38 protein-coding genes are annotated in these 40,956 nt (G+C 66.4%); 16 read left to right on the top strand and 22 right to left on the bottom strand.

Annotation, left to right across the window (positions count from 1 at the left end; genetic code table 11):
- Window positions 1–290 precede the first annotated feature (290 nt).
- The gene (locus ACE3P2_RS11200) at window positions 291–1,316 is read left to right on the top strand and encodes a type I glyceraldehyde-3-phosphate dehydrogenase (RefSeq protein ID WP_374264489.1); all 1,026 of its coding nucleotides are present in this window, start codon (window positions 291–293) and stop codon (window positions 1,314–1,316) included.
- Between the two features lie 9 nt (window positions 1,317–1,325).
- Here ACE3P2_RS11200 and ACE3P2_RS11205 read toward each other — a convergent pair whose 3' ends face one another.
- On the bottom strand, window positions 1,326–3,374 hold the full coding sequence (locus ACE3P2_RS11205) for an FAD-dependent oxidoreductase (protein WP_374264423.1): 2,049 nt from the start codon (window positions 3,372–3,374) through the stop codon (window positions 1,326–1,328).
- Between the two features lie 44 nt (window positions 3,375–3,418).
- A complete protein-coding gene (locus ACE3P2_RS11210) occupies window positions 3,419–4,585 on the bottom strand; it encodes a Do family serine endopeptidase (protein WP_374264425.1) in 1,167 nt (388 codons plus the stop codon).
- A gap of 66 nt (window positions 4,586–4,651) precedes the next feature.
- Here ACE3P2_RS11210 and ACE3P2_RS11215 point away from each other — a divergent pair, with 66 nt between their 5' ends.
- Window positions 4,652–5,398 (top strand): Nif3-like dinuclear metal center hexameric protein, encoded by a 747-nt coding sequence (locus tag ACE3P2_RS11215; RefSeq protein WP_374264426.1) that lies wholly within the window; start codon window positions 4,652–4,654, stop codon window positions 5,396–5,398.
- A 10-nt stretch (window positions 5,399–5,408) separates the two neighbouring features.
- Here ACE3P2_RS11215 and ACE3P2_RS11220 read toward each other — a convergent pair whose 3' ends face one another.
- Window positions 5,409–7,199 (bottom strand): FimV family protein, encoded by a 1,791-nt coding sequence (locus ACE3P2_RS11220; protein ID WP_374264428.1) that lies wholly within the window; start codon window positions 7,197–7,199, stop codon window positions 5,409–5,411.
- A gap of 217 nt (window positions 7,200–7,416) precedes the next feature.
- Between ACE3P2_RS11220 and ACE3P2_RS11225 the strand changes: the two genes are divergently transcribed.
- The 7 genes from ACE3P2_RS11225 to ACE3P2_RS11255 all read left to right on the top strand — a co-directional run bounded on the left by ACE3P2_RS11225 (window position 7,417) and on the right by ACE3P2_RS11255 (window position 15,476).
- Entirely contained in the window at window positions 7,417–7,968 is a 552-nt protein-coding gene (locus ACE3P2_RS11225) for a DUF2889 domain-containing protein (RefSeq protein ID WP_374264430.1), read from the top strand.
- A gap of 294 nt (window positions 7,969–8,262) precedes the next feature.
- Window positions 8,263–9,423: an ADP-forming succinate--CoA ligase subunit beta gene (gene sucC / locus ACE3P2_RS11230; protein ID WP_374264432.1), complete on the top strand. Its 1,161-nt coding sequence runs from the start codon at window positions 8,263–8,265 to the stop codon at window positions 9,421–9,423.
- A gap of 11 nt (window positions 9,424–9,434) precedes the next feature.
- Entirely contained in the window at window positions 9,435–10,328 is an 894-nt protein-coding gene (gene sucD / locus ACE3P2_RS11235) for a succinate--CoA ligase subunit alpha (protein ID WP_374264433.1), read from the top strand.
- Between the two features lie 263 nt (window positions 10,329–10,591).
- Window positions 10,592–11,365 (top strand): protein phosphatase 2C domain-containing protein, encoded by a 774-nt coding sequence (locus tag ACE3P2_RS11240; protein WP_374264435.1) that lies wholly within the window; start codon window positions 10,592–10,594, stop codon window positions 11,363–11,365.
- A gap of 24 nt (window positions 11,366–11,389) precedes the next feature.
- Window positions 11,390–12,079 carry an FHA domain-containing protein gene (locus tag ACE3P2_RS11245; RefSeq protein ID WP_374264437.1) on the top strand — a complete coding sequence of 230 codons (690 nt, stop codon included), beginning with the start codon at window positions 11,390–11,392 and terminating at the stop codon, window positions 12,077–12,079.
- Window positions 12,080–12,224: 145 nt separating this feature from the next.
- Entirely contained in the window at window positions 12,225–12,995 is a 771-nt protein-coding gene (locus tag ACE3P2_RS11250; protein WP_374264439.1) for a 3',5'-cyclic-nucleotide phosphodiesterase, read from the top strand.
- A 102-nt stretch (window positions 12,996–13,097) separates the two neighbouring features.
- Window positions 13,098–15,476, top strand: coding sequence for a GspE/PulE family protein (locus ACE3P2_RS11255; protein WP_374264441.1), 2,379 nt, complete (start codon window positions 13,098–13,100; stop codon window positions 15,474–15,476).
- A gap of 54 nt (window positions 15,477–15,530) precedes the next feature.
- Here ACE3P2_RS11255 and ACE3P2_RS11260 read toward each other — a convergent pair whose 3' ends face one another.
- Both ACE3P2_RS11260 and tsaE read right to left on the bottom strand, forming a co-directional pair.
- Window positions 15,531–16,922 carry an N-acetylmuramoyl-L-alanine amidase gene (locus tag ACE3P2_RS11260; RefSeq protein WP_374264443.1) on the bottom strand — a complete coding sequence of 464 codons (1,392 nt, stop codon included), beginning with the start codon at window positions 16,920–16,922 and terminating at the stop codon, window positions 15,531–15,533.
- A complete protein-coding gene (tsaE, locus tag ACE3P2_RS11265) occupies window positions 16,871–17,392 on the bottom strand; it encodes a tRNA (adenosine(37)-N6)-threonylcarbamoyltransferase complex ATPase subunit type 1 TsaE (protein WP_374264445.1) in 522 nt (173 codons plus the stop codon). The genes ACE3P2_RS11260 and tsaE overlap by 52 nt, the downstream gene beginning before the upstream one ends.
- On the opposite strand from tsaE, the gene queG reads away from it, so the two are divergent.
- The 3 genes from queG (at window position 17,378) to murI (ending at window position 20,142) form a co-directional block, all read left to right on the top strand.
- Window positions 17,378–18,463, top strand: a complete 1,086-nt coding sequence (gene queG, locus ACE3P2_RS11270) for a tRNA epoxyqueuosine(34) reductase QueG (RefSeq protein ID WP_374264491.1) — start codon at window positions 17,378–17,380, stop codon at window positions 18,461–18,463. The genes tsaE and queG overlap by 15 nt on opposite strands.
- 96 nt (window positions 18,464–18,559) lie before the next feature.
- Window positions 18,560–19,261: a hypothetical protein gene (locus ACE3P2_RS11275; protein WP_374264447.1), complete on the top strand. Its 702-nt coding sequence runs from the start codon at window positions 18,560–18,562 to the stop codon at window positions 19,259–19,261.
- Window positions 19,262–19,332: 71 nt separating this feature from the next.
- A complete protein-coding gene (gene murI / locus ACE3P2_RS11280; protein ID WP_374264448.1) occupies window positions 19,333–20,142 on the top strand; it encodes a glutamate racemase in 810 nt (269 codons plus the stop codon).
- 51 nt (window positions 20,143–20,193) lie between these two features.
- On the opposite strand, the gene ACE3P2_RS11285 is transcribed toward murI, so the two are convergent.
- Window positions 20,194–20,745 carry a cob(I)yrinic acid a,c-diamide adenosyltransferase gene (locus ACE3P2_RS11285; protein ID WP_374264450.1) on the bottom strand — a complete coding sequence of 184 codons (552 nt, stop codon included), beginning with the start codon at window positions 20,743–20,745 and terminating at the stop codon, window positions 20,194–20,196.
- Between the two features lie 151 nt (window positions 20,746–20,896).
- On the opposite strand from ACE3P2_RS11285, the gene alaS reads away from it, so the two are divergent.
- Window positions 20,897–23,518: an alanine--tRNA ligase gene (gene alaS, locus ACE3P2_RS11290; protein ID WP_374264452.1), complete on the top strand. Its 2,622-nt coding sequence runs from the start codon at window positions 20,897–20,899 to the stop codon at window positions 23,516–23,518.
- A 67-nt stretch (window positions 23,519–23,585) separates the two neighbouring features.
- Here alaS and ACE3P2_RS11295 read toward each other — a convergent pair whose 3' ends face one another.
- From ACE3P2_RS11295 to ACE3P2_RS11320, 6 genes are all read right to left on the bottom strand, one after another.
- A complete protein-coding gene (locus ACE3P2_RS11295; RefSeq protein ID WP_374264453.1) occupies window positions 23,586–23,939 on the bottom strand; it encodes a lipopolysaccharide assembly LapA domain-containing protein in 354 nt (117 codons plus the stop codon).
- A gap of 384 nt (window positions 23,940–24,323) precedes the next feature.
- Window positions 24,324–25,706: a phosphomannomutase/phosphoglucomutase gene (locus ACE3P2_RS11300; protein WP_374264455.1), complete on the bottom strand. Its 1,383-nt coding sequence runs from the start codon at window positions 25,704–25,706 to the stop codon at window positions 24,324–24,326.
- 92 nt (window positions 25,707–25,798) lie between these two features.
- The gene (locus ACE3P2_RS11305; RefSeq protein WP_374264457.1) at window positions 25,799–26,770 is read right to left on the bottom strand and encodes a hydrolase; all 972 of its coding nucleotides are present in this window, start codon (window positions 26,768–26,770) and stop codon (window positions 25,799–25,801) included.
- On the bottom strand, window positions 26,767–27,198 hold the full coding sequence (locus ACE3P2_RS11310; RefSeq protein ID WP_374264458.1) for a nuclear transport factor 2 family protein: 432 nt from the start codon (window positions 27,196–27,198) through the stop codon (window positions 26,767–26,769). Before ACE3P2_RS11310 ends, ACE3P2_RS11305 begins: the two co-directional genes overlap by 4 nt.
- 82 nt (window positions 27,199–27,280) lie before the next feature.
- A complete protein-coding gene (locus tag ACE3P2_RS11315) occupies window positions 27,281–27,481 on the bottom strand; it encodes a zinc-finger domain-containing protein (RefSeq protein WP_374264460.1) in 201 nt (66 codons plus the stop codon).
- Between the two features lie 18 nt (window positions 27,482–27,499).
- Window positions 27,500–28,420: a branched-chain amino acid transaminase gene (locus ACE3P2_RS11320; protein WP_374264462.1), complete on the bottom strand. Its 921-nt coding sequence runs from the start codon at window positions 28,418–28,420 to the stop codon at window positions 27,500–27,502.
- A gap of 119 nt (window positions 28,421–28,539) precedes the next feature.
- Here ACE3P2_RS11320 and ACE3P2_RS11325 point away from each other — a divergent pair, with 119 nt between their 5' ends.
- The 3 genes from ACE3P2_RS11325 to mnmA are packed head-to-tail and all read left to right on the top strand — an operon-like array spanning window position 28,540 to window position 30,675.
- Window positions 28,540–28,992, top strand: a complete 453-nt coding sequence (locus ACE3P2_RS11325; RefSeq protein ID WP_374264464.1) for an NUDIX hydrolase — start codon at window positions 28,540–28,542, stop codon at window positions 28,990–28,992.
- Window positions 28,992–29,573, top strand: a complete 582-nt coding sequence (locus ACE3P2_RS11330) for a hypothetical protein (RefSeq protein ID WP_374264466.1) — start codon at window positions 28,992–28,994, stop codon at window positions 29,571–29,573. The genes ACE3P2_RS11325 and ACE3P2_RS11330 overlap by 1 nt, the downstream gene beginning before the upstream one ends.
- Window positions 29,563–30,675: a tRNA 2-thiouridine(34) synthase MnmA gene (gene mnmA / locus ACE3P2_RS11335; RefSeq protein WP_374264468.1), complete on the top strand. Its 1,113-nt coding sequence runs from the start codon at window positions 29,563–29,565 to the stop codon at window positions 30,673–30,675. Before ACE3P2_RS11330 ends, mnmA begins: the two co-directional genes overlap by 11 nt.
- 70 nt (window positions 30,676–30,745) lie before the next feature.
- On the opposite strand, the gene ACE3P2_RS11340 is transcribed toward mnmA, so the two are convergent.
- The 10 genes from ACE3P2_RS11340 to ACE3P2_RS11385 all read right to left on the bottom strand — a co-directional run bounded on the left by ACE3P2_RS11340 (window position 30,746) and on the right by ACE3P2_RS11385 (window position 40,535).
- Window positions 30,746–31,567, bottom strand: coding sequence for an NADPH-dependent oxidoreductase (locus ACE3P2_RS11340; RefSeq protein WP_374264470.1), 822 nt, complete (start codon window positions 31,565–31,567; stop codon window positions 30,746–30,748).
- A gap of 86 nt (window positions 31,568–31,653) precedes the next feature.
- Window positions 31,654–32,244 carry a hypothetical protein gene (locus tag ACE3P2_RS11345; RefSeq protein WP_374264471.1) on the bottom strand — a complete coding sequence of 197 codons (591 nt, stop codon included), beginning with the start codon at window positions 32,242–32,244 and terminating at the stop codon, window positions 31,654–31,656.
- 104 nt (window positions 32,245–32,348) lie between these two features.
- Window positions 32,349–32,981: a response regulator transcription factor gene (locus ACE3P2_RS11350; RefSeq protein WP_374264473.1), complete on the bottom strand. Its 633-nt coding sequence runs from the start codon at window positions 32,979–32,981 to the stop codon at window positions 32,349–32,351.
- Window positions 32,974–35,838, bottom strand: coding sequence for an ATP-binding protein (locus tag ACE3P2_RS11355; protein WP_374264475.1), 2,865 nt, complete (start codon window positions 35,836–35,838; stop codon window positions 32,974–32,976). Before ACE3P2_RS11355 ends, ACE3P2_RS11350 begins: the two co-directional genes overlap by 8 nt.
- Window positions 35,839–35,889: 51 nt before the next feature.
- Window positions 35,890–36,903 (bottom strand): 2Fe-2S iron-sulfur cluster-binding protein, encoded by a 1,014-nt coding sequence (locus ACE3P2_RS11360; protein WP_374264477.1) that lies wholly within the window; start codon window positions 36,901–36,903, stop codon window positions 35,890–35,892.
- Between the two features lie 57 nt (window positions 36,904–36,960).
- The gene (locus ACE3P2_RS11365) at window positions 36,961–37,947 is read right to left on the bottom strand and encodes an aromatic/alkene monooxygenase hydroxylase subunit beta (RefSeq protein WP_374264479.1); all 987 of its coding nucleotides are present in this window, start codon (window positions 37,945–37,947) and stop codon (window positions 36,961–36,963) included.
- A gap of 41 nt (window positions 37,948–37,988) precedes the next feature.
- Window positions 37,989–38,303, bottom strand: a complete 315-nt coding sequence (locus tag ACE3P2_RS11370; protein WP_374264481.1) for an MmoB/DmpM family protein — start codon at window positions 38,301–38,303, stop codon at window positions 37,989–37,991.
- A gap of 35 nt (window positions 38,304–38,338) precedes the next feature.
- A complete protein-coding gene (locus ACE3P2_RS11375; protein WP_374264483.1) occupies window positions 38,339–38,674 on the bottom strand; it encodes a Rieske 2Fe-2S domain-containing protein in 336 nt (111 codons plus the stop codon).
- Window positions 38,675–38,701: 27 nt separating this feature from the next.
- On the bottom strand, window positions 38,702–38,965 hold the full coding sequence (locus ACE3P2_RS11380) for a toluene-4-monooxygenase system B family protein (protein ID WP_374264485.1): 264 nt from the start codon (window positions 38,963–38,965) through the stop codon (window positions 38,702–38,704).
- 64 nt (window positions 38,966–39,029) lie between these two features.
- Complete coding sequence (locus tag ACE3P2_RS11385) at window positions 39,030–40,535, bottom strand: aromatic/alkene/methane monooxygenase hydroxylase/oxygenase subunit alpha (RefSeq protein ID WP_374264487.1); 1,506 nt, start codon at window positions 40,533–40,535, stop codon at window positions 39,030–39,032.
- Window positions 40,536–40,956 lie beyond the last annotated feature (421 nt).

Below are 40,956 nucleotides of genomic sequence, written 5' to 3' on the forward strand. Positions count from 1 at the left end.
ATCCCGAACAGGACCGTGAAACGAGACCGCGCCAATGATAGTGCACATCCGTGCGTGAAAGTAGGTCATCGTCAGACTCACCATACAACACCCCCTCAGGCACATGCCTCAGGGGGTGTTACGCTTTGGGGGAAAAAAGATGAATGCTGATTCGTAAGCTCTGCGCGACAGCGAAAACATCGTGACACTGGTGGGTTATTCTATTTGTCACGAAGTGCGCAGAAATCGGTCGGCTGCGTCATGTCCGACCGCTGCGCGTGGGTATGTCGTTCAATTCTGGATGCGAAAAAATGCGTTTGCGGTTGGCTATCAACGGGTACGGGCGGATTGGACGGTGTTTTCTCAGGGCCCTGATGTTCTCGCCGCTGCGAGATCGTTTTTCTGTCGTGGCGATCAACGAACCGTCAGACCTCGAAAGCATGGCTTACCTGACGCGATTCGATTCGACACATGGCTGCTTTCCAGGCTCAGTCGATGTCGGCGATGGTCGCCTCAGGATCAATAACGAAGAGATTCAGGTGTTTCACGCCCGCGAGCCGGCTGGCGTGAATTGGGCGGATCTTGGAATCGATATTTTGATCGAGGCATCCGGGCGCTATAGTTTCCGTCACGAACTTGAGTCATTTTTAGGTGCGGGTTGTGAGCGTGTCCTGCTGTCGCACCCGGGAAACAGCGCAACCGATGTGGACCGGACCATTGTTTACGGCCTCAACCATGACCTGTTGACGGGAACTGAGCGGATTGTCTCCGCGGCCTCTTGTACGACCAATGCGATCGTGCCGGTGCTTTCGATTTTGGACCAAGCATATGGGCTTGATCATGCGTTGCTCACGACGCTTCATTCGGTGATGAACGATCAGCCGCTTATCGATGGCTACCATCATGCCGATCTGCACCGGACGCGGTCAGCCATGCAATCCATGATTCCGGTTTCGACGGGGCTCGCGCGGGGGGTTGCTCGTCTCCTGCCTGATCTGGCGGGTCGAATTGAGGCGAAGGCGATTCGGGTGCCCGTCGTTAATGTTTCAGCCATTGATCTGGTTGCGCATCTTGAGCGCCCGACTACCGTTGTGGACGTCAACGCGCTGCTGCGAGAGGCTGCGGACGGGCGGAATTCGGGGCGGATGTCTTACACGGCTGCGCCGCATGCGTCGATCGATTTCAACCACAGCCCCCACTCTGCGATCATCGATGCCGGGCAGACGCGAATGAGCGGCGATCGGCTGCTCAACCTTTTGATCTGGTTCGATAATGAATGGGGCTTTGCCAATAGGATGCTCGATGTCGCCGCCTGCTGGGGCGAGCGGATGGCATAGCGCACAGTTTCAGGAAAACGCTTCGGCGAAGCGGGTTGCCTGCCAGATGGCCCGTTTTGCGTCGAGTTCCGCCGCAATGTCCGCGCCGCCGACGAGTGTGAAGGGTATGTGCCGGGTCTCGAGCGCAAGCGCCAGATCGCGGGCGGGCTCCTGGCCGGCGCAGATTACGACGTGATCTGCATCGAGAAGGCGGATCTCTCCGTCGATTTCGATCCGCAGACCTGCGTCGTCGATGCTGAGGTAGCGCACGCCGGCAAGCATTTGAACGCCGCGTTTCCGCAATAACAGGTTACGTGCCCAACCTGTCGTCTTGGCGAGGTTGCCGCCGATCTTGCTGGTCTTGCGCTGGAGCAGCCACAACTGCCGTGTCGCAGGTGCGGTCTGAGGATCGGCGAGGCCACCCCGTCGATCCGTGTATTCGACATCCAGGCCCCATTCGTGGCGATAGTCGGCGATCGGATCGGTGGTACCGGTGTGGCTCAACAGTTCGGCGACATCGAAGCCGATGCCGCCAGCGCCGATGATCGCCACCTTGCGTCCCACCTCTCGCTTGCCAGCAACGACGTCCACGTAACTCACCACCTTCGGGTGGTCGATGCCGGGGATGTCCGGGCTGCGTGGCACGATGCCTGTGGCGAGAACGACGTGGTCGAAGTCGCCGAGACCGTCGGCGTCCACCTGTTGACCGAGGCGTTGCGTCACGCCGAGTTCGGCCAGACGGGTGCCGAAGAAGCGAATCGTCTCGGCGAAGTCTTCCTTGCCTGGAATGCGGCAGGCGAGATTGAACTGACCCCCGATCTCCGCTGCGGCATCGAAGAGCGTGACGCGATGGCCCCGTTCGGCCAGGGTGGTGGCTGCAGCGAGGCCGGCCGGGCCGGCACCGACGACCGCCACGGCTCGGGGCTGGGTGGTGGCGGTCGAGGGCGCGTCGAGTTCTCGGCAGGCGCGTGGATTGACGAGGCAGGACGCCGTCTGGCCGGCGAAGATGTGGTCGAGGCAGGCCTGATTGCAGGCGATGCAGGTGTTGATGGCATCGGGGCGCCCAGCTGCTGCCTTGCTCACGAAGTCGGGATCGGCCAGGAACGGTCTGGCCATCGAGACCATGTCGGCGTCACCGCGGGTCAGAATGTCCTCGGCGGTCTGCGGATCGTTGATGCGGTTGCTGGCGATGAGCGGAATGGTGACTTCGCGGCGCAGGCGACCGGTGAGGTCACTGAAGGCGCCGCGTGGAACGCTGCTCATGATCGTCGGGATGCGGGCTTCATGCCAGCCGATGCCGGTGTTGAGCAGGTTGATGCCGGTCTCCTCGGCGGCCTGGGCGAAGGCGACGACCTCGTTCCAAGTGCTGCCGCCCTCGACGAGGTCGAGGAGCGACAGCCGAAAGATGATGATGAAGTCTGAGCCGCAGGCCTCTCGCACTGCGCGCAAGACTTCGAGCCCGAAGCGGATGCGATTTTCGAAACTTCCGCCCCAGCGGTCGTCGCGCAGATTGGTGCCAGGGGCGGCGAACTGGTTGATGAGGTAGCCTTCGGAGCCCATCACCTCGACGCCGTCGTAGCCCGCTTGGCGGGCGAGGGCGGCGGTGCGCGCGTAGTCGTCGATGGTTCGCAGGATCTCGGAGTCGGTCAGGGCGCGTGGGGTGATCGGATTGATCGGCGCCTTCAAGGCCGACGGGGCGACGGGCGATTTTCCGTACGCGTAACGACCGGTATGAAGGAGCTGTAAGCAGATCTTGCCGCCGGCTTCGTGGACTGCGTCCGTGATCAGGCGATGGCCATCGACGTCGGCCGCACTCTCCAGCAGGGCGCAGCCCTGGTGAATGCCGCCTTCGGCATTCGGAGCGAAACCGCCTGTGACGATCAGCCCGACGCCGCCACGGGCGCGGGCCGCATAAAAGGCGGCCAGTCGCTCGTGGGGATGGTCCCGTTCCTCCAGCCCGGTGTGCATCGACCCCATCAGGACGCGGTTGCGCAGTGTGGTGAAGCCGAGGTCGAGCGGGGCGAGCAGATGCGGGAAAGAGGAAGTCATGGCCGTCTCCAGTGCGGGATCGGCCGACATTTCAGGGGCTGTGCGGGCAAAAGTCAATTTGCCCTAGCGGCAGGTCAGTCGCCGCGGGAGAGTGCGGGACGACGTGCGATTTCGACCTTGAGGTCGAGTTTTTCCTTGCCGCGGCGCAGTTCGAAGCCGGATTGACGGCCTGGCGGCAGTGCGGCGATGGCTTCGAGCATCGCCTGCGGGTCGTTGACCTTGCGTCCATCGACGGCCAGCAGCACGTCGCCGGGCCTGATGCCGGCGCGGTCCGCCGGGCTGCCGCGCATCACGCCGGAAATCAGCGTGCCGTCGGCGTTGGGCAGGCCGAAGGAGTCGGCCAGTTCGGTGGTGATCGACTGCACTTCGACACCGATCCAGCCCCGGGTGACCGATCCGGTCTGGATGATCTGCTCCATCACATTGCGCGCGAGGGAAACCGGGATTGCGAAACCGATCCCGAGCGAGCCGCCCGTGCGCGAGTAGATCGCCGAGTTGATGCCGACGAGGTTGCCCGCCGCATCGATTAGCGCCCCACCCGAGTTGCCGGGATTGATCGCGGCATCGGTCTGAATGAAGTCTTCGAAGGTGTTGATGCCGAGATGAGACCGTCCCAGCGCCGAAACGATGCCCATCGTGACCGTCTGACCCACGCCGAATGGGTTGCCGATGGCCAGCACGACATCGCCGACACGCAGTTGCTCTGGGTGGCCGAAAGTGATGGCGTGGAGCTTGCCGTCGGATTTGATCTGCAGCACGGCGAGGTCGGATTCGGGGTCGCGCCCGACGACCCGCGCCGGCAGCTTGCGCCCGTCATTGAGGGCGACCTCGATCTCGTCGGCCGCCTCGACGACGTGGTTGTTGGTGAGGACGTAACCTTCGGGCGAGACGATGACGCCGGAGCCGAGGCCCGAGGCGCGTTGCTGGGGGCGATTGTCGAGGCGGTCGCCGAAGAAGTGGCGGAACAGCGGATCGTCGGCAAACGGGTGGCGCTGCGCCTTGACTTCCTTGCTGGTGAAGATGTGGACGACCGATGGCAGTGCGTGCTGGGCGGCATCGGCGTAGGAGCTCACCGCCTTATTGCCGGCGGGTGTCGAGGACGGGATGAGGGCTTCCTGGATCGTGATCGACGACGGGCTGGCCCGCTCACCGATCCATTCGGGCTTGAGCGTGCTGACCACGAAAAGCAGCGCCACCGAAATGGTGACGGCTTGGGCGAAGATCATCCACAGGCGATGCATCGTAAAATCTGTCTTCGACGCGCGCGGGCGCGTTCATCTTGCTGAGAATCTGGAAGGGAAACGGCCATGGAACGAGCCGAATTGCAGCGTTATCTCGACACTCTGCTGGAGGTCGGGCGATTCAAGGATTATTGCCCAAACGGCTTGCAGGTGGAAGGTCGCGCGCAGATCGAGCGGATCGTTTGCGGTGTCACGGCTAGCCAGGCGTTGCTCGACGCGGCGGTGGCCCAGCGGGCTGATGCGGTGCTGGTCCACCACGGGTATTTCTGGCGCGGCGAGGATGGGCGGGTGACCGGCTTGCGCCGCAGGCGCCTGGCCACGCTGCTCGCCAACGACATCAACCTGCTGGCCTATCACCTGCCGCTGGATGCGCATCCGACTTTGGGCAACAACGCGCAACTGGCGGCGCTCCTGGGCTGGTTGCCGGATGGGCGCTTCGGCGAGCAGGACCTGGGCTGGAGCGGGCGCCTCGCGGAGCCTCGACCCTTGCTGGCCATCGCGCGGCAGGTCGCTGCGATGCTGGGACGCGAACCGTTGGTGCTGGGCGATCCGGATCGACGGGTGAGCCGGATCGGTTGGTGCACCGGCGGTGCGCAGGGCTATTTCGAGCAGGCGATTGCCAGCGGTGTCGACTGTTTCGTGTCGGGCGAAGCCTCGGAGCCGACGACCCATCTGGCACGGGAGTCGGGGGTGGCCTATCTGGGGGTCGGCCACCACGCCAGCGAACGCTACGGGGTGAAGGCGCTGGGGGCGCATCTGGCGGCCCAGTTCGGGCTTGAAGTGCGCTTCGTGGAGATCGAAAACCCGGTGTGACGCGAAGGCGTCAGCCGTCGAAGGCAGAGATCGTTGCCGGCGCCGGCGCAGGATCCATGGGTTCCAGCGTCGGCTCGGTGGGCGGTTTGTAGGCGCCGAGTTCGTCGTCGAGGATGGCCAGCAGGAGCAGCAGCTCTTCGACGACCGTGAGCGGGAAACCCTGGCGGGTGCCGTTGCGGTTGTCGCGCAGGATCTGGTGGATGTAAATCTGTGCTTCCTGAGTGCCCCACAGCTCTTGCAGGCGCTGGCAGATGTGGCCCATCTGCTCGACGCTGTCGGGGGTCGAGCGAGCGTCGTTGAAATCGTTCCAGCTGACCAGCTTCACGTTGAAGGTCTTGTTGAGCTGACGCGTGAGGACCTCGAACTCGGCCCGCATGCCGGCCACATGATAGACCTCGAGGAGCTTCAGCCACGGCTTGACGGCTTGGCGCGGATTGTTGCGGATGTAGTCGGCGAGGGTTTCGGCGGCGCCCTGGGTGCGCCCGAACGACATCATGATCTCGGCCAGCTCGAGGGCCGAGTCCTGCTCGTCGACAGTTTCGTCGAAGGGGATCGGGTGGGCCGGCGCGAAGGTCGGGTCGGCCCACTCCCCGCCGTTATCGACCGGCGTCGGAATGGACAGATCGACGACCGGAAGCTCGTCGCGCTCCGGCGGGAGCGGGGCAGCCTTCTTTTCGGCCTGTGGACTGCTCGCGGTGGTCTGCGGTGCGCTGAGGCGGAAGTCGGGCTGAGTGGTCGGCTCGGCGGCCTCGAAGGGTTCGGTGTGGCGCCGGCGGCGAAGCCAGATCAGCGCGCCACCGCCGAGCAGCACCGCCAGCAGGCCGGCAATCGGCGCCCCCCATTGGCGCAGTGGCTCCGCCAGCGCGGTGGGCAGGGCGCCGAGCGGATCGGGTTGCGCGGGGGCTGCTGGCGTGGGCGTCGCAGGACGGGCGGCGGTCGGCGGCGAGGTGGTGACGGTGCCGGGCGTGCCCGGGGTGCCGTCGAGCTGGGCGACGCGCTCCTTGAGCATCGCCTGGTATTCCTCGAGGCGTTTGATCTTCTCGGTGACCTCGAGTTGCGCGGCGATGCGGTCGTCGATGTCGGCGAGGGTGCGTTGTTCCTGGCGTAGCTGCTCGCGGGTGCCTTCGGGGGCATCCTCCGTCGGTGGATTGGCGAGGGCCAGACTCATGCGCAGCGGCACAAGGCCAGCTTCGGTGCCGGTGCCGAGGATCAGCCGGTCGTGGCGGGGAGGCTCGGCGCGGCGATGCTGAGCCGCGTCGCGCGGTGCGCGCGCAGGTTTGGCGGCGGTGGACTGGCCGTCGACGCCGGCCACAGCGAGCCGTCGTGGCGCTGTGCTGGCGCGGGGAGGGCGCGCCGACGCACCGGTGCTGTCGCTGGCGACCGCGGGCGGCGAGTCGAACTGACGCGGGGCCGTGGGCGTGGCGATGCGGGGAATGGGCGGCTGGAGCAGAATCGGATAATCGCGGCGCAGTTCGCCATTGCAGGTGAACTGCAGGCCGAGCATCGCGATCGGGTGATTGACCGGCTCGCGCGTGGTGACGACCAGACGGTCGCCCACCAGGCGCAGGCGGGCGTTGTAGATCCAGGGAACGTCGTCGCTGCCGGCGCCGCTGACCCGTTTGAAGCACGCAACGTCGAGTTCTTCGCCCGCAGAGCGGACCAGCCGGACTTCGGCCCGCAGCGGTTCGCCGAGGGACGATTGCGCAACGAGCTCGCCCAGCCCGACCGCACTGACGGAGGGGCTACCGAGGGGAGCGAGGGTTGCGACGAGCAGGGTAAGTGACTTGCGCGTGCTGTTCATCAAGAAATCGATCGTGATCCGGCAAGGTGACGCTGGCTGTTTGGTCGGGCGGCAGTGAGTCGAAGCGGGCACCATCGCCAAAGCTACAGTATTCTAAAGAAGTTTGTGGGCTGTCGCGGTGCCAAGTCGGGGCGCCGCGGGCCTGAAATGTGACGAGTCGTACCCCGAACGGCAATTTTTACGAGTTTTTTAGCCTTTTCGTTTTTTTCTTTTTGCTATGCCCCTGCCTCAGCCCAAAGTCGGGCGCGCCCGCGCCCACCGTCGCCGCATCGAAGTCCAGGGTTTTACCCGTGACGACGGCCTGTTCGACCTGGATGCGCGCCTGACCGACCAGAAGGATCTGGACTACCCCCTCTCCACCGGCGTCCGCAAGGCGGGCGATCCGGTGCACGATCTGTTCATCCGCGTGACCATCGACGGCACATTCACCATCGTCGATGTGGCGGCGAGTTCGGACTGGGTGCCCTATCCGGGAGCGTGCGGCGCGATCACGCCGGCCTATCGGCAGCTCATCGGGCTCAATCTGGTGCGGGGATTCCGCCGGACGGTGGGCGAGATGTTCGCCGATGTGCGGGGGTGTTCCCATCTCACCGAGCTGCTGCTGTCCCTGCCGACCACGGCGATCCAGACCTTCGCCACGTTCCGCAAGGAAAACGACGACGGCGCCGAGAAGCCTTTCCAGCTCGACCGCTGCCACGCGCTCGAGACCACCTCGGAGACCGTCATGCGCTATTACCCGAAATGGTATCGCGGAGATGCGGCGGACTGACCCGCGCCGCCGCCGGTTGCGCGGTGCAGCGTGAAAACGGTCGCGCCCCTGGTTTCGTATATAATTGTTTGATTCCCAATCCGGTGTTCCGGCGGCTCGCCGTCGGCAAGGCCGGGGCAGGATCGCCTTGCGGGTCGGTCGGCCATTCGTGCCGATTGCATGCGAGGTGAAGCGGTGTCTGCGTTGGACGAGGGAGAACGGCGCAGGTATCGCGGGGTGCAGCGTGCCCCGAAGAGTCCCATCAACCAAGCGTAAGCGGCCTTTTCAGGCCAAGACTTCGATCGAAGGGCAACCATGAAAATTCATGAATATCAGGGCAAGCAAATCCTGAAGAAGTTCGGCGTCACGGTTCCGCGCGGTATCCACTGCACGACCGTCGACGACGCGGTCAAGGCAGCGGAAACCCTGGGTGGCAAGGTTTGGGTCGTGAAGGCCCAGATTCACGCCGGCGGACGTGGCAAGGGCGGTGGCGTGAAGGTCGCCAAGACCCTTGACGAAGTGCGTCAGTACGCCAGCCAGATCCTCGGCATGCAGCTCGTCACCCACCAGACCGGCCCGGAAGGCCAGAAGGTGCGTAACCTGCTGATCGAGGAAGGTGCCGACATCAAGCACGAGTACTACGTCGCCGCGCTGACCGACCGCGCCACCCAGTCCGTTGCCATGATGGCTTCGTACGAAGGCGGCATGGACATCGAGGAAGTCGCTCACAAGACCCCCGAAAAGATCGTCAAGGTCTTCATCAACCCGCTGGTCGGCCTCACCGACGAGCAGGCCCTGACCCTGGCCAAGGGCATGGGTATGAACGAAGCCTCCATCCCGCAGTGTGTCGACACGCTCAAGAAGCTGTACACCTGCTACATGGAAACCGACGCTTCGCTGGCTGAAATCAACCCGCTGATCCACGAAGGCGACGGCACCGTCAAGGCGCTCGACGCCAAGTTCAACTTCGACTCCAACGCCCTGTTCCGTCAGCAGGACATCGTCGCGATGCGCGACCTGGACGAAGAAGACGCGGACGAAATCGAAGCTTCCAAGTTTGACCTGGCCTACATCTCCCTGGACGGCAACATCGGCTGTCTGGTGAACGGCGCCGGTCTGGCGATGGCGACCATGGACACCATCAAGCTGTTTGGTGCCGAGCCGGCCAACTTCCTCGACGTGGGCGGCGGCGCCACCACCGAGAAGGTCACCGAAGCCTTCAAGATCATGCTCAAGAACCCCAAGGTCAAGGGCATTCTCGTCAACATCTTCGGCGGCATCATGCGCTGCGACACCATCGCCACCGGCGTGGTCACCGCGGCCCGTGAAGTGCACCTGTCGGTTCCGCTGGTCGTCCGCATGAAGGGCACCAACGAAGACATCGGCAAGCAGATCCTGCGTGATTCGGGTCTCCCGATCATCGCTGCCGACACCATGGCCGAAGCGGCCCAGAAGATCGTCGACGCGGTCAAGTAAGGAGATTCCGAATGTCCATCCTGATCAACAAAGACACCAAGGTCATCACCCAGGGCATCACCGGCAAGACCGGTCAGTTCCACACCGAGAAGTGCATCGAGTACGCAAACGGCAAGAACTGCTTCGTCGCCGGCGTGAACCCGAAGAAAGCCGGCGAGAAGATCCTCGACGTGCCCATCTTCGGTTCCGTCAAGGAAGCCGCCGCTGAAACCGGTGCCACCGTCTCCGTGATCTACGTGCCGCCCGCTGGCGCCGCTGCCGCCATCTGGGAAGCCGTCGAAGCCGACCTCGACCTGGCCATCTGCATCACCGAAGGCATCCCCGTCCGGGACATGCTGGAAGTGCGCAACAAGATGAAGGCCAAGGAAGCCGCCGGTGGCAAGAAGACCCTGCTGCTGGGGCCGAACTGCCCGGGTCTCATCACCCCCGATGAAATCAAGATCGGCATCATGCCGGGCCACATCCACCGCAAGGGTCGCATCGGCGTGGTTTCCCGCTCCGGCACCCTGACCTACGAAGCTGTCGCCCAGCTGACCGAAATCGGTCTGGGCCAGTCTTCCGCCGTCGGTATCGGTGGTGACCCGATCAACGGTCTGAAGCACATCGACGTGATGCGCATGTTCAACGACGATCCCGACACCGACGCGGTCATCATGATCGGCGAAATCGGCGGTCCGGACGAAGCCGAAGCCGCTCAGTGGTGCAAGGCCAACATGAAGAAGCCGATCGTCGGCTTCATCGCTGGCGTCACCGCCCCGGCCGGCAAGCGCATGGGCCACGCCGGTGCGCTGATCTCCGGCGGCGCCGACACCGCCGATGCCAAGCTCGCCATCATGGAAGAGTGCGGCTTCAAGGTGACGCGTAACCCGTCCGAGATGGGTAAGCTGCTGAAGGCGATGCTGTAATACGCCTCGGTGTCTGACCCGAAACCGCGTCCGTGGCATTGCCCGGGCGCGGTTTTATTTTGTCCGTCGTCGCTGCGCAGTGGGCAGGGGGCGATAAAATTCGTGGCGTTTCGGATTGTTTCAAACCTCCACGATTGTCTGATCATGTCTGAAGTCCTTGCGCCCGTCCTGCGCCCTGCTGTCTTCGTGCCCGCTGCGTCGCGGTCGTGCCGCCTTTCAAGGAGCGGTTCGCGTCGGTCAGGGTTTTGGGAGGGCGTGCGGTCATGACGGATATCGCGCAACTCGATTGGCGGATGGCGGCGCATTCGGACGTGGGGCGCGTCCGCGCACGCAACGAGGATTACGTTTTGTGCGACGAGTCGATCGGCGTCGCGGTCCTGGCCGATGGCATGGGTGGCCATGCCGGAGGCGGCGTGGCGGCGCGACTGGCCGTCGATGCGTGGATGGCGCGGATGCGCCAGTGCGTCGATGAGCGCCTCAGCGAGCGGGATCTGCGGGTGGCGGTGGCCGACGCCAACCGGGTGGTGTTCGCGGCGGCTTCGGGCGACGCATCGCTGCACAGCATGGGTACCACGCTTGTCGGGGCGTGCTTCCGCCACGACGGCATGCTGCTCAGCTGCCATGTGGGCGATTCGCGTCTGTATCGCCTGCGCGGCGACTCGCTGACCTGCCTGACCCGGGATCACAGCGTGTTGCGGGAGCAGTGCGACGCGGGCATGATTGAATCCGAAGCGAGTGGGCCGCAAGCCCTGCGCGGCCTCCTGACCCGCGCGGTGGGGGTGGCCGCCAACGTCGTGCCGGATGTGGGGATCGCCGCGCTGCAGGCAGGGGATGTTTACCTGCTGTGTTCGGACGGACTGACCGAGATGCTGCCGGACGCGGATATCGCCCACGTGCTTGGTGCGCTGGGTGGCAACCCGCAATTGGCGGCAGAACATCTGGTTGATCTGGCAAACGATCGAGGCGGGATGGATAATATATCGGTTGTCATCGTGTCGTCCTGCGTGTCCGGACGGCTGGGTGCCGAGCTTGGTTAAGGCTGGATTCAGATAGGAAGAGTGATGCCCAGGTTGATTTTGAGCATGGATGGTCTGGTGCTGAAGGAGATGGTGCTCGACAAGGAGCGCACGACGATCGGCCGCAAACCGCATAACGACATTCAGATCGACAATCTGGCGATCAGTGGCGACCACGCGGCGATCGTGACCATTCTCAACGATGCCTTTCTGGAAGACATGAACAGCACCAATGGCACCTATGTGAATGGGCAGCCGGTGAAAAAGCACGTGCTCAAGAACAACGACGTGATCGAACTGGGTAAGTATCGCCTCAAGTTCCTGACCGAGAGCGCGGTGCCTGCCTCCGAGCAGGACGAAGCGATGTCGTTCGCTCACTCGGCGATCCAGACCGACGCGGCAGGGGTCGATGCGCCGCCCCAGGAGGCGCTGAGCAACAGCGCGTCGGCGCCGCCGCCGGTTGCGGCGCTGGGCATGATCCAGATTCTCAGCGGTGCCCACGCGGGGCGGACCCTCGAGCTCTCCAAGTCGCTCACCACGTTGGGCAAACCCGGCTTCCAGGTTGCGGTGATTACCCGCCGGCCGCACGGCTACTTCATCACCCACGTCGAGGGAACGGTTTTCCCGGTCGTCAATGGCCGGCCGCTCGACGCCCAGGCGCATCGCCTGAACGATCACGACATCATCGAGATTGCAGGTGTGAAAATGGAGTTTTTCTCACAGGTCGCGTCTTAATCCCGCCCTGCGCCGCGATAATGTGACATTTCTGGCGGGGCGATGATTCATCCCGGCCGTATTCTGATGCGCTGGCTTTCAAAACCATTCCGGCATCTGGGCGGACGGTCCGGAGGCCACTCTTGCGGGATTCCATGAGAAGACGATGAAGGTGCGGGTTTTGGGGTGCAGCGGCGGAATCGGCGGGCGCAATCAGCGCACGACGGCCCTGCTCGTCGATGACGACGTGCTGATCGACGCCGGAACTGGAGTCGGCGACCTCGAGTTCGAGGAGTTGCTGAGAATCGATCACGTCTTCGTCACCCACGCCCACCTGGACCACATCGCGATGATCCCGTTGCTCGTGGACACGGTGGGCGAGGCGCGATCGATGCCGATCGTGGTCCACGGATCGCCTGAGACCCTGCGCATCCTGCGCTCGCACATCTTCAACTGGCTCGTCTGGCCCGACTTTTCGTCGATTCCGGACCGGGGCAATCCCTTCCTCCGTTTTCAGGAAATCCACTCCGGCGAGACCGCCAAGTTGGGCGGTGGCCGCGAGATGACTGCGCTGCCGGCGCTGCACACGGTGCCGGCGGTGGCCTATCAGGTCTCAAGCGAAGGGGGCAGCCTGGTCTTCTCGGGCGATACGACTTACTCCGAACCGCTGATCGCAGCCATCAACGCGATTCCCGATCTGCGCTACCTCCTCGTCGAAACCGCGTTCCCCGATGCCCTCCACGATCTGGCCTTGGCGTCGCGGCATCTGTGCCCGAGCCTGCTGGCGCTGTTCCTGGAGCGGATCAAGGTCGATCCAGAGGTGTGGATCACCCACCTCAAGCCGAGCCGCGCCCAGACTACTCTCGACGAGATTGCCAACTACCGGGGGCGCTTTGTCCCCAAGGCGCTCTACAACGGTCTGGAATTCGTGATTTAACATTCGGTCATCACGGTATCGGGCTAAAGTCGACGCCTTTTGGCGCCGTAGTACCGGCCTCTACCTACGGGACCCGTCCCGAGGGATACTTGCTTTCCGGATATGACACGATCTACGAGCAATGCCGCCGTCAGGGGCGGTGTCGGTGGCGATGTCGCCAGTCGGCTGGCCTTCTTCAAGGGGCTGCAGGCCGTCACCAATCGGGTGCACGCCACCGAAAACATCGACGAGATCATCTTCGAGTTGTCGGCCGAGATCTGCGCGCTGTTCGCGGCCGATCGTCTGACGATCTACGTCGTCGACGAGAGCCGCACGACCATCTCGTCGCGGGTCAAGACGGGCCTGCACACTATCCGCACGATTCGCCTGCCCATCGCCGAAAACAGCGTCGCCGGCTACGTGGCCCTCACCGGCCAGTTGCTGAACATCCACGACGCCTACGACGAGCGCGAGCTCAAGGCGATCTCGGCGCGCATGGAGTTTCGCCGCGAGGTGGACGAGCGCACCGGTTACCGCTGTCACCAGATGCTCGTCGCCCCCATCGCCAACCCCGACGACGGCGAGGTGCTGGGTGTCATCCAGATCATCAACAGCCGTAACGGAGAGGCCTTCTCGCCGATTGCCGAGGAGGGTATCCAGGGGCTCGGGCAGACGCTCGCCATCGCCTTTGCCCAGCGCCGCCATTCGCTGGTGCAGCCCAAATCCAAGTACGAAGGCCTGGTCAACGACGCAAAGCTGACCGCCGCCGAACTCGAGACAGCGACCAGCCAGGCGCGCGAGCGTGGGGTGCTGCTCGAAGACCTGCTGATCGAGGAGTACCACCTCAAGCCTGCCGACATCGGCGGTGCCGTTGCCCGTTTCTTTGGCGTGCCCTACGAGCCGTTCCGGCAGGATCGCGTCAAGCCCCTTGACCTGTTGCGCAACCTCAAGCGCGACTACGTCCAGCAGGCCGAGTGGCTGCCCCTCGAGGAAAACCCCGAAGGCATGCTGATCCTCGTCACCGATCCCGAACAGGCCATCGCGTCTCGGGTGGTGCAAAACGTCTTCCCGAAGGCGCAGCCGGTCTATCTGGTGACGACCCATACCGAATTCCGCCAGACGGTGGCGCAGTTCTTCGGCGCGTCGATCGATGACGGCTCGGTGACCGAGCTGCTCTCCGACCTCACCGACGACGACGGTGACGGCGAAGGCCGCATGACCGCCGAGGACGTCTCCGCCGCGGCCGACAACGAACTCGTCAAACTGGTCAACCGCATCATCATCGACGCTCACCGCCAGGGGGCGTCCGACATCCACATCGAACCCCGGCCAGGCAAGGAGAAGACCCAGATCCGCTTCCGCAAGGACGGCTCGCTGGTGCCCTATATCGAGGTGCCGTCGAGTTATCGCAGCCCGATCGTCACGCGCATCAAGATCATGTGCGACCTGGACATCTCCGAGCGTCGCAAGCCGCAGGATGGCAAGATCAAGTTCCGCCGCTTCGGGCCGCTCGACATCGAGTTGCGGGTGGCGACGATTCCGACCACCGGTGGCATGGAAGACGTGGTCATGCGCCTGCTCGCCAACAGCGAGCCCTTGCCGCTGGAACAGCTGGGCCTGCTCGACAACAACTTCGAGCGCCTCAAGCAGACCATTGCGAAGCCCTACGGCATCTTCTTCGTGTGTGGTCCGACCGGTTCGGGCAAGACCACGACGCTGCACTCCATCCTCGGTTCGATCAACACGCCGGATACCAAGATCTGGACGGCCGAGGATCCGGTGGAAATCACCCAGAAAGGGTTGCGCCAGGTCCAGGTGAATCGCAAGGCCGGGCTGGATTTTCCGACCGTGATGCGCTCCTTCCTCCGTGCCGACCCGGACGTGATCATGGTCGGCGAAATGCGCGACAAGGAAACCGTTTCGATCGGCCTCGAGGCCTCGCTCACCGGCCACCTGGTATTCAGCACCCTGCACACCAACAGTGCGCCGGAGTCCATCGTGCGCCTGCTCGACATGGGCATGGACCCGTTCAACTTTGCCGATGCGTTGCTGGGCGTGCTGGCCCAGCGTCTGGCCAAGCGCCTGTGCAGCAAGTGCAAGAAGGCCTACCACCCGGACGACGACGAAGTGCGTCACCTGCTCGACGAATATTGCGAAGACCTGCAGGCCACCGAGGCTTTCGTCCAGGATCCGGTGAAGGCGCGCGAGGAAATCCTCGGTGGCTGGCGCCGGCGTTACGGCGACGACAAGGGGCGTTTCACCCTCTATGCCCCGGTGGGCTGCGAAAGCTGCACCGGCGGCTACCGCGGGCGACTCGGTCTACATGAGCTGATGATCGGCTCGGACCGGGTCAAGGCGCTGATTCAGGAGCGTGCCCGGGTCGCGACGCTGCTGTCGGTGGCGCTCGACGAGGGCATGCGCACCCTGCGACAGGATGGCATCGAGAAAGTGATGGCCGGGCTGACCGACCTGAAGCAGGTGCGCAAGGTCTGCATCCGCTGAGCGACGCCGGGGTGGGCGGCAGGCCGCCGCTTTTGCCCGGCGCCGCGGCCTGGCTCAGTCGAGCCGGGCCAGCTTGGACTTGGCCATCGGCGGGTTGCGGGCGAAGTAGCGCCGGATGCCCCGGACGATGGCGTCGGCCATGCGGTCCTGATAAGCCTCGTCGTTGAGGCGGGCTTCTTCCTCGGGATTGGAGATGAAAGCCGTCTCCACCAGGATCGACGGAATGTCCGGCGCCTTCAGGACAGCGAAGCTGGCCTGTTCGACCTCGCCTTTGTGCAGGCGGTTGATCCCGCCCAGTTCGCCGAGCACGGCCTTGCCGACCTTCATGCTGTCGTTGATCGCCGCGGTCTGAGACAGGTCAAGGAGGGTGCGTGCCAGGTGGGTGTCCTTCACGCCGAGATTCACCCCACCGATCAGATCGGCGGCGTTTTCCTTCTGGGCCAGCCAGCGTGCCGCGGTGCTCGACGCGCCTTTTTCCGACAACACGAAGACCGAGCTGCCACGGGCGGTAGGGCTGATGAAGGCGTCGGCGTGGATCGACACGAACAGATCGGCCTGCACCCGGCGGGCCTTGGCCACACGCTGCTGCAGCGGCACGAAGTAGTCGGCGTCGCGGGTCAGCATCGCGCGCATGTTGGGCTGGGCGTCGATGCGCGCCTTGAGGCGGCGGCCCACCGACAGTGTCACGTGTTTCTCGAAGCTGCCGGCCGCGCCGACGGCGCCCGGGTCCTCGCCGCCGTGGCCGGGGTCGATCGCGATGGTGATCAGGCGGCTGACGGTGTCGTCGTCCTCGGCGCGGCCTGGTGCGGCAGGGGCTTCGGCCGGCGGCGTCTCGCGGCGGGCCGTGACGGGTTCGGGTTTGCGGGGGGCTTCGACGGTCTTGCGGGGCTTTTCCTCGCTGCGCTGGGGCGTGACCGCACCACCAGCGGCGGCCTCCTCGGGCGAAATTTTTTCGAGCAGGGCGAGCAACGGGTCGACGGGTTCGGTCGGGTAGAGATCGAGGACCAGACGGTGCCCGTATTCGCCCACTGGACGCAATGTAAACACCTGCGGGCTCACCTCCGCTTTCAGTTCGATGACCAGACGCACCACGCCGGGACGGTTGCGGCCGGCGCGGATCAGCTGGATGTACGGATCCTGGCCGGTGATCTTGGTGGGCAGCGATTGCAGGACGTCGTTCAATTCGACGCCTTCGAGGTCGACCACCAGGCGTTCGGGATTACGCACCAGTTGGTGAGTGAAGACGACGGGATCGCGGCTTTCGAGGGTGATCCGCGTGTAGTCCTTGGCGGGCCACACGCGCACCGCCAGCACCGAAGTCTGGGCCGCGTGGCCGGCGCGGCTGACGAGCAGCAGCAGTGCTGCGCCGGTCGAGCCGATGAAGCGGCGGCGGTTCAGGGTGCCCTCGGTGGCGTGCCGGTCGGCGCGGCGAATTTTTCGAGACATCGTTGACCCTCCGTGCTCAGCGCACGCAGCGCGAGCTGGCGCCCGCCGGATGCGACGACATGCAGCGAGATCTCGAGATCGGCCGCGGGAAGATACGGCTGGGCGCGGTCCGGCCATTCGACGAGACGGATGCCGTCGCCTTCGAAGTATTCTTCGAGGCCGGCTTCGAGAAATTCTTCTGCATCGGTGAAGCGATAAAAATCAAAGTGATATACGGCTATTCTAGAATCTTTATAAGGTTCGACCAAGGTGTAAGTTGGGCTCTTGACCTTGCCGGTGAAGCCGAGGCCGCGTAGCAGTCCGCGGGTGAGGGTCGTCTTGCCGGCGCCGAGGTCACCGCGCAGGTAGAGGGTCAGGCGTGCCGGAAGCGTGCCGGCGAGCCGTTCGCCGGCGGTCAGGGTGGCGCTTTCGTCGGGCAGATGCAGGCCTGCCGACGGATCGTTATCATGTTCGGGATGAGCGTGGAGCACGACAATCTTTCTGGTGGGCTGGACGAACTCGGGGCGCTGGCCGCGCGCATCAAGGCGTGGGGGCGCGAGCTGGGGTTCGACGAGGTGGGCATCTCGGATACCGGCCTCGCCACGGCAGAGGCCGGGCTGGCCGCCTGGCTGGCGGCCGGCTGTCACGGCGAGATGGATTATATGGAGAAACACGGCACCAAGCGTTCCCGCCCGGCGGAACTGGTGCCCGGAACGCGGCGCGTCATCACCGCCCGCATGAGTTATCTGCCCGATGCCGTTGCGGCGGGCGAGGTGCTCGACGCCCCCGGCAAGGCTTACATCTCCCGCTACGCCCTCGGGCGTGATTATCACAAGGTGCTGCGCAGCCGCCTGCAGCGCCTGGCGGACCGCATCGTTGCGGAAGTGCCCGCTGGCCATCGGGTGTTCGTCGATTCGGCGCCGGTGATGGAGGTGGCGCTGGCCGAAAAATCCGGCCTGGGCTGGCGTGGCAAGCACAGCCTGCTGCTCACCCGGCAGGCGGGATCGTTCTTCTTTCTGGGGGAGATCTACATCGATCTGCCTCTGCCGGCGGACGAGCCGACGCCGGGCCACTGCGGTAGCTGCTCGGCCTGCATTGGCGCGTGTCCGACCGGCGCCATCGTTGCGCCCTACCGCGTCGATGCCCGCCGCTGCATCTCGTACCTCACCATCGAACTCAAGGGCCCGATCCCGGAGGCGCTGCGCAAGCCCATGGGCAACCGCATCTACGGCTGCGACGACTGCCAGCTGGCCTGTCCATGGAACCGTTTCGCGAAGCTTTCCGTTGAGGCCGATTTCGCCCCCCGTCACGGACTCGACGCGGCCGAGCTGGTCGAACTCTTCGGCTGGGACGAGGCGCAATTCAATGAACGGATGGCCGGCAGCCCGGTCTATCGGATTGGGCATGAACGGTGGCTGCGCAACATCGCCGTTGCATTGGGTAATACACCCACCTGCCCGGAAGTGGTTAGTGCCTTGCGGTCGCGATTGAACAATTCTTCGATGCTGGTCAGGGAGCATGTCACATGGGCGCTGCGACAACACGATGTTCTGACTACCTAAGGCGCGGTATAGTACGTGGCAATGTTTCGAAAGCCTGCCCCCAAACCTGTAGCCGACGAGGCGCGTGCGCCTCAGACTCTGGCGGAAGTCACCGCCATGGAGTCTTGGCGGTTCGATCCGCTCTGTATCGCGGAGGATGGACCGACCGTCAACGCGGCAAGCGAGCGACAGGACAAGTTTCGCATCAAGATGCTGATGCGGGACGGCGAGCGGCGACGCGAGACCGACCTCCTCATTCAGAAGCGCTACGCCTGGCGTGGCTACGGTCAGATCGACGCCAAGGATGAGCCCAACCAGCTGACGATGAATGCCGAACTTTTCGGCCGCATCTACGCTACCGTCACGGTCAATATCGATTCTCCCGCCGGGCTCGCCCTCGACGCGACGTATGGCGCGGAAGCCGCCCGGCTTCGCGCGATGGGGTGCAAGCTGTGCGAGTTCGGGCGCTTCGCGATCGATCCGTCGGCGCGCTCCAAACGCCTGATCATCTCGCTGATCCATCTGCTTTACATCTACGCCCACCGGGTCAAGGGCTGCACCGACATCCTCATCGAGATCAATCCGCGGCATCGCGCTTTCTACGAGAAGCTTCTCGAGTTCGAGCAGATCGGTGCGGAACGCACCTGCGAGCGAGTCAATGCGCCGGCGATCCTGATGCACCTGTCGTGCGCCAAGATCGAGCGTCGGTTGCGAGAGATCGGTGGCAAGTGGCGTGAGATGCCGGACGAGAAGTCCGCCTACAAGTTTGCCCTCAGCCCCGAGGAAGAAGACGAGCTGGTGTCGCGGCTCGACTACTGAGCAGGGCCGATCGCGCCGCATGGGCGCGTCTGCTGGCGTAGAATCCGGCTTCCCCCTTATTCCGTCTCATCATGTCTGATATTGGCAAGCTGCCGATCGGGGTCTTCGATTCCGGTGTGGGCGGCCTCACCGTCGTGCGTGCGTTGATGGAGCGCTTGCCGCTCGAGAACATCGTCTATTTCGGCGATACCGCGCGGGTGCCCTACGGCGTCAAGTCGGTGGCGACCATCGAGCACTTCACCGGGCAGATCACCGATTACCTCCTCGACCAAGGCGTGAAGATGCTCATCATCGCCTGCAACACCATGGCCGCGGTGGCGGCGCAGGTGGTCAAGGAGAAAGCCGGCGCGATTCCGGTGCTGGATGTGATCGAGGCCGGCGCGCGGGCCGCGGTGGCCGAGTCCACGTCCCGCGCCATCGGGGTCATCGGGACGCCGACGACCATCAACAGCAACGCCTACGCGCGCCGCATGCATGCCATCGATCCGAACGTGCGCGTGTATTCCCAGGCCTGCCCGCTGTTCGTGCCGCTGGTCGAGGAGGGTTGGCTGGAACACGAGGTCACCCGTCTCACGGCGCAGGAATACCTGCGGCCGGTGCTGGTCGAGAACATCGACACGCTGGTGCTGGGCTGCACCCACTACCCGCTCATCAAGCCCCTGCTGCAGGACGTGGTCGGCCCCGGCGTGCGGCTGGTGGACTCGGCGATTACCGTGGCCGAGCAGGCGGCTCAGACGCTCAACGCACTGGGCATCGCCAACGACGGCGAATGTCTCTCCACCTACCGCTACACCGTCACCGACATCCCGCTGCGTTTCCAGACCATTGGCGAGCGCTTCCTCGGGCGATCGCTCGGGCGGGTCGACAAGGTCGACTGGTAAACGAAAAACGGCTGCCCGCATCGGCAGCCGTTTTTTATCAGGCGTAGCGGATCAGGCGTTCTTGCGCTTCTGCCACAGCACGTCGCCGCGGCCGCCGGCGCGATTGAGCACGCGGCCGAGCACGAAGAGCAGATCCGACAGGCGGTTGAGGTATTGACGCGGCGCGTCATTCACCGCTTCTTCCTGGCCCAGCGCGACGATCATCCGCTCGGCGCGCCGGCAGATCGTGCGGGCCTGGTGGGACAGCGCCGCGGCGCGGGTGCCGCCGGGCAGGATGAAGTCCTTCAGCGGTTCCAGGTCGTCGTTGAAGCGGTCGAGTTCATCTTCAAGATACTGGACCTGCTTGGCGGTGATCATCTCCATGCCCGGAATGCACACTTCGCCGCCCAGATCGAAGAGATCGTGCTGGACGTTGGTGAGCAGGGTGCGCACGTCTTCGGGCAGTTCCTCGCACAGCAGGATGCCGATGGCGGCGTTCACTTCATCCACCTCGCCGAGGGTGTGGATGCGCAGGCTGTTCTTCGAAACCCGGTTGCCGTTGCCCAGGCCGGTGGTGCCGGCGTCGCCGGTTCGGGTGTAGATCTTGGAAAGGCGGTGGCCCATTGCTGTCTCCCTCGTTTTCAGATGTTGGTCTGTTATTGAACGGCGGATTATAGCCATCAGGGCGCGGCGGGGTTGGATGCTACAATTTCAGGCTTTGAAACTTGCGTTCCCCCGACCGTCGTCCGCGACGTCACCCGGAGACCCCACGCCGATGAAAAGCGCCGAAATCCGCCAGAAGTTCCTCGAATTCTTCGCCTCCAAGGGCCACCAGATCGTGGCCTCCAGCTCGCTGGTGCCCCACGAGGACCCGACCCTGCTGTTCACCAACGCGGGCATGAACCAGTTCAAGGACGTCTTCCTCGGCTTCGACAAGCGCCCCTACACCCGCGCCACCACCTCGCAGAAATGCGTGCGTGCCGGTGGCAAGCACAACGACCTGGAAAACGTCGGCTACACCGCCCGCCACCACACCTTCTTCGAGATGCTGGGCAACTTCAGCTTCGGGGACTACTTCAAGCGCGACGCGATCCACTACGCGTGGGAACTGCTCACGGTCGTCTTCAAGCTGCCCAAGGACAAGCTCACCGTCACCGTGTATGCCGAGGACGACGAGGCCTACGACATCTGGACCAAGGAGATCGGCGTGCCGGCGGAGCGCGTCATCCGCATCGGCGACAACAAGGGCGCCCGCTACGCCTCCGACAACTTCTGGATGATGGGCGACACTGGCCCCTGCGGTCCGTGCACCGAGATTTTCTACGATCACGGCGCGCACATCTGGGGCGGCCCCCCGGGATCGCCCGAGGAAGACGGCGACCGCTTCATCGAGATCTGGAACAACGTGTTCATGCAGTTCAACCGCGACGAAGCCGGCGTGATGCATCCGCTGCCCAAGCCGTCGGTGGATACCGGCATGGGCCTCGAGCGCATCTCCGCGGTGCTGCAGGGCGTGCACGCCAACTACGAGATCGACCTGTTCCAGGCGCTCATCAAGGCCGCCGCCCGCGAGACCAGCGACGCCGACATGGACAGCCCGTCCCTCAAGGTGCTGGCCGACCACATCCGCGCCTGCTCCTTCCTGATCGCCGACGGCGTGATCCCCGGCAACGAAGGCCGCGGCTACGTGCTGCGCCGGATCATCCGCCGCGCCATCCGCCACGGCTACAAGCTGGGCGCCCGCGCTGCCTTCTTCCACAAGATGGTGCCGGACCTCGTCGCCGAGATGGGCGACGCCTACCCCGAGCTCAAGGCCGGCCAGCAGCGCGTCACCGACATCCTCAAGCAGGAGGAAGACCGCTTCTTCGCGACGATTGAAAACGGCATGGCGATCCTCGAAGGCGAACTCGCCGCGATGGCCGCCGCCGGCAACACCGTGTTCAACGGCGAGACCGCCTTCAAGCTCCACGATACCTTCGGCTTCCCGCTCGATCTCACCGCCGACGTGTGCCGCGAGCGCAACGTGACGGTCGATGCCGCCGCCTTCGACGCCGCCATGGCCCGCCAGAAGGAACAAGCCCGCGCCGCCGGCAAGTTCAAGATGGCCGCCAACCTCGAATACGACGGCCCGGCCACCACCTTCCACGGCTACGACACCCTCGAGCACAAGGGCAACATCCTGGCGCTCTACAAGGACGGCGCGCCGGTCAATGAGCTTGCCGAAGGCGAGATGGGCGTGGTGGTGCTGGACGACACCCCCTTCTATGCCGAATCCGGCGGCCAGGTGGGCGATCGCGGCGAGCTGCGCTCGGTGCACGGCATCTTCGCCGTCGAAGACACCCAGAAAATCCAGGCCACCGTGTTCGGCCACCACGGCGTGGTCACCACCGGCAAGCTCACCGTGGGCAACGGCGTGACCGCCAAGGTCGATCTGCAGGCCCGCGCCCGCACCGCCCGTCACCACTCCGCCACCCACCTGCTGCACAAGGCCCTGCGCGAAGTGCTCGGCGAGCACGTGCAGCAGAAGGGCTCGCAGGTCGATCCGGACAAGACCCGTTTCGACTTCGCCCACACCCAGCCCGTGACGGCCGATGAGATCGCCCGCATCGAGCGCATCGTGAACGACGAGATCATCGCCAACGCCGCCACCGATGCCAGCGTGATGGACATCGAATCCGCCCAGAAGACCGGCGCGATGATGCTCTTCGGCGAGAAGTACGGCGACGAGGTGCGCGTGCTGACCATCGGTTCGTCGAAGGAACTCTGCGGCGGCACCCACGTGGCGCGCACCGGCGACATCGGCCTGTTCAAGATCACCCTCGAAGGCGGCGTGGCGGCCGGCGTGCGGCGGATCGAGGCGGTGTGCGGCGACGTGGCCGTGGCGCTGGTGCAGGATCAGCAGAAGCTGCTGGACGGCGTCACCGGCGCCCTCAAGGCCCAGCCGCAGGAAGTGCTGGCCCGCGTGGCCCAGGTGATGGACAACGTGAAGGCGCTGGAGAAGGAACTCGCCCGCCTCAAGAGCAAGCTCGCCGCCAGCCAGGGCGACGACCTGGTCAATCAGGCCGTCGACGTGGCCGACGCCAAGGTGCTCGCCGCGACGCTGGAAGGCGCCGACGTGGCGACCCTGCGCGAAACCCTCGACAAGCTGAAGGACAAGCTCAAGCGCGCCGCCGTGGTGCTGGCCAGCGTCAATGACGGCAAGGTGAGCCTGATCGCCGGCGTGACCGCCGACCTGACCGGCAAGGTCAAGGCCGGTGAGTTGGTGAACTTCGTCGCCCAGCAGGTGGGCGGCAAGGGCGGCGGCCGCCCGGACATGGCCCAGGCCGGCGGCACCGATGCCGCTGCGCTGCCCGCCGCGCTGGATTCGGTGGTCGGCTGGGTGGCCGGCAAGCTGTAAGCCGCCACCTGCATTAAAAACAAACCCGGCCTTGTGCCGGGTTTGTTGTTTTGGGGGCGGGCCCGGCTCAGAACATCAGCCGCGAGGCATTCACATCGAAAGCGGGCGTCGGTGTCAGGACGGGGGGCTGCTCGCCGCGCTCGAGCTGGCCGATGCGCTCTTTCTGGCTGGCGCAGGTCTTGTCCAGTTCGGCCACGCGTTTTTCCAGTTGGCGGATGCGCCACTGGCGGCGCAGGGTGCCGGGCGTCGACACCAAGGCGACCACCAGGCCGCCGAGCGCCAGGGCAATCAGCATCATCACGCCGAGGGGGCCGGTGAAGGCGTTGCCGAGGAGGCTGACGGTGACATCGGTGGTGTTGGCGAGGGCAAAGACGACGCTGGCGAGGGTGATCAGCATGCCGATCAGGGTGAGCAACTGCATGACGTTCTCCTTCGATGGACTGGGCTGCGCCCCGATTTTAGTGCCATTCCGGGCGTGCGACGACCTGTGGCGGACAGACACCCGTGAAGCGTTGTTGCTCAGGCGTGGGCGGCAGACGCTCAGCGATGCGTTTCTGACGTGCATCGATGGGTAAAAATCACGCATCGATGGGGGTGCGTTTGCCCATCGATGAGTAATTTTTGCTCATGGGTGAGTCTCCCTTACCCATCGATGGCCGGTGTGCCATCACGGGTGCGTGCGGCGCGCTCATGCGTGCGTCGGGGCGACGCATGGGTGGGTGTGCGACACGCAGACGTGGGGCGCCGGGCGTAAAAACGGCGACGGGCTTGCGCCGGTCGCCGTTGCCGCTGACCGCCGCCGGTATCAGAACGGCAGCGTCACCCCCGGCCACACGCCTTCGATGGCGCGACGGAAGTCGGCCTGGATGCGCGCGATGGCGGCTTCGTTGTCGGCCTCGAAGCGCAGCACCACCACCGGGGTGGTATTGGACGGGCGGGCGAGGCCGAAGCCGTCGGCGTATTCGACGCGCACGCCGTCGATGGTGAGGATGCTCTGGGCGCCCTCGAACTTGGCCTCGGCCTTGAGCTTATCCACCAGCGCGAAGGGCTCGCCTTCGTTCATCTTGATGTTGAGCTCCGGCGTGCTGGTGGCGTTGGGCAGGCCCTTGAGCACCGGGTTGGCGTCCGGCTGGCGGGAGACGATCTCGAGCAGGCGGGCGCCGGTGTAGAGGCCGTCGTCGAAGCCGTACCAGCGCTCCTTGAAGAACACGTGGCCGCTCATCTCGCCGGCCAGGGGGGCGCCGGTCTCCTTGAGCTTGGCCTTCACCAGCGCGTGGCCGGTGTTCCACATGGTGGGCTTGCCGCCGCGATCCTTGATCCAGCCGGCCAGGTTGCGGGTGCATTTGACGTCGTAGATGATCTCGCCGCCCGGCACGCGGGACAGCACGTCTTCGGCGAACAGCATCAGCTGGCGGTCCGGGAAGATGATCTCGCCATCCTTGGTGACCACGCCCAGGCGGTCGCCGTCGCCGTCGAAGGCGAGGCCGATCTCGGCGTCGGTCTCGCGCAGCGCGCGGATCACGTCGGCGAGGTTCTCGGGCTTGGAGGGGTCCGGGTGGTGGTTGGGGAAGTGGCCATCCACCTCGCAGAACAGCTCGACCAGCTCGCAGCCCAGGCGCTTGAACAGCGCGGGCGCGACCGCGCCGGCCACGCCGTTGCCGCAGTCCATCACCACCTTCATGGGGCGGGCGAGCTTCACGTCGCCGACGATCTTCTCGACATAGGCCGGCACCACGTCGGCCTGGGTGAGCTTGCCGGGCACGGCGGCGGTGACCAGATTGCCGTCGATGATGCGCTGGCGCAGGGCCTGGATCAGCTCGCCAAACAGGGTCTGGCCGCCCAGCACCATCTTGAGGCCGTTGTAGTCGGGCGGGTTGTGGCTGCCGGTGACGGAGACGCAGGAGTTCGTGCCCAGCTCGTAGGCGGCGAAGTAGGTGAGCGGGGTGGGCACGCAGCCCACGTCCACCACGTCGACGCCCGCCGCGCGGATGCCATCGGCGAGCGCGCCGGCCAGCTCGGGGCCGGACAGGCGGCCGTCCCGGCCGACGGCGATGGCCTGCTGGCCGCGGGCGACGGCTTCGGAGCCGAGGGCGTGGCCGATGGCGCGCACGGCGTCGGCGGTCAGCGTCTTGCCGACGATGCCGCGGATGTCATAGGCCTTGAAGATCTCGGGGGCGGGGACGAACATGCAGGAGCTCCGGTGGACAATTCATGAAAGGGGAATTATACGCGGCCCGTCGCGACGGCTTGGGGGGCAATGGCGCGGCCGGCGCGGGCGGATCAGTCGGGCGCCGTGAAAAAACGCACGAGGCGCTGCGGCAGCCAGTCCAGCCGCCCCGGCCAGGTGCCGCTGACGAAGCCCACATGGCCGCCTTCGGCGGGTTGTTCGAGGCGCACCGCGGGCCCGACTTCGTCCGGGCGCGGCAGGTAGCGGGCGGGCAGGAAGGGGTCGTTCCGCGGATTGATGACCAGCGTGGGCACGCGGATGTCGGCGAGATGCGGCTTGCTGGAGGCGCGCAGCCAGTAGTCGTCGGTGTCGCGGTAGCCGTGCAGCGGGGCGGTGACCAGGTTGTCGAAGGCGTAGAGACTGGCCGCGCGGCGCACCGCGTCGGCGTCGAACAGGCCGGGGTGGCGCTGTAGCTTGGCGAGGGCGCGCTGTTTGAGGGTGGCGAGGAAGTGGCGGGTGTAGAGCCGGTTGAAGCCGCGCCCGAGGTGGTGCCCGGCCGCGCTCAGGTCGAGGGGCGGGCAGATCGCGGCGGCGGCGTCGAGGTGGCGCAGGGCAGCCGCGCCGCGGGTGCCGAGCCATAGCAGCAGGGCGTTGCCGCCGAGCGAGACGCCGGCGGCGTAGCGCGGGGCGTCCGGATGGACGCCGGCAAGGCGTTCGAGAATCCAGCCGATCTCGTCGGCGTCGCCGGAATGGTAGGCACGGGGCTGGCGGTTGGGTTCGCCGGAGCAGCCGCGAAAGTGCGGTACCACGCCGTTCCAGCCGATCCCGGCGAGGTGGCGCATCAGGCTGCGGGCGTAGGGCGAGTGGCTCGATCCCTCGAGGCCGTGAAAGAGCACCACCAGCGGTGCCCCGGGGCGCCGGGGCAGCCAGTCGAGATCGATGAAATCGCCGTCGGGGGTGGTCCAGCGCTCGCGCCGGAAGGGGGGCAGCGGGCCCTTGCGCAAAAGCGGCCAGATCGTCTGGGCGTGGCCGCCGGGCAGCCAGCCCGGCGCCACGTAGCGGCTGGCGATGAGCGGGTGGGTCAATGGACGATGTGGGGGCTGTCGCTGCTGCGCAGGTTGTCCATGTCGGGGGCCGGCGAGGCGTGGTGCAGGACCAGGCGCCAGCCGAGCGCGCCGCGCACGAAGACGTTGGTGGCGATGATCGGCGGATGCAGGCGGTTGTCGCCTTCGAGGTGTACCCGTTGATGCACGGTGTGCACGGCAGTCATCACGTTGAGCCACTGTACCGGCTGGGTCGGGTGTACGACGATGCGGGTGCCGGCGCTGAACAGCTGGCGCCACGATTCGCGGATCGTCGCCAGTCCGACCAGGCGGATGCTGCCCGGGTGGATGCAGACGACTTCCTCCTCCTCGGACCACACCGCCATCATGCCGTCGAGGTCGGCACGGGAGAGCGCCGCGTAGAACGCGGCTTCGACTTCCTCGGGAGAGGTGAAGGGAGGAGGGCTCATGGCGGCGGTGGGGTGAGGAATGCGGGCGTGGATGTGACACGGGGGCGTTGCCGCCCCCGTGACGTCGGAACTTCAGAGCGTATCAGTGATGGCCCTTGGGAAGTTCACCCGAGAACACGTATTGGGCGCTGCAGTACGGGCAGGTGGCCGTGCCGTTGGCGGTGACGTCCAGGAAGACGCGCGGGTGGCGCGCCCACAGCGGGGCGTCGGGCATCGGGCAGTGCAGCGGGAGCTGCTTGGCCGTGACTTCGATGGGCTTGTTCTTGTCCTGATTTTCGGGCATGAGAGTCTCCTGAGTCGCTTAGATGTAAGCCAGCCAGTGTTCGTACTCGGGCGCCTTGCCGGTGACGATCTCGAAGAAGCGCTGCTGCAGCTTGTGGGTGATCGGGCCACGCTTGCCGGCGCCGATGATGCGACCATCCACGTCGCGGATCGGGGTGACTTCGGCGGCGGTGCCGGTGAAGAAGGCTTCGTCGGCGATGTAGAGGTCGTCGCGGGTGATGCGCTTGGAGACGACGTCGAGGCCGAACTCCTTGGCGACCTGGATCACCGAGGCGCGGGTGATGCCGGTGAGGGCGGAGGCGATCTCGGGTTCGTAGATCACGCCATCCTTGACGACGAAGAGGTTCTCGCCGGCGCCTTCGGCCACGAAGCCGTTGGTGTCGAGCAGCAGGGCTTCGTCGTAGCCGGCCTCGGTGGCCTCGGCGTTGGCGAGGATCGAGTTGGCGTAGGTGGAGGACAGCTTGGCGCGCGGCATCGTCACGTTGACGTGGTGGCGGGCGAAGGAGGAGACCTTGACGCGGATGCCGTGCTCGAGGGCTTCCTCGCCGAGGTAGGCGCCCCACGGCCAGGCGGCGACGGCGACGTGGATCGTGGCGCCCTTGGTGGAGATACCCATCTTTTCGGAGCCGTAGAAGGCGATCGGGCGCAGGTAGCAGGATTCGAGCTTGTTGGCGCGGACGACTTCCAGCTGGGCCTCCATGAGTTCTTCCTTGGAGTAAGGAATGTCCATCATGTAGATCTTGCCGGAGTTGAGCAGACGCTGGGTGTGCTCGGCGAGACGGAAGATGGCAGTGCCCTTGACGGTGTTGTACGCCCGGACGCCCTCGAAGACGGCGAGGCCGTAGTGGAGGGAGTGGGTCAGCACGTGGGTGGTTGCCTCACGCCACGGGACGAGCTTGCCGTCGTACCAGATGAAACCGTCGCGGTCTGCCATTGACATTGTGGAGATCTCCAGCTGAAAACAGAAAATTTAAGCGCTCGATTCTAGCGCATTCTGCGGGTCTGCGGACCGCCGCGCCGAAGGGGGTAAAATGGCGGCTTTGCGAGCACGGAGTGTCCATGAGAATCTGGAAGCCGAATGTCACCGTGGCCGCGGTGGTGGAGCGCGACGGGCGCTTCCTGCTGGTGGAAGAGGAAACCGAGGACGGCCTGCGCTTCAACCAGCCGGCCGGGCACCTGGACCGGGGCGAATCCCTGGTGGCGGCGGTGGCCCGCGAGGCGCTGGAGGAAACCGCCCACCATTTCCGGCCCGAGAGCCTGGTGGGCATCTACCAGTGGCCGCGGCCTGCCGGCGACATCACCTACCTGCGCTTCGCGTTCGCCGGCACCGTGACCGGCTTCGAGCCGGAGCGCCCGCTCGATACGCCCATCGTGCGCGCGGTGTGGCTGAGCCTCGACGAACTGCGGGCGAGCCGCGAACGCCACCGCAGCCCGCTGATCCTGCAGTGCTGCGAGGATTACGTCGCCGGGCGGCGTTATCCGCTCGAACTGATCCGGCACTACGACGCGTGATGCGGGCGCGGCGTCGCCTGCTGGCCGCGTCGCTCTGCGCGGTGGCCCTCGCGGGGGGCGCCGCGCGCGCCGACGAGCAGGTGACGATCTGTTACAACTACGGCTGCCTGGCGCAGGCGGAGGTATCGTTTTCGGAGGCGCAGCTGGCGGACGTGGCCGCGCGATTGCTGCGTGCCGATTCGCCGCCGGCCGAGCGGGCCATCGTGGCCCAGGTGATGGGCCAGCTGTATCGCTGGGCCGGCGAGCAGTCGCCGATCTGGGCGGATCGTCCGGGCGATTACCTGGATTTCGGTGAAAACGGCATGATGGACTGCATCGATCACGCCACCTCGACGACGCGCCTGCTCGAGATGCTGGCAGCGCGCGGGATGCTGCGTTTTCATGTGGTCGACCCGATCCGTCGGCGGGTGCGCTGGGTGTTCGCCCAGCACTTTTCGGCGGTGCTGCGGGAGCGCAGCGAGGAGGCGCCGGACGGCGGCGCGCGTTTTGTGGTGGATACCTGGTTCGGGGAACACGGCGATCCGGCCGTGGTGCTGCCCCTGGAAGACTGGCTCAATGGAGAGGGACCGAATGTCTCGTAAGGAAAAAGTCGTCGTCGGCATGTCCGGTGGCGTGGATTCGTCGGTGGCGGCCTTGCTGCTCAAGCAGCAGGGCTACGACGTGGTCGGCCTGTTCATGAAGAACTGGGAGGACGACGACGACGACGAATACTGCTCGACCCGCCAGGATCTGGTGGATGTGGTCTCGGTGGCCGACGTGCTGGGCATCGACCTGGAGGTCGTGAACTTCTCGAAGGAATACAAGGAGCGGGTGTTCGCCGACTTCCTGCGCGAGTACGAAGCCGGCCGCACGCCGAACCCGGACATCCTGTGCAACTCGGAGATCAAGTTCCGGGCCTTCCTGGATCACGCGATGGCCCTCGGCGCCGACCGCATCGCCACCGGCCACTACGCGCAGGTGCGCGAATGGACCAACGACGGCCGTACCGAATTCCAGCTCCTGAAGGCCGAGGACGGCACCAAGGACCAGAGCTACTTCCTGTATCGCCTGAACCAGGCGCAGCTCTCGAAGACGCTGTTCCCGATCGGCCACCTGTACAAGCGCGACGTGCGCAAGATCGCCGAGGCGGCGAACCTGCACGTGCATGCCAAGAAGGATTCGACCGGCATCTGCTTCATCGGCGAGCGGCCGTTCCGCGAGTTCCTGTCGCGCTACCTGCCGGCCAGGCCGGGCGAGATCCGCACGCTGGAGGGCGACAAGGTGATCGGCCAGCATCAGGGCTTGATGCACCACACCATCGGCCAGCGCAAGGGCCTGCAGATCGGCGGCATCAAGGGTAACCAGGATGACGCCGGCGAGCACGACGCCTGGTACGCGGCGGTCAAGGACGTGGCGAAGAACGTGCTGTACGTCGTCCAGGGCCACGATCACCCGGCCCTGCTGAAGGACCGTCTGATCGCCGCCGATCTGTCCTGGGTGTCGGGCCGCGATCCGCGCACCCACTGGGTGTACACCGCCAAGCCGCGCTACCGCACGCCGGACGCGCCGTGCGAGATCGACGCGCTGGCCGGCGGCCGGGCGGAGATTGCGTTCGCCCAGCCCCAGTGGGCGGTGACGCCGGGCCAGAGCGTGGTGATCTACGAAAGCCGGGTGTGCCTCGGCGGCGGGATCATCGTCGGCTGAGCGTACCCACCGGGCCGGCCGCGAGGCGGCCGGACGGCGCGACGGGGGCGGTGACGCCCCCGTCTTGCGTTTACCGGAGCGGAAAGCCCAGCGCGTGCAGCGCCTCGACCAGCCGGTCGCGGCCGGACAGGGCGGCGGCGTCGCGCACGCGCTTGGCGGAATGATTCGACCAGGTGCCCCGGACCTTCATGCCCTGGCTGGCGTAAAAGGCGGCCATGGCCGCGTCGTAGCGGGTCAGTCCGTCGGCCTGGGCCGGCAGCGAATAGGTTTCGTGGTGCAGCACCACCGCCTGGGGTGGGCGCGGCTTGACGTCGGCGGGCTGGGCCGGGTCGGGCGTGCCGACGCACAGGCCGAACACCGCGACCACCCGGGGCGGCAGCTGCAGCTCGGCGGCGACGGCTTCGGGCTGGTTGCGGATGCCGCCGATGTAGACGGTGCCGAGGCCGAGGGATTCGGCGGCGGCCACGGCGTTCTGGGCGGCCAGCGCGGCGTCGATGACGCCGACTTCGAACATTTCCAGGTAGTCCAGCGCGGCGTGGGCTTCGCCCACCTTGTCGGCCACCGCCTCGAGCCGTGCCAGGTCGGCCAGCCAGACGAGGAGCAGCGGCGCCTGGCGGATGTGCGGCTGATCGCCGGCATGCAGCGACAGGCGCGCCTTGCGCTCGGGGTCGCGCACCGCGACGACGCTCCAGGCGTGGAGGTTGGACGAACTGGCGGCCGACTGGGCGGCGGCGACGATGGCGGCGAGCTGGTCGTCCGCGACCGGATCGGGCAGGTAGGCGCGCACCGAGCGGTGGGCGAGCAGGTGGTCGATGATCGGCGAGCCGGCGGCCGGCACGGCGACGTCGGTTGCGCCGTAGCGAGCGTGGTACAGGGAAGCGCGGGTGGTCATGGCAGTCCTGGCGGGAGGTGGCGGGGCAGGCGGCGGGCGCCGCCTGCGATCAAAACGCCGATTTTAGCGCCAGCTGCCGGCCCGGGTCAGTTGGCGCGGGTGCGGCGGGGACGGCTCGGCGGGGCGACTTCGATGCTTTCCGACGGGTCGGCCGGCTCCAGTTCGCCGGACAGCGCTTCGGATACCTGACGGACCTGATCCTCGACCAGGTCGGCGCCACGGGCGGCGGCATCGGCGAGCTCGTTGAAGCTGCTCTCGGCCTGGCGGATCGCGCTGCGCACGTGGTCGATGGCGACCTCGCCGTTGGCGTCGGCGGAGAGGGCGGCGCGATCCATCTGGCGCATCATCACCTTGTCGAGCACGGCGACCTGGTCCTTGGCCATCTGGAGGATGGCCTGCTGGGCGTCGCCGATGATCCCGAAGCATTCGCTGACCAGGCTGGCGGATTCGCTGCGCCATTCGTTGATGCGCTCGAGCGGTACGTTGTCGAAGCGGATCGACGGGCTTTCGGCCAGCTCCTCGAGGTGCAGGCGGCCTTCCTCGAGGGCCTGGCGGCCGGCGCGCAGGGCTACTTCGGCGAGCTTTTCGGTGGCTTCGACCCACACGCGCGAGGCGGCGTGCAGGTTGTCGAGGGTGTGCAGGCGGGTTTGCTGGATGTCGGTGGGGGACAGGTACATGACGGTCTCCGGAGTGAAAGACGGGCTTGCCAGCCTAATGCCGATGCGTTGCAGCGGCATGACGCACGGGCACGCATTTGTAAGCGCCTGTTGTCCGGCGGCGCCTACTCGAGCTGCAGGCGCTCCATCATCCGCACCAGATCGGGCAGGGAGGCGACGCCCATCTTGCGCATCACGTTGTGGCGATGGACCTTGACCGTCATTTCGGTGACGCCGAGGGCCGCGGCAGCCTGCTTGTTGAGGGCGCCCTTGACCATGAACGCGATGACTTCCTTCTCGCGGGCGGTGAGGGTGGCGTGCTTGCGGCGGATCTCGTCGAGCTCGCCGTGGGTCTGGCGCTCGCTGCGGGCGCGGGCCAGGGCGGTGGCGATGGCGCCCAGCAGCGCCTCGTCGCGGAAGGGTTTGGGCAGGAATTCGACCGCCCCTTCCTTCATGGCGTGGACGGCCATCGGGATGTCGCCGTGACCGGTGATGAAGATGATCGGGATCGGGTCGCCGCGCTCGGCGAGGGCGTGCTGAAGTTCCATGCCGCTCATTTCGGGCATACGCACGTCGAGGATCAGACAGGCTGCGCCGGGCGGGCGGGGCGCCTGCAGGAAGGCGGTGGCCGAGGCGTGGGTCTCGACCGCCAGGCCCACCGAACGGATCAGGCTGCTGAGGGCTTCGCGCACCGAGCGGTCGTCGTCGACGACGATGACGAGGTCGGGGGCGGCGGGCGGGGGCGTTTTGTCAGCCATGGGGCAGGGTGAAGACGAAGCAGGCGCCGGGCTCGGTGGTGTCCAGCCAGAGGCGGCCGCCGTGGTTCTCGATGATCGAGCGGCTGATCGCGAGGCCCATGCCGAGCCCGTCGGGCTTGGTGGAGAAGAAGGCGTCGAAGAGGCGCGCGGCGTGGGCGGGGGCGATGCCCGGCCCGTCGTCGTGCACGGCGATGCGCACCCCGGCCGGGTCGTCGGCGACCCGCAGGGTGATTTCGCGCCGCGCCGGGGGCAGATCCTTGACGGCGTCCACGGCGTTGACCACGAGGTTGAGGATGACCTGCTGCAGCTGCACCGCGTCGGCGGTGAGGGCGGGCATCGCCGCCGGCAGGCACACGCGCACCCGCACGCCCTGCTCGGCGAGCATCGCCTGGAGCATCTTGAGCAGTTCGTCCACGAGGCGGGCGAGGTCGATGGGCTCGCGCTTGATCTCGCCGGCGCGCAGGAACTTGCGGATGCGCGCGATCACCGCGCCGGCCAGGCTGGCGTCGCGGCTCACCCGGTGCAGCGCGGCGGCGACTTCGTCGAGGTTGGGGGTAGGCAGCGACAGCCAGCGCAGGGCGGCCTGGCTGTTGGTGGTGATGGCCGAGAGGGGCTGGTTGACCTCGTGGGCGATGGAGGCGGCGAGTTCGCCCATGGCGGTGAAGCGCGATACCCGGGCCAGTTCGGCGCGGGTGGCGGCGAGGGATTGCTCGGCCTCCAGGCGCGAGGTGATGTCCTCGACGATCACCGCCAGCATCGGGCCGTCCTCGGCAATGGCGGGGATGCGCGAGGCGAACACGTTGGCCCACAGCAGGCCGCCGTCGCGACGCTCGTAGCGCTTCTGGGCGTGGTAGCCGGTCAGCACGCCGTCGAACAGGCCGTGAACGTTGCGGATGGTGGTGGCACGCTCGGAGGCTTCGGTGAGGGCGATCAGCGAGACGCCGGTGATCGCGTCGGCGGCGTAGCCGAGCATTCGCTGCAGGGCGGGGTTGGCGGTGACGATCTTGCCGTCCCGGTCGGCCAGGGCGATGCCGACGGCGGTGTTTTCGTAGAGCCCCAGCCAGCGCCGGTCGGCCACCTGCAGGGCGGTGAAGCTGCGCTGCAGCGATTTGCGGCTTTCCACCAGGCTGGCGGTGAGTTCCCAGATGTCGGAGGCCTGGGAGTTGAGCTCCTTCTGCAGGATGTCCACGGTGCGCTTGACGGTGACGAGGTTGCGCACGCGGGCGCGCAGCTCCTGGGGCGAGAAGGGCTTGGTGAGGTAGTCCTGCACCAGTTCGTCGAGCAGCTTCTCGCGCAGGGCGTCGTCGGCGCGGGCGGAGAGTACCAGCACCGGCACGTTGGGAAAGCCCGGCGCGGCGCGCAGGGTGCGGATGAAGGCCTCGCCGTCGCAGCGCGGCATCATCAGGTCGGTGATGATGAGGTCGGGCGGGTCGTCCAGGGCGGCGCGCAGGGCCGCCTCGCCGTCTTCCTCGAGGCGCACGTTGTATTCGTCCACCAGCACGTCGTGCAGGAAGAGGCGCAGGTCGGTGTTGTCCTCCACCACCAGCACGCGCGGCTGGCCGGGGCGGAAGGGCATCGCGGCGAGGCTCGCCGGGCCCTGGGCGGGGGCGCTGGTCTCGGGCGGCTGCAGGCGTGGGGCGTCCTGCGCGGTGCCGGCGCGCACGTAGGCGCCCTCGGGGGCCTGCATGGGCAGCTCGACCTGGAATACCGCGCCGCCGCCGGGGGCGTCCACGACCACCACGGTACCCCGGTGCAGCTCGACGAACTCCTTGACGATGTTGAGCCCCAGTCCGCTGCCGCTGGCACCGAGGCGGGCGTCGCCCTGGGTGAAGCGGTCGAAGATGGCCTGCTTCATGGCGTCGGCCACGCCGGGGCCGGTGTCCTGGACCCCGACGAGCAGGCGGTCGCCGGGCAGGCGCTGGGCGCTGCAGCCGATGCGCCCGCCGTCGGGGGTGAACTTGAAGGCGTTGGAGAGCAGGTTGCTCACCACGCGGACGAACTTGGCGCGATCCACGTCGGCGTAGAGGGCGGCGTCGCCATGCACCGCGAGGCGGATGCCGCGCTCCTCGGCGATGGCCTCGAAGCCGGCGGCGATCTCGCGGATCAGCGCTAGCACATCTACGTGGGAGAAGGCCATCGGCATCCGGTCGGCGTCGATGCGGGCGAGGTCGAGCAGGTTGTTCACCTGTTCGAGCAGCGAGCGGGCGTTGCGCTCGATCGCCGCGAGGCGGAAGCGGTCGCGCTCGCCGAGGGCTGCGCCGTCGCGGATCAGCTGGTCCACGGGGCCGAGGATCAGCGCCAGCGGAGTGCGCAGTTCGTGGCTGACGTTGGCGAAGAACTGGGTCTTGTAGCCGTCGATCTCGCGCAGTTTCTCGAGGGCGACCTGCAGCTCGCCATTCTTGCGCGTGAGCTCGGCGCTGCGCTCGACCTTCTCGGTGATGTTGCGCCCTTCGGGGAGCAGGAAGCTGACGTCGCCGGCGTCGTCGAGGATCGGGGTGAGGGAGAAGTCGATGGCGATGGTGCGGCTGCCGTGCTGGTCGCCGAACACCTCGAAGTCGCAGCGCACGAAGCGGCCGCTGCGGGCTTCCTCGATCATCGCCTTGACGCGCTGGCGTACCTCGTCGGACACCGCCCACCAGCGCGCCTGCCAGAAGGGCCGGCCGATCACGTCGGCGAGGCACAGGCCGGCGCCGTCGAGCGCCGCCTGATTGATTTCCAGCACGTTGCCGTCCACGTCCAGCAGGCCGAGGAACTGGTACATCGAGTCGAGGATGATGCGCGCCATCTTCTGGCGGCGCACCTCGGGTTGGTCGCGGGCATCGAGTACGACGCCACGCACCGATTTGTGTGACTTCACCGGGCGGAATTCCCCCACGCTGCGCGGGCCCCGCCGGGGCGGGGCGAGCGGTCAGAAGAAACGGTCGAAATGGATCTGCCCGAAGGGTACCCGATGCTCGACCATCAGGCTTTCCTGGAGCGCCTGGGTCATGGGCGGCGGACCGGCGAAATAGAACTCGTAGTCGGCGAGCGCGCCGGGCAGGTGGGCCGCCATCCGCGCATGTACGAAGCCGGTCTCGCCGCGCCAACGGCCGTCGTCGCCGGGCACCGACACCACCGGCACGTAGGCGATCCGCGGGCCGGCGCCGAGGGCGGCGAGCATGTCCTCGCCGCACACGTCCTGCGGGGTGCGCGCGCCGTAGAAGAAGTACAGGCGGCGGTCGGCCAGCAGGCCGGCCCCGGCGGCGCCGCGGGCGATGGAGATCATCGGCGCGAGGCCCGAGCCGCCGGCCACGCAGACGATGTCGCGCGGCGCGTCGGTGCGCAGGCTGGCGGTGCCGTAGGGGCCGTCGAGGCCGATGGTGTCGCCCGGGCGGAGCTGGTCGAACAGCACGCGGGTGCCGCGGCCGTCGGGCACGCGGCGGATCTGGAAGTGCCACTCGCCGCGGTCGTTGCCGGTGTTGGAGAGGGAGTAGGCGCGCGAAGCGCCGACGCCGGGCAGGTCGAGCATGGCGTACTGGCCGGGCAGGAAGGCCGCCGGGCCGTCGGCCTGGAAGCGGAATTCCGACAGGTCGTGGGTGATCGGGCGCACGCCGACCAGGCGCGCCTGGTGGCGCTGGGGGCGGATCTTCGGCACGCAGTCGGGGGCGAGCGGGGCCTTGATGGCGATCGGGCCGTTGGCGCGGCACTGGCAGGCGAGCAGGCGGCCGCGGCGGCGGTCGCGGTCGCCCAGGCCGGGCGCGTCGGGCCACAGGTTGTCCACCTGGCCGTCGATGAGTTCGAACTTGCAGGCGCCGCAGCCGCCCGAGTTGCATTCGTACGGCAGGCCGTGGCCGGCGCGCAGGGCGGCGCGCAGGATGGTGTCGCGTGCGTCCTGCTCGAAGCGCGGGCCGTCGGGGCCGTTCAAGAGGATGGATGTGCTCATGGGAGTCCTCCGGCCGGCGCGGGGCGTGGTGCTCCGCGCCGGCACCTGGGTGCGGGCTTACAGGCCGAGGCTGCGGCGGAAGTCGCGGGTGGCGGCGCGGGCCGTGTCGGCAGCGCCGGGCACGTCGGGCAGGGCCTGGCAGTAAGCGTCGATGGCGGCATCGGCCAGCGGCGTCCAGCGGGCCACGCAGTCGCGCAGGAAGGTGATGTTCTCCGGCGTCTCGAGGGCGCAGCGCACGAAGGCGGCGGCCCAGCGGCGATGGCGGGCGGAGTCGATCAGCTGGGCGTCGGTGACGAGCCCCAGCAAGGTGTCGCCGTTGTGGCGGGCGGCGTCGCCGAGGCGGCGCTGCACGGTTTCCTCGATGGCGGGTTTGGCGACGAGGTTGAGGGCGACGACGGCCTCGCTCCAGTCCCAGGCGGTGAGCAGCTTTTCCATGAGCTCGCGAAAGCCTTGCCAGGCGGGATCGGTTTCCCAGTAGCGGCGCTCGTCGATGCCGAAGCCGGTCTCGGCGAAGGTCTGCGACAGCTCCTTGGTGCGGTAGGCGGTGTGGGAGAGCCAGCGCAGGCTGTCGGCCATCTGGAAATAGTGGCAGTTGGTGAGCGTGCTGGCGGGCGAAACCTGGCCGACGTAGGCCGACGCCATCTGCAGGGTGTGGAACAGGTAGCGCGCCGGGGTGTACAGCCGGGCGAGGGTGCCGGCCCAGCGCGGGTCGAGGGCCTTGTCGTGCTCGCGCTGGTTGAACTGGTCGAAGAGGCTGAAGACGTAGGTCTCCTGGCCGTCCTGCATCAGGTTGTAGGTGCGGTAGACGACCTCGTCCGGGTCGCGGAAGCTGTTCCAGTCGGCGTGCTTGAGCGGCGTGCCGAAGGTGTGCTGCTTGTACCAGCGGTTCATGAACATGTCGGGCGCGAGCTCGTACGGCGCGTTCGGGTCCCGGTCGTTGTAGTGCAGGTTGGTGCTGACGATCTCGTATTCGCTGGGCTTGCGGCGGCGCGCGGCCAGGTGGCTCCAGGTCTTCTGGGGCTTGAGCACTTGGGCTTCGGTCATGGGGGTCTCCTCGGCGAGGTTTTCTGGGTGTGGGGCGCGGGTCAGAGGGTCTTGGTGAGGTAGAAGCGGACCGAGTCGTCGCGGCTCTCGATCTGGCCGGCGAAGGAGCTGAGGTCCACCTCCAGATCGTTCATCCGAAACGGCCGGCCGAGTTCTTCCTCGATGGTCGCCTGACGCAGCACCATCTCCTGCTCGGCGTGGATGCGGATGTAGGCGCGCTTGTCGTCCACGAAGATTTCCTTGCCCGGGTTGTCGACCCGGGCGGCCTCGATGACGGCCTGGGCGAGGTCGCCGGCGCGCATGACAGGGCCGACGAGGTTGTTGTGATAGGCCTGCGTGGCCTTGGCGGTGCTCATGGTGTCCTCCTCCTTCTCGTTATGCGGGGCCGCGCTCAGCTATGGGCGAACAGCGGCTCGATGCCTTCGGTGCTCACGTAGACGTCGTCGCCGTCCAGGCGCACCGGGTAGGTGGCCAGCGCGCAGTCGTCGGGGTTGATGCCCTGGCCGCTGCTGGCGTCGAACTGCCACAGGTGGGCCCGGCAGATGAGCTTCTTGCCGTCGAACTTGCCCTCGACGAGGGCGATGTCCTGGTGCGGGCAGATCCCCTGGAAAGCCTTGATCTCGCCGCCCTCGGCGCAGACCAGCAGCACTTCGTGGCCATCGACGGTGAAGGCTTCCATCTCGCCTTCCCACAGGTCGTCGACCGTGCATACCTTGGTGAAACTCATGGTGTCCTCCGTTTCGGGTCGTGGCGGTCAGGCCTCGGCCTGCCAGATGATCTCGACGGTCTCGGTGGGACGAAAGCCCGCGTCGGCCACCTTCAGGGTGCGCGGCAGGAACTCGCTGCTGCCCTGACGGCGCACCCGCAGGATGTGACCGGGGCGGGCGCGCACGCGGCGGCCGACGGAGTGCACGGCTGCGGCGGCGGCCACCTCGTCCATGGTGTTCTCCGTATCGACGGGCACCAGTTGCAGGACGAAGTCGCCCTCGAAATTGGAGGTCAGGGGGAAAAGGGCCATTTTTGTCTCCTCGTTGTGTTCTGTTTGGCGGCCGGGACGCGCCCGGCCGCGGGCCAGGGCTCGGTCAGCCGGCCTTGCGGGTTTCGCGCAGGGCGCGGTAGACCTCGGCCCAGGCGTAGTTGTGGGCGTCGTCGCCCATCTCGCCGGGGGCGAGGTTCATGTAGGCGAGGGCGCCTTCGAGGTTGGGCGGCTGGATCATCCCGGCCAGGAAGCGGTCGACGATGGAGAGGTGGCCGGCGTAGCGCTCGGGCTCCTGCTCGAAGACCCAGCGGTCCACTTCCGAGCCGAAGTGGTACAGGCGTCCGTTGTATTCGAGCGGGTAGTCCTTGACGTTCCAGCCCTTGCCCGGCGTGCCCAGGATGGGCAGCTGGCACATGTTGCAGACGTAGGGCAGGGTCTCGGGGTAGGTCATGGCCATGTTGCCGTCGACCACGTTGTCGATGATGACGTCCCAGCACTGGCCCCAGGTGTCGTTCCAGCCGGGGTATTTCTCCTCGAGCCAGGCGCGCTCGGCAGGGGTGACGCCGGCGGCCGGGTTCCACCACACGGTGGGGCGCCAGTAGTAGGAACCCAGGTGCATGCCGTGGTGGGTCTCGGAGAGATCCTTGAGGAAGATGTCCCAGTACCAGGGCAGCTCGAGGCCCATGTCGGTCAGTGCGCGCTCGAACTGGGCGACGATCCACTCCTCCATGAACTCCTTGAACGACTGCTTGCGGTGCTCGAGCGGCGTGTAGTAGTCCATGATCGGGCCGGTGAGCACCGAGAACAGCTTCCAGGCGCCCCACACGGCGATGTCCACGCGCTTCTGGGCCTCGGCCTTCTGGCCGTTCTCGATCAGCACCTTGAGGGCCGGGCCGCCGATCTGGGCGTGGCGCGATTCGTCGGTCTGGATGCTGGAGATGAGGTTGGCGAAGGTGTGGTCGCCGGCTTCGGCGGCGTCGGCGGCGAGGCCGAGGAACTGCATGTTGGTGAAGCCGGTTTCGAAGCTGAAAGTGAGCATGATCGACACGCTGATGGCGTCGCGGGTCATCATGATGTCGTCGAAGAAGTGCCGCGCGGCGATCATCGCCCAGTCGTTGCTGTCGTAGGCCTTGAAGGCCCAGTCCATCTGGCGGTCTTTCGAGACGTGCTCGTGGGGGAAGTAGAGCTGCATCTGGCCGTGGCGGATCTCGTCCATGCAGCCGAGCGTGGCCATGTTGCGCATCCCCGGCGCCTTGGAGAAGCGCATCATGCGCGCCTCGGCGCTGGCGGCGGCGTATTCGCCGCGGGCGATGGCGCCGTAGTGGGCCTTCATCACCGACTTCCAGCCCGGATCGGCGTTCTCGAAGATGCGGCTGCGTTCCAGCGCGGCCTTCACCGAGTAGGCGCCGGCGTCCTTCTCGCGCTGCACCTTCACGTATTCGGGGTAGGTCTGCTTGTAGGGCTCGTCGTAGCCTTCCCAGGCGGCCAGCGGCAGGCCGAAGGTGCCCGAGAGCTCGGGCGGAAAGAGCGCGTCCTCGGTCACGTAGGTTGGGGTCCAGTTGGTGGTCCGGGCAATGTCATACCAGTCCATCCGGTTGAGTACGGCCATGTGTGTCTCCTCTTGTGGTGGGATGCGGGCGCCGGGTGGCACCCCCCTTGTCCGGGCGGTCGGTGCCGTCCGGATCGACGGGTCGAAGGCCCGTGGCCGTTCAACCTTGCAGGCCGCAAGTTAGCGGGAATGCCCGCGCGAAAAAATTAGACGAAGGTTTAGATGCCCTGCAGCAAGTCCGTCCGCATGGCCCGCCGCGCCTCGGCTGGATCGACTTTCCCGCAGTGCGAGACCGGTTTTTTCGACTTAACCGAGGGGGTGATCCACTGCTAACATCGGCCGGTGCATCCCGACGTCCTGTCCTTCCTCCCTTTCCTGCCGATCTTTCCGTTCCTCGTGGCCTTCGTCGTGGGTGCGTTGCCGGCGGCCGCGCGGCGGCTGTCCGCCGTGCTCGCGGGCGGCGCAATGCTGGCGGCGGGCG

Origin of the sequence: Zoogloea sp., from assembly GCF_041911615.1 — a bacterium.
Lineage (GTDB): Bacteria > Pseudomonadota > Gammaproteobacteria > Burkholderiales > Rhodocyclaceae > Zoogloea.

Coding starts and splice junctions, on each gene's coding strand:
- ACE3P2_RS11200 (WP_374264489.1), top strand. CDS start 291: ATGCGTTTGCGGTTGGCTATCAACGGGTACGGGCGGATTGGACGGTGT.
- ACE3P2_RS11205 (WP_374264423.1), bottom strand. CDS start 3,374: ATGTCGGCCGATCCCGCACTGGAGACGGCCATGACTTCCTCTTTCCCG.
- ACE3P2_RS11210 (WP_374264425.1), bottom strand. CDS start 4,585: ATGCATCGCCTGTGGATGATCTTCGCCCAAGCCGTCACCATTTCGGTG.
- ACE3P2_RS11215 (WP_374264426.1), top strand. CDS start 4,652: ATGGAACGAGCCGAATTGCAGCGTTATCTCGACACTCTGCTGGAGGTC.
- ACE3P2_RS11220 (WP_374264428.1), bottom strand. CDS start 7,199: ATGAACAGCACGCGCAAGTCACTTACCCTGCTCGTCGCAACCCTCGCT.
- ACE3P2_RS11225 (WP_374264430.1), top strand. CDS start 7,417: ATGCCCCTGCCTCAGCCCAAAGTCGGGCGCGCCCGCGCCCACCGTCGC.
- sucC (WP_374264432.1), top strand. CDS start 8,263: ATGAAAATTCATGAATATCAGGGCAAGCAAATCCTGAAGAAGTTCGGC.
- sucD (WP_374264433.1), top strand. CDS start 9,435: ATGTCCATCCTGATCAACAAAGACACCAAGGTCATCACCCAGGGCATC.
- ACE3P2_RS11240 (WP_374264435.1), top strand. CDS start 10,592: ATGACGGATATCGCGCAACTCGATTGGCGGATGGCGGCGCATTCGGAC.
- ACE3P2_RS11245 (WP_374264437.1), top strand. CDS start 11,390: ATGCCCAGGTTGATTTTGAGCATGGATGGTCTGGTGCTGAAGGAGATG.
- ACE3P2_RS11250 (WP_374264439.1), top strand. CDS start 12,225: ATGAAGGTGCGGGTTTTGGGGTGCAGCGGCGGAATCGGCGGGCGCAAT.
- ACE3P2_RS11255 (WP_374264441.1), top strand. CDS start 13,098: ATGACACGATCTACGAGCAATGCCGCCGTCAGGGGCGGTGTCGGTGGC.
- ACE3P2_RS11260 (WP_374264443.1), bottom strand. CDS start 16,922: ATGTCTCGAAAAATTCGCCGCGCCGACCGGCACGCCACCGAGGGCACC.
- queG (WP_374264491.1), top strand. CDS start 17,378: ATGAGCGTGGAGCACGACAATCTTTCTGGTGGGCTGGACGAACTCGGG.
- ACE3P2_RS11275 (WP_374264447.1), top strand. CDS start 18,560: ATGGAGTCTTGGCGGTTCGATCCGCTCTGTATCGCGGAGGATGGACCG.
- murI (WP_374264448.1), top strand. CDS start 19,333: ATGTCTGATATTGGCAAGCTGCCGATCGGGGTCTTCGATTCCGGTGTG.
- ACE3P2_RS11285 (WP_374264450.1), bottom strand. CDS start 20,745: ATGGGCCACCGCCTTTCCAAGATCTACACCCGAACCGGCGACGCCGGC.
- alaS (WP_374264452.1), top strand. CDS start 20,897: ATGAAAAGCGCCGAAATCCGCCAGAAGTTCCTCGAATTCTTCGCCTCC.
- ACE3P2_RS11295 (WP_374264453.1), bottom strand. CDS start 23,939: ATGCAGTTGCTCACCCTGATCGGCATGCTGATCACCCTCGCCAGCGTC.
- ACE3P2_RS11300 (WP_374264455.1), bottom strand. CDS start 25,706: ATGTTCGTCCCCGCCCCCGAGATCTTCAAGGCCTATGACATCCGCGGC.
- ACE3P2_RS11310 (WP_374264458.1), bottom strand. CDS start 27,198: ATGAGCCCTCCTCCCTTCACCTCTCCCGAGGAAGTCGAAGCCGCGTTC.
- ACE3P2_RS11315 (WP_374264460.1), bottom strand. CDS start 27,481: ATGCCCGAAAATCAGGACAAGAACAAGCCCATCGAAGTCACGGCCAAG.
- ACE3P2_RS11320 (WP_374264462.1), bottom strand. CDS start 28,420: ATGTCAATGGCAGACCGCGACGGTTTCATCTGGTACGACGGCAAGCTC.
- ACE3P2_RS11325 (WP_374264464.1), top strand. CDS start 28,540: ATGAGAATCTGGAAGCCGAATGTCACCGTGGCCGCGGTGGTGGAGCGC.
- ACE3P2_RS11330 (WP_374264466.1), top strand. CDS start 28,992: ATGCGGGCGCGGCGTCGCCTGCTGGCCGCGTCGCTCTGCGCGGTGGCC.
- mnmA (WP_374264468.1), top strand. CDS start 29,563: ATGTCTCGTAAGGAAAAAGTCGTCGTCGGCATGTCCGGTGGCGTGGAT.
- ACE3P2_RS11340 (WP_374264470.1), bottom strand. CDS start 31,567: ATGACCACCCGCGCTTCCCTGTACCACGCTCGCTACGGCGCAACCGAC.
- ACE3P2_RS11345 (WP_374264471.1), bottom strand. CDS start 32,244: ATGTACCTGTCCCCCACCGACATCCAGCAAACCCGCCTGCACACCCTC.
- ACE3P2_RS11350 (WP_374264473.1), bottom strand. CDS start 32,981: ATGGCTGACAAAACGCCCCCGCCCGCCGCCCCCGACCTCGTCATCGTC.
- ACE3P2_RS11360 (WP_374264477.1), bottom strand. CDS start 36,903: ATGAGCACATCCATCCTCTTGAACGGCCCCGACGGCCCGCGCTTCGAG.
- ACE3P2_RS11365 (WP_374264479.1), bottom strand. CDS start 37,947: ATGACCGAAGCCCAAGTGCTCAAGCCCCAGAAGACCTGGAGCCACCTG.
- ACE3P2_RS11370 (WP_374264481.1), bottom strand. CDS start 38,303: ATGAGCACCGCCAAGGCCACGCAGGCCTATCACAACAACCTCGTCGGC.
- ACE3P2_RS11375 (WP_374264483.1), bottom strand. CDS start 38,674: ATGAGTTTCACCAAGGTATGCACGGTCGACGACCTGTGGGAAGGCGAG.
- ACE3P2_RS11380 (WP_374264485.1), bottom strand. CDS start 38,965: ATGGCCCTTTTCCCCCTGACCTCCAATTTCGAGGGCGACTTCGTCCTG.
- ACE3P2_RS11385 (WP_374264487.1), bottom strand. CDS start 40,535: ATGGCCGTACTCAACCGGATGGACTGGTATGACATTGCCCGGACCACC.